Origin of the sequence: Streptomyces sp. C1-1, from assembly GCF_050214755.1 — a bacterium.
Classification (GTDB): domain Bacteria; phylum Actinomycetota; class Actinomycetes; order Streptomycetales; family Streptomycetaceae; genus Streptomyces.
Genome location: NZ_CP189826.1, coordinates 4088669 through 4143421 on the forward strand (window position 1 = coordinate 4088669; position 54753 = coordinate 4143421).

Consider the following 54753-nt stretch of genomic DNA (forward strand, 5'->3'; position numbering starts at 1 on the left):
AGGAGCCGGCCGAGCGCACCGCGGCGCAGGAACGGCTGATCGTCAACTACGCCGAACTCGCGGACTCCGTGCTGCGCCTCGTCGACGGCAACATGTCGACCCGCTCGGACCGCTTCAGCCCGCACGGCTTCACCTCGCTGGAGGAGGCGCTGCGCTGGCTGGACGACGAGACGAGCTTCATCACCTCGACCCTGCGGCACGCGGAGGGCGTGAACCAGGCGGCGGTCCTCAACCTGCTCGGCGCCCTGTGCGACTACTGCCTGCTGCGCGGCGACCTCTACCGCCTGGGCGAGATCAGCGAGCTGGCCCAGGCCGTCGACCAGGGCCTGCTGGTCCGCTCGGTGCAGTGGCGCACCGGCATCGCGGCCCGCCAGCTCGGCGAACTGGACAAGGCGCGCACGACCCTGTCGTCCGTGGTCGACCTCTATCTGGAGGCGCACCACGACGCGGGCGCCGCCCGCGCCCTGTGCTCCCTCGGCATCACCCTCCACCACCAGGGCAACCTGACCGAGGCGGCGGCGAAGCTCCGCGAGGCCCTGAGCCTCCAGTCCGCCCCCGAACTGGCCACGGACCGCGCCTGGACGATGCACGCGCTGGCGGCGGTGGAGCGCGACCGCGGCCAGGTGGCCGAGGCCCTGGACCTGCTCACCCGCTCCCTGGTCCTGCACCGCGCCGGCGAGTCGGTGCACGGCGAGGCCTGGGCGCACTTCCAGCTCGGCCAGCTGGGCTTGCGCATGGGCGACGTCCCGCGCGCCGAGTCCGAGCTGCGCGCGGCCCTGGACCGCTACGGCCGCACCCGCGACGCCCGGGGCGAGGCCTGGGCCCTGACCCAGCTGGCCCGCGCCCGCCTCGTCGCCGGCGACCCGTCACCGGCCGTGGACGGCCTGCGCCGGGCGGCCTCCCGCCACCGCGAGAACGAGGACGCCCGCGGCGAGGCCTGGACGATCTACTACCTGGGCCAGGCGCTGGAGGAGACGGGCAACCTCGACCTGGCCGTCCGCGAACTGGAACGCTCCCGCACGATGTTCTCCCGGATGCGGGACGTCTACGGGCTGGCCTGCGCCCGCCACCACTCGGCGCGGGTCACCCGTGACCAGCGCGCCGCCCAGACCGGTTCGCTGCGCAACTCCGGCTTCGCCAGACAGCTCCTGGTCGACGCCCGCGCCGACTTCCAGCGCATCGGCGTCGCCCACGGCGAGGCCTGGACCTGCCTGGAACTGGCGGTCGTGGACGCGGGCAACGCCCGTACCCCACAGGCGCTGGCCCTGTGCGACGAGGCGATCGACCTGTTCACGTCCTACGGCGACCGGCGCGGCGAGGACTGGGCCCGCTTCCTGCGCTGCACCCTCCTGCCCTACGCCGCTCCCGGCGGCGTCGAGATCGGCACGGCGGTCGCCCAGGAGGACCTCACCCAGCTGTCCCGCACGAGACACCCCCTGCGGGACGAGAAGCTCGACGACTACGTCGGGGCCTACCAGCTTCTGCTGGAACGCGGCGTGGACCTGGACACGGGTTGGCAGGCCTGGCGCCTGGGCATGGTGCCGAGCCGGCATGCGCGGGAGGTGATGGGGGTGCCCGTGGCCGTGCGGCAGGACTGACGACCGTCAGCCCCGCCGTGGGGCGTCAGCCCCGTCGCCGCCGGGCGGTCAGCTCGAGGAGGTCTTGCCGGAGGCCTCCGCGGAGGGCTTCTCCTCGGAGTCCGCCGGGTCCTCGAACTTGACCTTGCCCATGTGCTTGTTCATGGACTTCATCAGCCCCCACACCGCCAGGGCCATCACCGCGAAGACGATGAAACCGAGGACGCCGGGGGTGACCTTGTTCTCGTCCACCTCCTTGGCGAGGGGGACGAGGTGCGTCACTGCCAGGCTCACGCTTGCACTCATGTCAGGCATTGTCGCGGATGCCCGCGAAGAGGTCGTCCTCGGGGAGGGAGGTGTCCACGAGCGACTTCGCCAGCTCGTACTCCTCCGTCGGCCAGACCTCCTTCTGGATCTCCATGGGGACCTTGAACCAGCCGCCGTCGGGGTCGATCTGCGTGGCGTGCGCGATCAGGGCCTTGTCACGGATCTCGAAGAAGTCGGCGCACGGGACGTGCGTGGTCAGCGTGCGCTCGACGCGCTCGAACTCGCTCCAGCGCTTGAGCCAGTCCCCGTACGGCGACTCCAGGCCGCGCTCCAGCAGCGCGTTGTGCAGCGCCTCGGTGCGGGGGCGGTTGAAGCCCTGGTTGTAGTACAGCTTCCGCGGCTGGTACGCCGGACCGAACTCGGCCTCCGGGTACTTCTCGGTGTCCGCCGCGCCCTCGAACGCCACCATCGAGATCTTGTGGGTCATGATGTGGTCGGGGTGCGGGTAGCCGCCGTTCTCGTCGTAGGTGGTGATCACCTGCGGACGGAAGGAGCGGATCTGCTTCACCAGCTCGCCCGCCGCCTTGTCGACGTCCTCCAGGGCGAAGCAGCCCTCGGGCAGCGGCGGCAGCGGGTCGCCCTCCGGCAGGCCGGAGTCGACGAAGCCGAGCCACTCCTGCTTGATGCCGAGGATCTCGCGGGCCTCGTCCATCTCCTTCTTGCGTACCTCGTGGATGTGCTCCTCGATGTACTTGTCGCCCTGCAGCTTCGGATTGAGGATGGAACCGCGCTCCCCACCGGTGCAGGTCACGACCAGCACGTCCACCCCCTCGGACACGTACTTCGCCATGGTGGCCGCGCCCTTGCTCGACTCGTCGTCGGGGTGGGCGTGCACGGCCATCAGTCGCAGCTGGTCAGTCAAGACTCAATCCTCGTAAAGTCGGCGCCCCGGTGTCTTCGGGTGCGAACGGCGGCTTCTATAGTGACCGAATCCGGGGGCGAATAATTCCGGGGTCCGGCTCCGCAGGCCCCGCACGGAGAGGACGATCATGGGTACGGCGAGCACTCAGCTGCCCGAGGGCCGCTACGGCCGCTCCTCGGACGCGCGTGCCGACCACAAGCTCAAGATCGCCGGCGCCGTCCTCGGGACCCTCCTGCTCGTCCTGGTCGGCTATTTCGCCTACCACTACGTCGCCCAGAACAAGATCAGCGGCGAGGTGATCACGTTCGAGCCGCACCAGAGCTCCGTCACGGTGCATCTGGAGGTCCGCAAGGACGCCGACGCCTCCGGCTACTGCACGGTCCGCTCCCAGGCGGCGGACGGCTCCGAGGTGGGCCGGGCCGACTTCCGCTTCGACGGCAGCGCCACGCGGATCGACAAGGTCGTCACGCTCCGTACGACCGCTCCGGGCACCACGGCCGAGCTACTGGGCTGTCACGCCGACTGACATCACCCCGATGCATTGCGTCTGACCTGCGCCGACGTAATTCTGATGGCTTATGTCCTCCCCCTTCGGCCACTGAATTGTTAGGCTCGTGGTTTCGCCCTTCCGTGAAGGAACATTCTTCTGGGTAGGGCGATGCTTTGTATTCCCAGTACCTACGAGGAGCACCTGTGACCCAGACCAGCGAGAACGTCACCTGGCTGACCCAGGAGGCGTACAACCAGCTCAAGGCCGAGCTGGAGTACCTGTCTGGTCCCGCGCGCACGGAGATCGCCGCCAAGATCGCGGCCGCGCGCGAGGAGGGCGACCTGCGTGAGAACGGCGGGTACCACGCGGCCAAGGAAGAGCAGGGCAAGCAGGAGCTCCGTGTGCGCCAGCTGACCCAGCTCCTGGAGAACGCCAAGGTCGGTGAGACGCCGGAGTCGACGGATGGGGCCGTGGCGCCCGGCATGGTCGTGACCATCGCCTTCGACGGCGACGAGGACGACACGATGACCTTCCTGCTCGCCTCCCGCGAGTACGCGAGCTCCGACGTCGAGACCTACTCGCCGCAGTCCCCGCTCGGCTCGGGCGTGATCGGCCACAAGGTCGGCGAGGACGCGGAGTACGAGCTGCCGAACGGCAAGAAGGCCTCCGTGAAGATCCTCAAGGCCGAGCCCTACAACGGCTGACCCGGCTCTTGGGCCGCTCGCGGCCACCCTGCCCTCGACCCGCCCCCGGCGCCCTCTCGGCGCCGGGGGCGTCGTCGTGTCCGCACCGCGCGGCCGTCAGTCGGCGCGCGGGCCGCTCACGCCGTCGCCGAGCGGTACTTCCTCACCGCCAGGGTCCGGAAGACGACGATGATCAGTGCCGAATAGATCAGCGAGGCCCACACCGGGTGCTGCATCGGCCAGGCTCCGGACTGCGACTGGCCGGGGTTGGCGAACAGCACCCGGCAGGCCTGCACGGTGGCGCTGAACGGGTTCCACTCGGCGATGTGGCGCAGCCACGGGGTCATGTGGCTGGTGTCCACGAAGGCGTTGGAGATGAACGTCACCGGGAACAGCCAGATCAGTCCGCTGGAGGTGGCGGCCTCGGGGGTGCGTACCGACATGCCGATCAGGGCGCCGATCCAGGTGAACGCGTAGCCGAGCAGGAGCAGCAGGCCGAAGGCGGCGAGAACCTTGGCGGCGTTGGTGGAGCCGTTCGACCCGACCCGCCAGCCGACCAGGACCGCGACCACGGCGAGCACTACCAGGGTCAGCGCCGTCTGGACGAGGTCGGCGAGCGTCCGCCCGGTCAGCACCGCGCCGCGCGCCATCGGCAGGGAGCGGAAGCGGTCGATGAGCCCCTTGTGCATGTCGTCGGCGATGCCGGCGCCGGAGCTGGCGGTGGCGAACGTGACGGTCTGCGCGAAGATGCCGGCCATCAGGAAGTTCTTGTAGTCGGTGGCGCTGGTGCTGCCGCCGATCTGCATGGAGCCGCCGAAGACGTAGGTGAACAGCACCACGAACATGATGGGCTGGATGAGCCCGTAGATGATCATCTCGGGGATCCGGGACATGCGGATCAGGTTCCGCTTGGCGACGACCATCGAGTCCCGGAAGGACTGGCTGATCGGGTTCCCGGTCGGCGCGACCCGCACGGCGTCGGTGACGGCGCTCACTTGGCCTCCTCCTCCTTCTTCTGCTTGCGGTCCTGGGCGGGCGCGTCCGCCGTCGCGCCGTTCTCCTCGGGTTTCATCTCGGCCACATGGCCGGTCAGGGAGAGGAACACGTCGTCGAGGGTCGGGCGGCGCAGGCCGATGTCGTCCATCTCGATGCCGCGGACGTCCAGTTCTCGGATGATCTCGGCCAGCAGCTTGGCGCCGCCGGTGACGGAGACGGTGAGCTTGCGGGTGTGCTCCTCGACGGTGACGTCGCCCTTGCCGAAGCCGCCGAGGACCTCGCGGGCGGTGGGGATGTGCTCGCGTTCGTGCACCACGACCTCGACGCGCTCGCCGCCGGTGCGGGCCTTGAGCTGGTCGGAGGTGCCGCGGGCGATGACGCGGCCGTGGTCGACGACGGCGATGTCGTGGGCGAGGTGGTCGGCCTCTTCCAGGTACTGCGTCGTCAGCAGCAGGGTCGTACCGCCGGAGACGAGCTGTTTGATGACCTCCCACAGCATCTGGCGGTTGCGCGGGTCGAGGCCGGTCGTCGGCTCGTCCATGAACATCACGGGCGGGGAGACGACCAGGGCCGCGGCGAGGTCGAGCCGGCGGCGCATGCCCCCCGAGTACGTCTTGGCCGTGCGGTCGGCGGCGTCGGCGAGGTCGAACTGGGCCAGCAGTTCCTCGGCCCGGGCCTTCGCGGCCTTGGCCCTCATCTGGTACAGCTGCCCGACCATCTGCAGGTTCTCCCGGCCGGTCAGGTACTCGTCGACCGCGGCGAACTGGCCGGACAGGCCGATGGAGCGGCGTACCTCGTTCGGGTGCTTGAGCACGTCGAGGCCCGCGACGACGGCCCTGCCACTATCCGGTTGCAGCAGCGTGGTCAGACAGCGGACAGTGGTCGTCTTGCCCGCGCCGTTCGGCCCGAGCAGGCCCAGGACGGTGCCTTCGGGGACATCGAGGTCGACGCCGTCCAGAGCCCTTACGTCACCGAAGGTCTTCACCAGGCCTTCGGCATAGATGGCGCCTGGCATATGAGTCTCCACGTCGTTGGGGATTCTTTGGAAAGCCTAGGTTTGTGCACTTTGCTCCGCCCGACGGATGCCGGACGGACGGGCGAGCGGCCACGAGACACACCATAACGCGATGTATCGCGTCTCTCAACGGATTTTCCCGAATGTGTGACGAAGAGCCCCTGAGCTGGGCTTTCCCTTGCGGCTGTGCGAATCCCGGCGTCTCAGTCGATGACCGTGTAGCCCGCCTCGCGGAGGGCGCGGCCGACCTCGGCGCAGTGCTCCGGCCCTTTCGTCTCCAGGTGCAGCTCGACCTCCGCCTCCGTGAGCCCGAGCCGTGGGTCGGTCCGTACGTGGCTCACATCGAGGACGTTAGCGTCGACCACTGACAACACCCCGAGAATCGTCGCGAGCGCCCCCGGCCGGTCCGTCAGCCGCAGCCGTACGGCCAGGTAGCGGCCCTGCGCGGCCATGCCGTGCCGCAGCACGCGCTGCAGCAGCACCGGGTCGACGTTGCCGCCGGACAGCACCGCCACGACCGGTCCCTCGAAGGCGCGCGGGTCGCTCAGCAGCGCCGCGACCGGGCTCGCGCCCGCCGGCTCGACGACCATCTTGGCCCGCTCCAGGCACAGCAGCAGCGCGGCGGCCAACTCGTCCTCGGTGACCGTGCGGACTTCGTCCACCAGCTCGGCGATGATCCCGAACGGCACGTCACCGGGCCGCCCGACCTTGATGCCGTCGGCCATCGTCGCCGGATGCTCGATCGACACCGGGTGCCCGGCCGCGAGCGAGGGCGGGTACGCCGCCGCGCCCTCCGCCTGCACCCCGACGATCCGCACGTCCGGCCGCAGGGCCTTCACCGCCACCGCGACACCGGCCGTCAGACCGCCGCCGCCGATGCCGACGACGATCGTCCGCACCTCCGGGCACTGCTCAAGGATCTCCAGGCCGACCGTGCCCTGCCCCGCGATGATGTCGGGGTGGTCGAAGGGGTGGATGAACACCGCGCCCGTCTCGGCCGCGTACGCCTGGGCGGCGGCCAGCGTCTCGTCCACCACCTGCCCGTGCAGACGCACCTCGGCGCCGTACTCGCGCGTCGCGCTGATCTTCGGCAGCGGGGCGCCCTTCGGCATGAACACCGTCGCCCGCACGCCCAGCAGCGAGGACGCCAGGGCCACGCCCTGCGCGTGGTTGCCGGCACTCGCCGCGACGACCCCGGCGGCCCGCTGCTCGGGCAGCAGCCCGGCGATACGGACGTACGCGCCGCGCAGCTTGAACGACCCCGTCCGCTGGAGGTTCTCGCACTTCAGGTGCACCGGCGCGCCGACCAGCTGGGACAGATGCCTGCTGCCCTCCATCGCCGTCATCCGCGCCACGCCCGAGAGCATCTTCTGGGCGCCCCGGACGTCGTCCAGGGTGACGGACCGCAAGGAGTCAGCCGTGCTGTAGCTCATGACTCAAGCATCGCAGTTCACAGGCGCGTACGGCCGGTGTGACCAACGTCCGAGACTGGTTTGCGCAGCGCCGGTACGGCCCGCCTCCCGGCCGCGTACTCTGTCCCCCATTCACAGACCACCCTCATGAAGCGAGCCTCCGGCCATGCCCACAACACCTGAAATGTCGATGGACATGACGACCGTCGGTGACACCGGTCTCCTCGACACGCTGCAGCACGAGGTGGCGGTCTTCGCCCGCCGTGCCGAACAGACCCGGCTCGGCGGGGTCGGGCAGGTGCGCAACTCCATGGACCGCGCCGCGTACCTGCTGCTCAACCGCCTCGACAACGAGGGCCCCATGGGCGTCAAGGCCCTCGCGGCCAGCATGGGCATCGACTCCTCGACGGTCACCCGGCAGGTGGCTCCGCTCGTCGACACCGGGCTCGTCAAGCGCACCTCGCACCCCGAGGACGGGCGCGCGGTGGTGCTCCAGCTGTCCCCGCGCGGGCAGTCGCGGCTGGAGGAAGTGCGGTCCTCCAGGCGTCAGTTGATGGCCGAGCTGACACACGACTGGGCGCCGGAGGAGCGCGAGGCGTTCTGCACTCTCCTCACGCGCTTCAACACCGCCCTCTCCGCCCGGATGAGCGTGCAGGGCGTACCGGGGCCGGAGGCGTCGCAGCCGTCGTAGGCGGCGTGGGTGCTGTGGGCGGCGTGGAGAGTGCCGTAGGCGGCGTGGGTGCGCAGGTGCTGTGCCTGCGCCTCTCGGGTTGCTGCGCGGCCCCTCTCGCGCGCGTGCATGGCGCGCGGCTCTTGACCGAAAGGCCGCCCCTGGCCTCATATGAGATCGGGCCCTCGTCGTACACGGTTTCGTATGCCGTACGGCGGCCGGGTCCGGGGTCTCACGGAGGCGCGTCAGGGTGGGAGGCGCGGTGCGACAACGGCAGGCGTCACAAGGTGCCCGCCGGGCCCGGGAGTTCGAGGCGTTCGTCGCGGGCGCGGCAGGGCGGCTGCTGCATGCCGCCACGCTGCTCACGGCGGAGCTGCCGGAGGACAACCCGCGGGCGCGGCGGCTGCTGACACACGCCCTCGCGCACACGTACGCGTGCTGGGACCGTATGCGCGGGGAGGACCCGTACGACCGCACCCGCCAGTATCTGGCCACCCGCTTCGCGCGTGCCGCCTGGCACCAGTACGGCGGTTTCGGCCGGAGCCGCCCGCACCCCGGCAGCGCCCTGGCGGGGCTGGCACCGCAGGAGCGCCTGATCCTGGTCCTCAGGCTGTACGAGGGGGTCGCCGAGGAGCAGACGGCTGCACTGCTCGGTCTCCCGGTCGACCGGGTGCGCTCCATCTGCGACCGCGCCACGACGTCCCTGCTGCATCCCGCGCGTGGCAGGCCCTCGCCGGTGATCGGGGCGAAGGTGGCGCCGTCATGAGGCGCGGGTTTCCGCGGACGCGTTCCGGAGTTGCGGCTGGTGACCGGCGGCGGGCACCGGTGCGGGGAGGTGCGGGGTGAACCGGCCCGAGCGTGAGGCCACGGCACGTCGGCTCATGGAGCAGGAACCGCCGCCCGTGCCGCCGGAGCTGTACGACGACGTCATGCGGCGCGGCGCCCGCATGCTGCGCCGCCGCAGGATCGTCCGGCGGCTGATGTGGCTGCTGCTGTGCGCCGCGACCGTGGCGTTCGTGGTGTGGGCGCTGACGGCCCGCCCGTGGGTGGAGCCGCCGTCGCAGACGACTCCCCCGTACACGGGCTGGTGAGCGGGCGGTCAGCCGAGCGCCTGCTGCAGGTCCTCCAGGAGGTCGTCGACGTTCTCGATGCCCACGGAGAGCCGCACGAGATCGGCGGGCACCTCCAGGGCCGAGCCGGCCGCGGACGCGTGCGTCATCCGCCCCGGGTGCTCGATCAGCGACTCGACGCCGCCCAGGGACTCGCCGAGCGTGAAGATCTTGGCGCGGTTGCAGACCTCCACGGCCGCCTCCTCGCCGCCCTCGACGCGGAACGACACCATGCCGCCGAAGGCCCGCATCTGCTTGGCGGCGACCTCGTGACCGGGGTGGTCCTCCAGGCCGGGGTAGAGCACACGCGTCACGCGCGCGTGCCGGGTGAGCATCTCGGCGACCTTGGTGGCGTTCTCGCTGTGCCGGTCCATGCGCACCGACAGCGTCTTGGTACCGCGCAGCACCAGCCAGGAGTCGAAGGGCCCGGCGACCGCGCCCATCGCGTTCTGGTGGTAGGCGAGCTCCTCGCCGAGCGTCTCGTCGGAGACGATCAGGGCGCCGCCGACCACGTCCGAGTGGCCGCCCATGTACTTGGTCAGGGAGTGCACGACGACGTCCGCGCCGAGCGACAGCGGCTGCTGCAGGTACGGCGTGGCGAAGGTGTTGTCCACGACGAGCTTCGCGCCCGCGTCCCGGGCGACCTGGGCGACGGCGGCGATGTCGGTGACGCCGAGCAGCGGGTTGGAGGGGGTCTCCACCCACACGGCCTTGGTCTTCGGGGTGATCGCGGCCCGCACGGCGGACGGGTCGCTGGTGTCGGCGACCGACCACTCCACGCCCCAGCGGGCGACGACCTTCGCGAACAGGCGGAACGTGCCGCCGTACGCGTCGTTCGGGATGACAACGTGGTCGCCGGGGCTGAGCAGCGTACGCAACAGGCAGTCCTCGGCCGCCAGTCCGGACGCGAACGCGAGACCGCGGCGGCCGCCCTCGAGGGCCGCGAGGTTCTCCTCCAGAGCGGTCCTGGTGGGGTTGGCGCTGCGGCTGTACTCGTAGCCGCCGCGCAGACCGCCGACGCCGTCCTGCTTGTAGGTCGAGACCTGGTAGATCGGCGGGACGACGGCGCCGGTGAGGGGGTCGGCGGTGTTGCCCGCGTGGATCGCGAGGGTCTCGAAGTGCTGACTGATATGCCTGTCGCTCATGGGGACCGAGCGTAGTGCGCTCGCGGGACAGGTGCCGGACGGCGAGGCTCGGGAAGCGGGACCGGGGGGTTTTCCACAGGTTCTTTCCACAGGCTCGGGGACCGGTTGGCCAATTGTCCGAGGCGTCTGGAACGCTTGAGGCATGGAACTTCTCTGGGTCCTGGTCGCGGTCGCCATGCTGGGCTTCGTGCTGCTTCCGGTCATGCGGCGCAGGCGGGGCGGGATCGAGCAGGTCCCGGCCGGCCACCCGGACGCCGCGGACCCCGCGGACTACGGCTTCGTACTCGAGGAGGAGCTGGACGTCCGCATGCCCGGCCCCGACCACGACCTGCTGGACGTGCTGGACCTGGTGCAGCGCACGCAGGACTACCGGGCGGCCTCCCAGCTGCTGGCGGGCACCGAGGCTGAGGGCGAGCTGCGCTGGCAGCGGGTGCAGGCCTTCGCGGGCGCCGCGTCGCTGGAGCTGAAGGAGCGGCCGGGCGGGGTCGGCGAGGTGCCGGGCGGGCAGTGGCTGCGGGTGTGGCGGGCCGAGCAGCCGAAGGACGCCGGCGGTGCGGCCGTGCACGCCGAGTTCCTGGTGCAGCAGGCGTGGCGGACGTCGACGCCGGGCACGGACGACTTCCGGATCATCATGGAGGAGGCGAGGGCGGCCTGCGGGGACGCGGCGCTGCTCGCCCCCGGCGACCCGGTCCCGTACATCGTCGAGCTGTCGGTGGCCCGCGGGCTGGGCTACTCCGAGCCGGAGTTCGACCAGCTGTGGCTGAAGATCCTGGACCGCGCCCCGTCCCACATGGGCGCGCACCTGGCGGCCCTGCACTACTGGTGCGAGAAGTGGCACGGCTCGCGTGAGCTCGCGTACTCCTTCGCGGAGGCCGCGGCCGCCCGCGCCCCGCGGGGTTCCCTCCTCGCCGCCATGCCGCTGTTCGCGGTCTTCGAGCACCTGCCCGAGGTGAACCTGGTCCGCGGCTTCTACCAGAGCGAGGTCGTCACCAAGGCCATCCACGGCGCCCTGCACGCGGTCCACTCGGCCCGCCCCGACGATCCGATGCTGGCGCATGTGCGGCACCTGCTGGTCTTCTTCCTCGTGCGTGCCGAGCGCTGGGGCGAGGCGATGAACCAGCTCATACACATCGACGGACACGTCGGGGCGCTTCCCTGGACCCTGTCCGCCGACCCCGCCGCCGAGTTCGCGGTCTACCGCGCGCTGGCGGTGGCGGGCTACGAGGCGAACGGCGGCAGCCCGGCGACACTGCCGCACTGAACGGGCGGGGAGCACGGCGACGCTGCGGCAGCGACGAGCCGGGGAGCGCGGCGGAATTCCGTCCTGACACGGCGTGTTGACGCCGGCGAACCCTCGGCCCCTCGCCTGGAGACCGCATGTTCCTGTACAGCCGCACGCCCCAGCTCCCCACCCCAGAGCAGGCTCTGCGGGGCCGCCCGGAGCCGATCTTCACGGTCCCCGACCGGCACACCGTCCTCGGCACCCCGCTCCTGGGCCCCTATCCCGAGGGCCTGGAGGTGGCCGACTTCGGCCTGGGCTGCTTCTGGGGCGCCGAGCGCAAGTTCTGGCGGCTCCCGTCCGGGGTGTGGACCACCCTGGTCGGCTACCAGGGCGGGTACACCGAGCACCCCACGTACGAGGAGGTCTGCTCCGGCCTCACCGGCCACACCGAGGTCGTCCGAGTCGTCTTCGACCCCGACCTCATCTCGTACGAACGCCTCCTGAAGACCTTCTGGGAGTCCCACGACCCCACCCAGGGCTTCCGCCAGGGCAACGACGTGGGCACCCAGTACCGCTCGGCGATCCACACCCACACCCCCGAACAGGCGACGTCCGCCGAGGCCTCCCGCGAGGCCTACCAACGCGTCCTGACCCGCGCGGGCCACGGCACGATCACGACGGAGATCCTGCCGGCGGACAGCCGCCCGCTGTACCCGGCGGAGGGCTACCACCAGCAGTACCTCTCGGGCAGCAAAAACCCGGACGGGTACTGCGGGTTGGGCGGGACGGGGGTGTCGTGCCCGATCGGACTGGCGCCGGCCGAGGGATGAGCAGCCACTTCGACGGAGACCGTCTGTCCGCACTGTGGCAGCAGCAGTTCCCGAAGGTGCCTCCCATCGCGCACGAACTCCGCGCTGCATACAGCGACCGTTGGGTGCGCTTCCACAGTCTCCGGGGCTCCAAGCGCTACCCGGAGACCGAGGATGAGTACGCCATCGTCCTCCACCGGTACAACACGCTCCTGGACGAACTCTTCGAAGGCACCGACGTCTACGTCGTGACCGTGGCCTGGTCCTGGGAACCGGACGGAGCCGAACTCCCGCCACGACGGCCCGAGGTCCACCCCGAGGGCAGCCGTTGGACGACGTTGGCGCACGAGGACGACCCAGACCCCGAACTCCATAGCTACACGCACCTCTACGCCGACCGCCGCCCCTGGCGACCGGGCGCGGCCGACGAGATCCTCCGAGAGGTTGCGGACGACGTCCTCAGCGGAGTGATCATCACCGACAGCGGACTCAGCCGCGCACCATCCCTACGACGGCGGCGCAGACGTCATTGCGGCAAGCCCCGAAGAACGCAACCGACTGCGCGACGATCACCGCGCCTGGCTGCCCCGCAACCCGGCCGGCCTGTGAAGACTGAGTGCAGGACCGATCACTGAGCTTCTTCAGTGTTGCCGCTCCAGGGTGAGGATGGCCTTGGCGATTGACGTCATGCGGTTGGGACTGCATCGGGATCTGCGGAAGATCCGCCAGGGCTTCAGGCGGGCTACGCCGCGTTCGACCGGTGCCCGTGCCGCGGCCAGCGCCCGGTCCAGGGTCTTCTCGGTGAGGGTGAGCTCCTGAAGGGGTCTGCGTTTGATGCCCGTGGTCACCCAGGGGCCCGCGCCCTGGTAGGCGAGGTCGGCCAGGACGGGGACGCCCTGGCGCTCGCAGATGCGGATGATCCGGTGGGTGCGAGCCGCCGTCAGGTCGTGAGCTCGGCCCGGCAGCGTGGGTGAGAGCCATAGCAATTGGCCGCCCGGATCGGTGACCACCTGCACGTTCACCCCGTGTCGGCGGTGCTTGTGGGAATAGTCCGCGCGTCCGTCGCCGACCCGGTCGCACTCGGCAAGTGTGCCGTCCAGCAGGACGAAGTGCGCATCGGTCTCCCGCAGGACCTTCAGCAGTCCCGGTGCGCGTTCGGCGAGCAGGTCGATGACCGCGCTGGTGTAGGCGTGGGCGGTGGACTCGCTGATCCCGCACCCGGCAGCACATGATCGGAGGCCAGCTCGAAGAAGCTCACTGTTGGTGCTGGAGTCGGAAGCGGGCAGAGAGGGCATGCGCTGGCTGTAGCTCTGGGGCTTCGAGGTCCCTGCGAAGGTGGAGGGTTGCAGGTGACCTCACCCACGGTGGGACGGAATGTGCCGCCCTGAGAAGGCCGTAACTTCCGGCTTACCCAGAGCGGCTCGGTCCGCAGTCTGCCGTACTGCTGTCGACGCTTCGTTCATGGGATAAGGAAGGGAGCCCTTCAGCGACGCAGTCTCTTGCGTGCCCACAGGATCCCGATCACTCCGCCGACAACGACCAGGTACACCGTCAGTGGTCCGTCATTCAGGATGAGTCCGGGCATGGCGATGACGGCCACGATCAGAAGCCACCCGCATCCAGCGATGCCGATGTCCGCTGAATCAGGACGGTGCTGCTCGTTGTCCACCAGGTCCCCATTCACTGGCTTGTACAGTGTCACGGTCTCCAACCGTACGCCGCCCGGCCAGGTTCGATCTAACGACTGCGAGCCGGTCCGAGGTGCCACATGGAGGCAGACAGCAGCTGGAGGCGACCGCTAGGCGCAGTGAATTGTGGCCGTCTGGGAGAAGACGTTGTGGTCTCCCCAGTAACCGTTGCTGTTGCGCAGCGTTGCGTTGCCTATGTTGCTGCGGTATATCCAACCGCTCGTGGTGAGTCTTGAGCAATCGAAAAGCAGGGTCACTGGGAAGCTCCGGTCGTGCCTGTTCCTGTAGCCCTGGACGTCTTTGGTCCTCCAGATCCCGAGCCCCTGGTACTGGCGCAGCGAAGCGGTGAAGTTCCCTTTGCCCTCCTGGTCGCAGACCATTGCGGCGTCAGCCTGGATCGTCAGGTCGCCCCCGTGCCGGTACGGCTTCCTGCTCTGGGTGAGCTGGCAGTGCGGCGCGGCGGCCCGGGCGGCGAGAAGGGGAGAGCTCGACGCTTTGATTCCCTGCTCGTCGACGGCCGTGGCCCAACCCACGAGGGTCTCGGTGCTTTAGGCGGTGGCCGTGGCGGTGGCGGTGGCGGTGGCGGTGGCGGTGGCGGTGGCGGTGGCGGTGGCGGGAGCCTCCCACATCGTCAGCTCCCCGTCTTTGGACAGGGTGGTCACCCTGGTGCCCTCCTTGCCGACGGCGGTCAGCAGTTGACTCCCGTTGGGCAACGTCGTCGTGCTCGTCTTGTCGCCTTCAGCTGAGAGGACCGACGACGGTACGTCCCCGTGGACGGTCAGGCGGGTGATGTTGAGCGGGCGCTCATAGTTCCCGTCCCCGAGACTGAACGTAAGGGTCTGACCGATCTTTTCGTAATCCTCCACGCCAGGCGCCTCGAAGAGCTCCAGCCCGGTCGTCTGTGTCAGCAGATCGGTGAGCTTCTCCACGCTGACACCTTGGGCGGGGGCAACTTCGCCGACGGGCGCCATGGACTGAGGGTCCGCGCCACCTTCCTCGGTGTACTGGGACGAGCTCACGATCTTCGGTCCCTCAGCCAGGCTCGTTGCCTTGGAGTCTTCGGCGGCGAGCGCGCCGGCAGCGGTACTGGCCATGACGGTAGCTGTGAGCAGGGCTATGACACCGCCCCAAGTGGCACGGCGGACAGCATTCTTTCTCAAGTTGTTCCCCCGACGCAGACTCTGGCCGCCCGTCATTCGGCGCTGGTCAGGCGCGGACGGCATCGGCTAATCGGAGGTCAACTTATGTGATCGGCCCGCCTCAGTTCCACGAATTCGAACATATTGGCGTGTTGAGCTTCACGACGGCCCCTCAGCCCCCACTCCCCCAGCAGGACTTCGGCGTAGTAGCGGGTTGAGGGGGTTGTCCTGCCCCGTCCTGGCCGACCTCGCCTACCAGGGCGCGGGCCCCTGGGTGACCACGGGCATCAAACGCAGACCCCTTCAGGAGCTCACCCTCACCGAGAAGACCCTGGACCGGGCGCTGGCCGCGGCACGGGCACCGGTCGCACGCGGCGTAGCCCGCCTGAAGTCCTGGCGGATCTTCCGCAGATCCCGATGCAGTCCGAACCGCATGACGTCAATCGCCAAGGCCATCCTCACCCTGGAGCGGCAACACTGAAGAAGCTCACTGACCGATCGAGGAATGACACCAGCAGTACCTTTCAGGCAGCAAGAACCCGGATGGGTACTGCGGGTTGGGCGGCACGGGCGTCAAGCTGAGTGACCTCCGGGACGAACTGGGGAGCGTCTTGCCAGACGGGCATTGCTCCTGCTGGGTGATATGGCCCATCGTCACAGATGGTCCGTGAGCGCGGCTTCACGTGTTCGTCAAGCCGCATTGGGAACCTCTTAGCTCTTCTCAGGTGACTCTTCGTGTACAGGTGCGCCATGGCCGATGGTCATGGACCAACGCACGGCCGAGGGTGCTTCGACCGAGGCGACGCCGTTTCGATCTGCCCCTGTCAGGTCAACCTGGTTGTAGTTGGTGCTGTTCTTGTCGGCGACGCACGGCTGTGAGAAGGAGACGTGTACGGACCGCACGACAACCTTGATCTTCCCTTTGCCCTGGCAGCTCACTGCCACGATCAGGGCGTCGCCTTTCCTGCCCTTGCTGTAGGCGATGCTCGCATTCCCGCTGGTCATTTCCTGTCGGCCTGCGAGAGTCTCGTCGGCGTCCAGCTCCGGCGGCTTCATCACGAAGGGTCGTGCAGTGTTCGGCGCGGCAGTTGCCGTTGCCGGCCTGGGCGAGGGGGATCGCCAAGGCTGCGAAGCCTGCCGGGTGTCCGAATGATCTGATGTGCACGCGGCAAGGGGGAAGGCCATGGCAGCGCACAGGAGGCTCAGTCCTGCTGCACGGGTGCGGCGAGGCATATCAGTCCTTCCACAGGCGGCGTGTAAAGGGTGGGTGTGGATTGCTGCCCTTGCAGTTCCTCGGGCCATGCGGGCAACTGACGCGATCATGCCAGTGCTGGGGATGGGCTACCGTCTTCCGCACATTTCCTGAGGAAGACGTGAGGTTCACCTACGTCCATGAGCATCGTCGGCGCAGGCCACAACTTCCGATTCGTCGCCGAGGCAGGCGAGTTCAACGCCGACCAGTGCGTCTTCTGCCTCGACCCGGTCTCGACGGAAGGCCGGGCGACGCCAAATCCACGGGTCACATGGCAGCACAGGCCCGCCGGGACGGGTGTCTCTTGCCCGGTCGGTGTGGCCAAGGCCGAAGGCTGACGTCAAGGGTGGCCTTCGGAACGTACGCCCGCAGAGTGCGTGACGAGCGTTTGCCGCTCGTGAGGCGGCACGCGGCGCTGAGGTGTGCCGTCGGCGACTACGGCCCGCTCGGCTTCAACGCGACCTGGGCGTATCTGAGCGCGACAGCGTGCCCCGCCCCCGATCTGCGCAGGGATTCGGCGGCATTGTTGCGCGCGCTGGGCACCCTGGAGGAGAGCCGGGCCGCGCACCTCGCCGAGATGGACGCCTTCGCCGCCCGCCGCCGGGTGGAGAAGGCGGCCGGCCGCCGAACTCCAAGGGCTTCCGACACAGCCGCTCTGCGTTTTCCGCGCTGGCCGGGTTCGGCACCCCCTTCCCGATTGGGGCTGATCGCCGCCGTGGCGAATCGCCGCTCGGCGTTCGAGCGCTTCCCCTACCCGGACGAGACGCTCTCCCCCGACGTCGAGGTACGCCAACTCGCCTACCTGCACGCCCGCCTCGAAGACTCCGCCGCGTCCTACCTCAAGGCCCTGGGTCGCCTGGACCAACCGGCGGCTGCGGAACTGACCGACACCGTCCACGGCATCCGCAGCCCTACCCGGCCTGGCTACTCGCCCCTCAACATGTACCTGCTCCCATGGCTGCGCTTCGCGAACCTACTCACGTACGCCGCCCACGCGTCCTTCGCGATCGAGCACTGACACCAGCAGTACCCGGACAAGAACCCGGCGGGGTACTGCGGGATCGGCGGGACGGGGGTCAAGCTAAGTGACCCATTCGGGACGAACTGGGGAGCGTCTTGCCCGACAGGCATTGCTCCTGCTGGGGAGTAGGCGAGACGCTCGATCGATCCGCTGAGAGGGCCTTGGGGACGGGCGGGCATGGGCAAACTGTGGAGTGCGATTGGCGTCCTGAGCGGGGCCGGCGCTTTGGCCGTCGCCGTTGCAGCGTGGTGGACCCAACGCCGGCGACCGCTCAAGGTCGACTGAGAGGGAATCGCCCGTGACGCCAGTGCGGCGCAAGACCGGGCGGCCCGGTCCCGCGCCACCCTGAACTCACTGGTGACAGTTGGCGACCCGACCCTGCCCACGCCGCCATAGCGATACGAGGCCCGGCCCGCTGCGTAACGGGTCGCATGGCAGCACAGGCTCGCCGGGAGCACACCACGGTTTCGAGCGACGTTCAGAGCCTCTCCGGGGCAGGTCAGCGCGGTAAACGCTGGTCGGCCGATCTCTCAGGTTCAGCAGCGCCGCGGGCTGTTGGCCACTTACACTGCGTGCCAATCGACGTTCTGTGACGGGGGTCCGCATGTCGTGCGCACGAGGCCGTTGCGCCCAAACAGTGGCCGCGGTTGGCGCCGTGCTTGTTCTTGCCGGAGGGTGTTCCTCAGCGGCGAGCGACGTCGGTGTCGAGTCCACGCGGTCGACTGCGTCAGGGACGCCGACTGCGAGCGTGCGGCCACTGGGCAACGCCGAGTTGGTGGCGGCGCTTCCCACAGAGGGGACGCTGCCGGGTTACAGGGTGCTCGACACACCGAAGTCGGGCGGCGATGGCGGTACGTCCAACTCTGGCGTGAGACCGAGGGCCTGCCGCCCGCTCTGGGACGCTCGTGCCCGAGCCGCCACCACATCGGTTGCCAGCGCCTGGATCCCGATAGCTCGCTCCGACTTCACCCCTCCGACCGAATTCCTCTCCTTTGCCAGCTATGACTCCGGAGACGCGGAGGCGTACCTGTCCTCCCTTGACAAGGCTCTGACCACTTGCTCGTCCCTGTCCTTCCCGAACAGCCTTGGCACTCGTGGCACGGCAGACGTCAAGCGAGTCGACAACAAGGTCGCGTTGGGAGATGCCTCCGTGAGCTTCCGGATGCACTGGACGGTCGATCAGGGCAAGTTCAAGTCGGACACGTTCGTCCTCATCACCACTGTCCGCGTCGGTGAGGCGACCGTCACCGACGTGGCGGACATCGGTGTCGGCAACCAACTCTCGGCAGCGAAGAAACGCGCTTTCATGCCGAAGGTGGACCCCGGCATGCTCAAGTCTCAGGTAGACGCACTCCGGGAAGCACAGAGGCACTGAGTAGGCGTTATGAAGAGGGATCTGTGTGACAGGCCTGCTTCCGGAAAGATCCGTGAGCCGCGAGACTGCAGTGGCTCATGGGTCAGGCTGGACACCACGTTCGGCAGCGATGGTGCGCACAGCACGGGCGCATGCCGCCCATCGCGCTCCATCCCGGGTGCGCACGATCTTGACGGGTGGCTCCGCACACGTCCTGCCATGCCACGTGCACCGGGCTTCCCGAAACGACACGCTTTCGGGGTCGAGCCCTTCGGGAAAATCTGGCCACTCGTCGACCGACGTCATGCCACGACGTTAGTGAGTGCCGGCGCCCTGCGCAGCGGTTCGGGTCGTCCCCGCTATGCATGCGAGGGACTGTCGTCAGCCACGTCCGACGGCGGGCTGACGGACACGGCGAGATACCGGAACTCTCCTCCCGGTCCGTCCAGTTCGGAGTACGGCACCCAATCGATGGGGTATGTACCCCTCAACGTGCACGCGTTGGCCGTGTAGGCGCCCTCGGCCCACAGCAGCGTGCCGGTGAGTTCCCGCCCCTGATGGATCCTGAACTCCTGATCCCGAGTCCGCCCGCGGCCGGCGCCGGGCGGAGTCCACAGGGAGGCGTCGTTGGTCAGCATGACGGCAAGACCGTTCTGGTCGGACCGGCGGCAGAAGCGCTCCAGCCTGGCTATGTCCCGCACGAAGTGCAGACGAGCGAGGTCGGCGGCGGCGTGCCCTTTCAAGGCGTAGTCCTCGGCAGGAGTACCGACCGTGCCCGTCCATCTCCGGGTGAAGTACTTGAACTCGATCGCGGTGCGGGTCGAGGGGCCGATGCACAGGAGGTCCAGGTACTCGGCCTTGCCCTCCGCCCGCTGCGGCACCTCAAGCCTGGAGTGCACATCCGGCGACAATTCCCACAGAGCCCGCGCGAAGCTGTGCTGAAGATCTGCTTCGGAGTGGAAGACCGGCCTGTGCCTGCCCAGTTGCGCAATGACGTCGCCGAGTGAGACGCGCCCAGCGACATTCCTGTCACCGTCCATCGCCACCTTGTTCACAGCGCTATCGAAGTGGCTCCTCCACAGACTTTTCAAGCCGCAGGGCCACCGCGTCGGTGGCTCGCGAGCCGCAACGGCTGCGGCACTGACAACCAGCACGGCGCTTCGGCAGCTGCTCTCGTCGCAGTGAACGGCCGCCGAAAATCAGTGGCCGCCTCAACCGGCCGACCTCACGCTGTACGCCATGGAAGAACCGCAACGCAGGATCCGCGCGGCCCACTCGGAATCCACGATCACTGTCTACCAGGCGTACTCCCCGGAAATCGGCCTGCCGGCCGTCCGCGACGGCCGTTTTCCCGCCGCCTGGAAGCGGGACCGGATGACGTGGATCAAGCCGTCGTTCCTGTGGATGATGTACCGCTGCGGCTGGGGCTCCAAGGAAGGACAGGAGACCGTTCTCGCCGTCGAGATCACTCGGGACGGCTTCGAGTGGGCGCTGCGCCACGCCTGCCTGTCCAGCTACACCCGTGGGGTCCACCCCGACCGTGCCACCTGGCAGCGACAGCTGAGACGCGCTCCCACCCGCGTGCAGTGGGACCCGGAGCGGGACCTGCACCTGCGACCCATGCCGTACCGGTCCCTGCAACTCGGCCTCTCCGGCGAGGCCGCACGACGCTACGCCGACGAGTGGACCGTCTCCATACGCGACGTGACCCCGCTCGCCCGAGAGATCCACGCTCTCGTCAGCGGCGGCGACCTGGACTCCGCCGCCCGGCTGCTGCCCCAGGAGCACCCCTACCCGGTTGAGGACGAAGTCCTTGCCCTGCTACACGGATGACGGACTGATCAAGCCGACGCCAGGCCCACGGGTCACCTGGCGGCACAGGCTCGCAGGCACGGGCGTCTCGTGCCCGATCGGTGTGGCCGAGGCCGGGGGCTGATCCCAGGTGGCAGCGCCCCGCAGCAAGGCCGTCGCGGAGGGGTGGATCCGGGAGGCCGGCCTCCGCGCCTTCCGTGAGTCGCTCGCGGCAGCAGTGGCCTACCACTTCGACGACAGCGACTGGCCGGCCATCGACACGGCACTCCCCACACCGACGACGAGCAACCACACCGGTCTGGTACGCCTACCCGCGTCCTCCTCGACGTCATGGCACGCTGCGCGGTCACACCCGAATGAACCTCCCGGCTCTGGCTGGGCCGGGTATCGCTCCCGCGCCGGACGCCATGGGAAAGTGGCCCGCCGGCGTCACACTTCGTGCCGTGCCGGCCCTCTTGTCGGCAGGAGCGACTTGAAGAGGGAGACCCAGTGAACATCGTCATCTTCGGGGCGAACGGACCGACCGGGCGTCTGGCTGCCGAACAGGCACAGGCTGAAGGGCACACGGTCACCGCGGTCACGCGCCGCCCCAAGGCCTTTCCCGTAAGTGGTCCGCGAGTGCGGGTGGTTGAGGCGGATGTGCTCGATCCCGCCGCGGTCGAACGCGTGGTGGCCGGGCAGGACGCCGTGATCTCGGCTCTCGGAGTCCCGTTCGGCCGAAGCCCGGTCACCGTGTATTCCGTCGGCATCAGCCACATCACGCAGGCCATGACCAAGCACAGCGTGCGACGCGTCGTCGGCGTGACCTCGACCGTGCTCTTCGGGACGGCGGCGCCCGACGAGGGCTTCCTGTTCCGCAAGGTGCTGGAGCCGGCCGTCGTGCGTTTCATGGGGCGCCACGTGTACGACGACATGCGGCGCATGGAGGAGATCGTCCGCGAGACCGACCTGGACTGGACCGTCATCCGCCCCGGCGGTCTGTTCGACAGGAACGGGGTCAGCGACTACCGGGTCGGCACGGAGCGCCTCCCCGGCCGGTACACCGCGCGGGTCGACCTGGCGCACGAGTTGCTGCGGCAGGCCGCCGACGACCGCCACGTGCGCGCCTTCATCGACGTACGCACCACTCAGGACACCCCGAGCTTCCTGGACCTCATCCGCAACGAGGCGTTCAGCGGCAAGGGCGCCGAGCCCGGGAGCAGGAAGGGGCGCGTCCGGGGCTGACGACCGGGTTGGTCGCGCTTCATCGTCCTGCGCACGCGGAGGCGCGTGCGTGGTCGGTGTCGCGGGCGGCCGTCAGCTCGGGTTCTGGTTTCGGCGGCGGCGCACCATGGCGAGCGTGGCCGCGCCGGTGACCGCCGCCGTGGCGGCCACGCCCGCGATCGGTAGCGCCGAGGATCCGGTCGCGGCCAGGTTGCCGCCGTTCGTCGTCGTACCGGCGCCGCCGGTCGACGACGTCCCCCCTGCCGATCCGCTCGAGCCACTGGTCGAGCCGCTGGTCGGGCTGCCCGTCGGGCCGCCCGAGCCACCCGGCGTGCCGGTCGGAGTGCCCGTCGGTGTGCCCGTCGGGTCTCCGCCCGTGACGTCCAGGGTGATGTCGGCCTTGTCGTTGGTCTTGTCGGGGTCGAAGGGGCGCGGCTCCGTACTCAGGGCCACCGAGCCCTTCGCGTGCGGCACTCGCTTGTCGATCTTCAGCTGGAAGGTGTAGTTCTCGTGGCCGCCCTCGTTGTAGGCCGGCTGACGCATGCCGCAGTAATAGACGTGCCCCTCGGCCCTGCAGAACGCGGCGACCTTGACGACCGACGTTCCGGCGGGCGGTGTGACCACGACTTTCACGGTCGTGGACATGACCCAGGCGGGCCCGGCGTTGGTGAACTCCAGCTTCATCGGCACCGTTTCGCCGACGCTCCCCTTCAACGCGGCGCCCGTGACCTGGAAGTCGGCCGTGTTGACGGAAGTGACCGGCACGTCGACGAGGCGCTTGGTCCCCGTGACCCCGGTCTGCGTCTCGACCAGTTTCACCGCCGGTGCGGTTCCCGCGACCGGGTCGTCGCCGTTCTCGTCCGGCCACGGGGCGTTCCAGTCGACCTCCACGCGCAGTTCGTCGTCGAGCGCGCGGTCCAGTGCCTTGACGCGGAGCGGGGTCTCCGGGGTGTAGCGGACACCCGGCTCGACCGGCTGGTCGTACTCGCAGACCGCGGTCCATCGCTCGGGCATCTCGTCGTAGGACCTGACGTGCTGTGTCCAGCAGTTGGAGGGGACCTCCGCGAAGTCGAGGCCCCGGGTGACGGCGTAGGTGACCCACGCCTTCCCGGCGGTGGCGGTGCCCTTGTTCGCCACGGTGACCGGCACGTCGAAGGTGTTCCCCGGTTTCAGCCCGTCGATCGGCTTGATGCCTCCGACGACCAGATCGGGCTCGGCGTCGTCGGCGAACGCGACGGGAGCCGCGGCCAGCGCGATCAGTCCCGCGGCGCCGAGGGCGGCGACAGCCGCACGGGAAGCGCGCGAGGCACGGGAGACGCGGCGGTCGGATCGGGGCATCGGCATGGAGAACCTCTGTGGGAATGCGGGCGAATGGACGGTGTCCTCCTGAGGAACGGCGAACACCGCTTCGGTCCCTAGACTCCCGCCGGGCCCGAACAGTTGCCCGCCCGGCGCCACACCCGCCTCGACGGTCGCGGACCCGGGCACCTGTAGAGGCGTGAAGAGAGCCGTGCGGTGAGGGAGTTGTCCCCCGTGGGAGCTACGTGCAGGTGTCCACCGTGAGGTGACGATTCCCGGGGCGCGGATCCATAGCGTCTGGAGCAGCCGCGGCGCTCCGGTCGCGGGTCCGGAAGAGGAGTCGTCATGAAACTGGTGTGGCAGATACTGGCCGTGGTGGCGGTCGGCGCGATCGGCGGTCAGAGCGTCACCGCGGTGCAGGACAACCCGTGGCTCTCGCTCCTGCTGGGCGGCCTGACGGCCGTGCTGTCGGTGTTCGTCTACCGGTGGGTCGTGGGCCGCACCGAGGGGCGTCCGGTCACGGAGCTGGCCCGGGAGGGCGCGCGGGGGTCGCTGTACCGGGGGACGGTGCTCGGCGTCGCGCTGTTCGGGTGCGTCATCGCGAACATCGCCCTCCTCGGGGACTACGACGTCCACGGCTTCGGCTCGCTGACGGGCGCGATCGGACTGGTCGGCTTCATGGCCGCCGCCGCCGTGACAGAGGAGCTGATGTTCCGCGGCCTGCTCTTCCGGCTGGTGGAGCGAGGCCTCGGCACCTACGCGGCGTTGGCCCTGTCCAGTGTGCTGTTCGGCGCGATGCACCTGTTCAACGAGCACGCCACCCTGCTGGGTGCCGTCGCCATCGCGATCGAGGCCGGCGGCATGCTCGGCGCCGCGTACGCCGCGACCCGCAGCCTGTGGCTGCCGATCGGCCTGCACTTCGGCTGGAACTTCGCGGAGTCCGGCATCTTCGGCACCGAGGTCTCCGGCAATGGCGCCGCGCACGGACTGCTGGACGCCTCGACGTCGGGCTCGACCCTGATCACGGGCGGCGAGTTCGGCCCGGAGGCCAGCCTGTACTCGATGCTGTTCGGCGTGCTGGTGACGATCGTCCTCCTGCGGCTGGCCCGCCGGCGCGGCAACCTGGTGCCCCGGCGGCGTGCCGAGCGCGTCGACGCCCTGGCTACACTCGGCCGGTGATGACCCCTCAGCAGGCCGGCCGGGTGTGGCGCCGGCTGGACGTCACGGTACGGGACCTCCCGCTCGGACTGCTGTTCCTCATCGGCTCGTTCGTGCCGGCGCTCCACGGCAACGGGACCGTGATCGGTGGCGTTCCGGCCCGCCCCACCGACGAACTGGCCGTCGTGGCGATCCTCCTGGAATGCCTCCCGCTCGTCGTGCGCCGACGCCGGCCGGCCGTCATGCTCGCCCTGGTGACGTGCGGCTTCGCCATCGACCAGCTGCGCGGCTACCACGCGTTCGCCACGACCGCGCTGCCCATCGCACTGCTGAGCGCCGGGTCCCATCTGGAACGGCACCGCCGGACCTGCGTACTCGTCCTCTCCGTGGCGTACGTGCCGCTGGCGGTGGCGCTCTCCCGGCTCGGCACGGGCGAGTCGCCGGAGGAGTTCGTGACGTTCTACCTGGCGCTGGTCCTCGCGTGGGGCGCCGGGGCGTGGCTGCGCTCCACCCGCATCGCCGAGGCGGACCGTCGGCGCCGCGTCGCCGAGGACACCCGCACCGCCGAACGCACCCGTATCGCCCGCGAGTTGCACGACGTCGTGACCCACCACGTGACGGCGATGGTCGTACAGGCCGAGGCGGCACGCTATCTGACCGCCGCGCCCGACCGGCTCGACCAGGCGCTGACCGCCGTCACCGACACCGGCCGGCGGGCCATCACCGACCTGCGGCACCTGCTCGACCTGCTCAACCCCGACCACGGCACCGGGACGGCGGCGGACGCGGCCGAGCCCAGGACGCCGCCGGTCGGCAGGCTGCTCACCCTCGTGGAGCAGACGCGCCGGGCCGGTCAGCCGGTGGAGTTCACCGAGGAGGGCACGCCGGCCGAGTCGACCGGCAGCGCCGACCTGGTGGCCTACCGGGTGGTGCAGGAGTCCCTGACGAACGCCCTCAAGTACGCCCACGGCAGCCGGACCTCGGTCCAGGTGTGCCACGGGGAACGGGAGATCACCGTGGAGGTCAGCACGGACGGCTCCGGCTCGGGGCCCGCCTCCCCCGGCGGAAGCGGGCGGGGCCTGGCGGGCCTGCGCGAACGGGTCGGCATCCTGGGCGGCGACTTCAGCGCGGACCGGAGTTCGGGCGGCGGCTTCGTCGTACGGGCGCGGATACCGGCGAGGAGCACGCCGTGACCGTACCGATCCGGGTGCTGGTCTGCGACGACCAGATGCTGATCCGCACCGGGCTGGTGACGATCATCGACGCCCAGCCCGACCTGGAGGTCGCGGGCGAGTGCGGGGACGGACGGGCCGCGGTCGAACTCGCCGGCCGGCTGCGCCCGGACGTCGTGGTGATGGACATCCGCATGCCGGTGCTCGACGGCCTGGAGGCCACCCGCCTGCTGGCCGGCGCCGGGGTGCCGCATCCCGTCAAGGTGCTCGTGGTGACCACGTTCAACCTGGACGAGTACGTCTACGAGGCGCTGCGCGCCGGAGCGAGCGGGTTCCTGCTCAAGGACGCGCCGCCGGACCGGCTGCTGCACGGGATCCGGACCGTCGCCACGGGCGCCGCCCTGCTGGATCCCGAGGTGACGCGCCAGCTCGTGGGCAGGTACGCCGCGCGGATCCGGCCCGCCGCGGGCGGCGCGCCGCAGGACATCCCGCTGACCCCCCGTGAGCTGGAGGTCCTGCGCCTCATCGCGGACGGGCTGTCCAACAGCGAGATCGCCGCGGCTCTCGTGATCAGCCAGGAGACCGTCAAGACGTTCGTGTCGCGCATCCTCAGCAAGCTCCGGCTCCGCGACCGCGTCCAGGCCGTCGTGTACGCCTACCGGCACGGCCTCGTCACCTGAGGTACGGGCGGGCCGCCCGGTACGACGGCCCGCGCACCCCGGGAACACCCTCCCGTTGCTCCTTTCGGCCCACTGCCGGTCCGGCCCGGATGCCTGTCGCTCCATGAGGCGCTTGGCTGGTCATGGGCGGCACCGGGAAGGACGGGAAGTCGGATGATGACAGTCACGGGAATGCCGGGGGGCCGAGCGCTCGCCGCGCCGGTCGACCTGAACGGGACCGGGCACTACGTGCACTGGGGCGTGATCCAGCTCTCGGTAGCGAACCTCGTGGTCATCGGTGTGATGGTGGCCGTCTTCGTCCTCGCCCTGCTGCTGCCGTTCCCCGGAGGCCGCAAATGACCGGGCCGCGCGGACACGAGTCGGCCTCGGGCGGCTGGACGGGAGCCGTGCGGCGGCGCGCGGTCGCGGCCCTGCCCCCGGACAAGCTGCTGCCGGACACCCAGCCCGCCTACCTGACCTCATGGCTCTACGTCTTCGGCGTACTCACCCTGACCTCGCTGGTCGTGGTGCTGGCCACCGGTGGGGTACTCGCGCTGAAGGGGCCCGCGTGGTGGCACGTCTCGGACACCGGGAAGTACGTGAACAGCCTCCACCTGTGGAGCGTCGAGCTGTTCATGTTCTTCATGGTCGTCCATCTGTGGGGCAAGTTCTTCATGGCCGCCTGGCGCGGCCGGCGGGCCCTGACCTGGATCACGGGCGTGGTGTGCTTCCTCACCTCGATCGGGACCGCCTTCACCGGCTACCTCGTCCAGCAGAACTTCGACTCCCAGTGGATCGCCGGGCAGGCGAAGGACGGCCTCAACTCGGTCGGTATCGGCGCCTTCTTCAACGTTCTGGACTTCGGGCAGATGCTGATGTGGCACATCGTGCTGCTCCCGTTCGTCCTCGCGCTGCTGACGGCCTGGCACCTCCTGCTGGTACGGCTGCGCGGGATCGTGCCGCCGATCGGGGCGGCCGATCCCGCGGACGGTTCCCGCGCCGCGTCCGGGCCCGTGCCCGCGGAGGGGGAGGCGTCGTGACGGGCCGACGACGGGGGAGGTCCGCGGTGCCGGACCCGGCCGGCTTCCCCACCCGGTCGTACGACCTGGTCAAGGAGTTCACGATCGCCCTGGTGGTGGTCGCGGTCCTCACCGCCGCCCTGGCCGCCGTCTTCTCCTCGCCCGACGACAGGCCGGTGACCCTGGCCTCCTGGTCGCGGGCCGACGGCGCGGACTTCACGGCGACGGCGGCCGCCGAACTCGGCGGCACCAGCGGGACGGCCGAGTACGGGCCGCCGTACAACCACACGCCCGGCGCGGCGCAGAAGCTCGGTCCGCTCGGGCTGCAGAGCGCCGCCGGGGTCCGCATCCCGATCGACACCGCCGAGGACTTCGTCCTGCGTCCGCTGGCCAGCGCTCCCGAGCCGCCCGGTGTCCGCACCGCGCTCGCCGCCTGGGCCGCGGCTCCGGCCGCCCGGCAGCAGGCGTGGACCAAGGCCTACTCCGACGCGCTGGCCAAGGCCCCCGGCGGCGATCCCGCCAAGGTCGCGGGCGGCGGCTTCGGCCCGGTCCCGGTCCTCATCACGCGTCTTCTCGAACTGGCCAGGTCGGGTGCCCTGGACGGGCAACTGCAGGCGGAGGGGAAGTTCTACGAGACCGACTACACCCGCCCCCTGCTGTTCCTCTCCGACGGCTCCTACCTGGAGACCCTCGCCCGCGCCCAGCACCTGGGCGGGGACCAGTGGGGAATGATGAACGAGACGGGCGACTACCCGGGCCAGGCCTGGCTGTGGCTCTACACGTTCTGGTACCAGATCGACCCGTTCAAGTCGTCCGGCAACGCGGACGCCCTCGTCTGGGGCCTGATGGCCCTGCTCAGCCTGGCCCTGATGCTGGTCCCCTTCATCCCCGGCGTACGGTCCATCCCCCGCTGGACACGCGTACACCGCTTGATCTGGCGCTCGTACTACCGCACCGCCGGTCGCTCCGGCGCCGGTGACGATTCCCTTGGGTGAACCCCGGGAAGCGGGGATCACGGCCGCGTGAAGGGCCGGCTTCTCACCCTCCGGGCAGACCACCGCCGTCGCGACCAGCAGTGACGTATCCCTGTGGACCCGGGCCACGCCCGACGGACCCGCCGACAGCGCCGAGACGGAATCCTGATGGACGCGGACGAGGGTCGGACCGCCACCGGACCGGCGGTGGCCGCAAATTCGGTTGCCCCCCGCGGTTCGCTTGCGGGCTAATGCCATGCATGGCTGACATCCAGGGGTCCTACGACGATCTGTTCACCGCTGTGCCCAGTGCGCTGGCCGAGTTGCTGGACGGTGGGGACGTCGGGGGCTCGGTGGCGGTGTTCGTGGACGGGGTGCCCGTCGTGGACGTGTGGGGCGGGTTCGCCGACGCCGGTCGTACGGTGCCCTGGCAGCGTGACACGGTCGTCGGCGTCTACTCCGTGACCAAGACGATGACCGCGTTGTGCGCGCTGATCCTGGCCGACCGGGGCGAGCTGGACCTGGACGCGCCCGTGGCCCGCTACTGGCCGGAGTTCGCCGCGCTCGGCAAGGAGAAGGTGCTGGTGCGGCATCTGCTGTCGCACACCGCGGGGCTGCCCGACTGGGACGGCCCGGTGGAGGAGCTGTACGACTGGGCGTCCGCCACGGCGCGGCTCGCCGCGTCGGCTCCGCAGTGGGAGCCGGGCACCGCGGCCGGATACCACTCGCTCACCCAGGGGTTCCTCGTCGGCGAGGTGGTGTGGCGGGTCAGCGGGCGCAGTGTGGGTGAGTTCTTCGCCGAGGAGGTGGCCGGGCCGCTGGGCGCCGACTTCCACCTGGGGCTGGGCGCCGAGCACGACCGGCGGCTGGCGCTGACCGTCCCGCCACCGGGGCGGGACGAGGACTACACGGCCAGTGCGCCGGGCAACGAGGCCGCTCCCGGGACCGCCCTGCGGGTCCGCGACGGCAACAGCGTCGCCTGGCGGCGCGCGCAGATCCCGGCGGCCGGCGGCTTCGGCAACGCCCGTTCGGTCGCCCTCGTGCAGTCGGTGATGGCCTGCGGGGGGACGGTGGGCGGGGTGCGGCTGCTCTCGGCGGCCGGCTGCGCGCGTGCCTGGGAGGAACAGTTCAGCGGGGACGACCTCAGGCTGGGCATGCCCGTGCGCTGGGGGCTGGGCTACGGGCTGTTCGGCAGTACGTACGGGTGGGGCGGCTGGGGCGGCTCGCTCGTCATGATCGAGCCCGAGGCGCGGATGGTGGTCGCGTACGTGACCAACCAGATGCGCGAACCGGCCGGTGACAACCGGGGGCTGGAGATCGTCATGTCCGCCTACGACGGGCTCACGGGTCTGCGGGGCTAGGACCCCGTTCCCGTCCTCACCGCGGTGGGGACGGGAACGGGCACCGCGGTCAGATCGTCGACGTGTCGATCACGAAGCGGTAGCGGACGTCGCTGGAGAGCACCCGCTCGTACGCCTCGTTGATCTGGTCCGCGCCGATCAGCTCGATCTCGGCGCCGAAGCCGTGCTCCGCACAGAAGTCCAGCATCTCCTGGGTCTCGCGGATGCCGCCGATGCCGGAGCCGGCGAGGGTCTTGCGGCCGCCGATCACCGAGAACAGGTTCAGCTTGACGGGCTCCTCGGGCGCGCCGACGTTCACGAAGGCGCCGTCGGTCCGCAGGAGGGACAGGTAGGCGTCCAGGTCCAGCGGGGCCGAGACCGTGGAGAGGATCAGGTCGAAGGTGCCCTTGAGCTCCTTGAAGGTGTTCTCGTCGCTGGTCGCGTAGTAGTGGTCGGCGCCCAGCTTCAGGCCGTCCTCCTTCTTGCGCAGGGACTGCGAGAGCACCGTGACCTCGGCGCCCAGCGCGTGCGCGATCTTGACGCCCATGTGGCCGAGGCCGCCCATGCCGAGGATCGCGACCTTCTTGCCGGGGCCGGCGTTCCAGTGGCGCAGCGGGGAGTACGTGGTGATGCCGGCGCACAGCAGCGGGGCCGCCACGTCGAGGGACAGGGCGTCGGGGATGCGGACGACGTAGTTCTCGTCCACGACGATCTTCTCGGAGTAGCCGCCGTAGGTGGGCTCGCCGTCCTTGCCGACGGCGTTGTACGTGCCGACGCCGCCGCCGGTGCAGTACTGCTCCAGGCCCGCCTTGCAGTTGTCGCACTCACGGCAGGAGTCGACCAGGCAGCCGACGCCCACGCGGTCGCCGACGGCGAACTTGGTGACGCCGGGGCCGACCTCGGAGACGATGCCCGCGATCTCGTGGCCGGGGACCATCGGGAAGATCGCCTCGCCCCAGCCCTCGCGGGCCTGGTGGATGTCGGAGTGACAGATGCCGGCGAACTTGATGTCGATCAGGACGTCGAACTCGCGGACCTCGCGGCGCTCGATGGTGGTGCGCTCCAGGGGAGCCTTGGCGGCGGGTGCGGCGTATGCGGCAACGGTGGTCATGCCGGAAATCTCCTCGGGGGGTCCGTGCCCGGCTGTCTTCTGTCCGACGGTCCGGCTGTCGGTCCGTCCGGGCACGCAGTCCAGCGTGCCCCGAAGATCGGGCCTCACCCAGCCCACGCCTCTGCGTACGTCCGCCGTGCCTACCACTGGCGGGGTCAGGCTGGTGGACGTACGACCATGCATCCTTGACGTATGGACGACTACCCCGACGCCGCACAGGAGCCCGTGGGCGTGACCGGCGGGGCCCTCGACCGGCGCGCCGAGCTCAGCGAGTTCCTGCGGACCCGGCGGGCCCGGCTGAAGCCGGAGGACGTGGGGCTGCCGGACTTCGGACGGCACCGGCGGGTGCCGGGGCTCAGGCGCGAGGAGCTGGCTCAGCTGGCGGGCGTCTCGGTGGCGTACTACACCCGGCTGGAACAGGGCAACGGGCGGAACGTGTCGGCGGAGGTCCTCGACGCCATCGCGCGGGCGCTGCGCCTGTCCGACGCCGAGCACTCCCACCTCACCCACCTCGCGAAGCCGAAGCAGCACAAGAAGAAGCCGGCCGCGCGGACGCAGGCGGTCCGCGGGTCGCTGAGGCAGCTGCTGGACACCCTGGACGGAGTGCCGGCGTACGTCTCGGGGCGGTACTCGGACATCCTCGCCTGGAACCGGATGGCCGCGGCTCTGTTCGGCGACTGGGGCGAGCTGCCGGCGCATGAGCGCAACTGGGCGCGGCTGGTGTTCCTCAACCCGGCCTACCGGGAGCTGTTCGTGGAGTGGGAGCAGAAGGCGTCCGACATCGTCAGCTTCCTGCGCATGGAGGCGGGCTGCTTCCCCGACGACCCGCGGCTGTCCGCGCTGGTCGGCGAACTCTCCGTGAAGAGCGAGGAGTTCCGGCGGCTGTGGGCGACGCACGACGTGAAGGAGAAGGGTCACGGGGTCAAACACCTGCACCATCCCCTGGTCGGCGACCTGATCCTCAACTTCGAGGCGTTCCGCCCGGCCGACGACGACGGGCAGGCGCTGACCACGTACCACGCCGAGCCGGGCTCCCCCTCGGCGGAGGCGCTGCGGCTGCTGGCGAGCTGGGGCACGGACGCCACCCGGGCGGGCAAGGGATCGGCGGCCCCCAAGCCGTGACCGGCGGGTGAGCAGGCGGCGGCCCCCAGCCGTGACCGGCCAGCCGGGTGCCGTCAGTCGTCGACTCCCAGGTCCTGCCTCATCAGCCGCCGCATGGCCGACAGCCGGGGCTCGACCTCCTTGAGGTCCACCAGCGCCTGCTCCGGGCTCTCGCCCTCCCGGGCCAGTCCCCGGTCGAGGCGCTTGACCTCGGCGTCGATTCCGGCGAGGACGACGTTCACGGACCTGGAGGCCTGCAGGATCCGCTCGGGCACCACCATCTGCGCCTCCGCGTACCGGTCGCGGTAGTCGCGGCGGGCCTCCTCCAGCTGGTCCCGTTCCTGTTCCGTGTAGACGCCGTCGCGCAGCCGGTGCAGGGCGTCCTTGAGGAGGGTGTGGAACTGGCGGGAGGCACGGTTCATGGCCGTGTAGGCGGCCCGCCGCTCCTCGAACAGCCGCCTGTGCTCGGCCCGTCCGGCCTCCTCCGCCCGCTGCCGGGCGGTGAGGCGCTGGCTGAGGACGGGGGCGAAGAGCGTGCCGAGGACACCGACGACGGCAGTGATCATGGCGGTCACGGCGGCGGTCATGCCGCGACCTTAGTGGACATGTCATTCGCCCCGGTACGGCGGCATCGCCCCCCACCCCCACTTCGGCACCGGCTGCGGCGCCGGCGGCTTCGCGTCCGGGGCGGAGAAGTGCACGGCGAGGCGGGTGCCCCACTCGACGTAGGCCAGGAACGCCGAGCGGAACTCGGCGTCCGTGGGCAGGCCCGCGTCGTCCGCGGCGTCCTGGATCAGGTTCACCCAGCGCCGCCGCTGCGGCTCGGTGATGTGCTTGCCGACGTGCTTGGCGACCATGTGGCCGTGGCCGCCCAGGTTGAGGGAGTAGGCGGGCGGGCCGCCGAAGACCTCGCCGAGCCAGAGGGCGACGTGTTCGGCGTGGTCGGGGGGCAGGTCGGCGAAGAGCGGTGCGAGGAGGTCGTCCTTGCGGACCTTGTCGTAGAAGACCGAGGTCAGGCGGGAGAAGGCGGGGGCGCCGCCCGCCCAGTCGTACGGCGTCGGCAGGGACGAGCCCGTGCCCCGTACCGCCGTCGGCTTGTAGTGGCGCATCTCCTCGATGTTCTCCACGTACGGGCGGATCTCGGCGAGGAAGGGCGGGAACAGCTCCGATTCGCGGAAGCCCTCCATGTGGTCCTGCGTCGAGGTCCACACGATGCGCAGGATGTAGTGCTCGAAGTCGTCCTCGCAGCGAGCCAGTTCGTAGTCGACGCATTGCGGGGCGGCCGCCAGTTCGGCCGCGGCCCGGGTGTAGGCGGCGAGGAACTCCGCCGAGCGGTCTTCCGGGATGCGGTAGCGGATGTACTCGACGGTCTGTGTGGTCATGCCTCAACCGAAACACGAACGCCCGCCGGAGGGGGTGCCTCCGACGGGCGGTTCGCTATCGGCTCACCGGCCCGAGCACCGGCTCACTGGCCGAAGCATCGGCTCACTTGCCGAAGTAGGCGTCGTAGATCGTCACCGACGACTTGTTGTTCTTCTTGTCGGTGATGTTCGCCCGGAAGGAGATGGACTTGCCCTTGGCGGGGTTCTTCACCTTGATCTTGCCGCCGGTCACGGAGACCTTCGTCCAGTTCTTGCCGGAGTCGTAGGACACGTACACCGTCAGCGACTTGAGGTTGCGGCCCTTGGCCGCGCCCTCGACGGCGACCGGGAAGGTGACCGTCTTGCCGGCCTCGACCTTGTTGTCCAGGCCGGTGGCCGCCTTGAAGCGGACGGTGGAGGCGGGCAGCGTGGCCACGTCGCCGGAGGCCGGCTTCTTGGAGCCGAAGGTCCAGCTCGCGTCGATGCGGGTGGAGGCGCCCGCGATGTCGGCGCTACGCCTGACCGAGGTGGTCAGCTTGTAGTCGGCCTGGCCGGCCGGGACCGTGAACTCCTTGTTGCCGAAGAGCGGGTCGTCGTTCGTGCCGATCTGGGTGCCGTTGCGGTACAGGGTCGTCTTCACCGAGGTGAAGTCGGAGGAACCTGCGTGGCCCGCCCCGTCGGTGAACAGCGGCACGAAGCCGTAGATGCTGTTGCCGTCGCGGTAGAGCCCGAAGTCGGCGCTCAGGTGCGGGCCGAAGACCGCGGTGTTGAAGGTCTTCGTGTACTTCTGGCCCGCCTTGAACAGCTGCGAGGGACCGAGCGTGTAGTACGCCTCCGGGATCGGCAGTCCGTCCGCGTCGTGGCCCTTGTACTGCTGGAAGTCGAACGACCACTTGATCTTGTCGACGGTCGAGAGGTGGACCGTACGGGTGCCGGGCAGCGTCTGCTCGATGGGGTTGGCGATGACGACGTCCTCGGGGAACTCACCGAGCGGCATGAGCCCGCCGGTCTTGCCGGGGGCGCCCGCGCCGAGGCCGTTCTTCACCGTGGCGAACTCGGAGGCCTTGAAGTGGCGGACCTTGTCACCGGTGATCTTCTTGACCTTGGCGGTGGTGGCAGCGTCGTACTCGGCGCCCGCGCCCTTGCTCCACTGGCCGCTCCAGGTCTGCTGCAGGCCCGAGACCTCGCCGCCGAGAGGTGCCATGCGCACGTCGGCGAAGGACTGCAGACCGAGGCCGAAGCCGATGCCCGCGGCCTCGTAGAAGTAGTCGATCGTGCCGAGCTGCTGCTTGGCCTGGGCGTCCGGCACCGTGATGTCGGCCGCCTTCGTCTTCCGGGCGTCGATCGTCACCGAGGTGTCCTTGGTGACGTTCAGGCTCGGCTGGACCAGCCAGTCGATGCCACCCTCGAAGTTCACGAAGTCCTTCGCGATCCAGGCGTCCAGCAGGTACTTGCCCTTGGGCACGCGCACGGTCGTCGTACCGGAGGCGTCGACGCTCACCTGGTAGCCGCGGCCCTCGGCGAGACCCGAGTAGCCGAACAGGATGGTGTTGTAGTCGCCGGTCGGCTTTCCGTCCCGCCCGATGTGCTTGACCTTGACGTTGTACGACTCGACCTCGCGCTGCACGGCCGCGGCCGTACGGACGCTCTGGCCGCCACCGGTCGCCGTCACGTACGCCGAGTACGCGCCGTCGAGGGTGCCGCCGAGCTTGGTGTTCACCGTGACGTCGACCGATGCCTTGCCGCCCGCGGGCACGGTGACCTTGGTCGCGCCGAGCTTGAAGAAGCCCGCGGGGGCCGCCTGGCCCTTGGGGTTCGTCGCGGTGACCGCGAGGCTCAGCGTGACGTCCTTGGTGCCGAGATTGCGGTAGGTCAGCTCCTTGGTGACCGGCTTGTCGTCGGTGTGCGGCCACTGCTGCACACCGAAGCCCACCGACACCGGGTCGGCGATCACGGACTGGGTGATGGCCTTGTCGACCGCGATACGGCCCGAACCCTGCTGGAACGGCGTGTACTTGCCGCCCTTCGCGGAGCCGGTCAGCGCGCCCTTGAGCTCGCTGAACTTCCAGTCCGGGTGCTCCTGCTTGAGGATCGCCGCCGCACCCGCGACGTGCGGGGTCGCCATCGACGTACCGGAGATGGTCAGGTAGCCGGGCGGGTTCTCGCCGACCTCCTGGTCGATGACGCTGCCCTTGGCCGCGGCGGCCGTGATGTCCACGCCGGGGGCGGTGACGTCGGGCTTGAGGGCGCCGTCGACGGTCGGGCCGGTGGAGGAGAAGTCGGCCAGCTTGTCCTTGTCGTCGACCGCGCCGACGGTGAGGGCGTCCGCGGCGCTGCCGGGCGAACCGACCGACTCCGGGCCGGAGTTGCCCGCGGCGATCGCGAAGAGGATGCCCTTCTCCTCGGACAGCTTGTTGACCTCGGCCTCGAGCGGGTCGATACCGGGGGTGTCCTGGCCGCCGAGGCTGAGGTTGACGACGTCGGCGCCCTGCTCGGCCGCCCACTCCATGCCGGCGAGGATGCCGGAGTCGTCGCCGCTGCCCTCGTCGTCGAGGACCTTGCCGTTGAGGATCTTGGCGTCGGGGGCGACGCCCTTGTACTTGCCGTTCGACTTGGCGCCGGTGCCGGCCGCGATCGAGGCGACGTGCGTGCCGTGCCCGAAGTGGTCGGTGGCGTCGGCCGCCGTGGAGAAGTTCTTGGACGCGATGACCTGGGTCTTCAGGTCCGGGTGGGTGGCGTCGACACCGGTGTCCAGGACGGCGATCTTGACGCCCTTGCCGGTGTAGCCCTTCGCCCAGGCCTTCGGGGCGCCGATCTGCGGCACGGACTTGTCGAGGCTGGCCCTGCGGGTGCCGTCGAGCCAGACGTGCGCGATGCCGGAGGCCGTCCTACCGCCGGTGGTGACGGCGTCCCACAGCTCGGGCGTCTCCTTCTGCGGGGTCTGCACGGCGTCCGCGTTGAGGGACCTGAGGGTGCGCCGGAGGGTTCCCGCGTCCCGTACGTCGGCCTTGGCGGCCGTGGCCGCGCCCTGGTAGCCGACGATGACCTTCAGGCCCTTGGCCTGGGACTTGCGGGTCGCGGACTTGTTGAGTTCGGTGATGTCGAACAGCCGCTGGTCGACCTTGCCGGCCGCGACCAGTCGGACCGCGTCCGCCGGGACGACGAGCGTGTGCCCGGCTTCCTTGCGTATCTGGACGGGTATGTGCTCGCGCCCCTTCGCCCGCTCCAGGCCGACGACGCGGCCCTTGGAGTCGACCAGGACGCGGTCGCCGGTGATCAGGGTGATGCGGTGCTTGGACGTGAGCTGAGTCTCGGGGGCGGTCGAGGACCGCTCCGCCTTCGCCGACGCCGGGCTGGTCATTCCCGCCGCCAGTGCCACCGCGGCCGCCGTGGCGACGGTGGCCGCGCATGCTCTTTTCACTTGTCTGCGCAAGTCTCCCCCTGGAGATGAGGTTCCGGGCGAATTCCCCGTTCACCCGGGCGGGGGTGGTCTCGTACGCAAGCGCGTACACCCCCCGGAATACGGAGTATGCCGGGGGGTGATCTGACACCTCAATAGGTGAGAGGAAGGTGAGAGAGGGCCGTCGGGACTGTTACCCACTGGGCCCAACTCCGTTACAAACTCGTCGAGTTACGCTCCCGCGTTCTCCTTGACAGTGAGCTTTCCCTTGCGGATCGTCGCCAGCCGCGGGGCCTTCCGCGCGATCGCTGAGTCATGGGTGACCATGATGAAGGTCAGCCCCAGCTCCTTCCACATGCGCTCCAGTACGTCCATGATCTCGTCGCGCATCGACTCGTCGAGGTTGCCGGTGGGTTCGTCGGCGAGGAGCACCTTCGGCTGCTTGACGAGGGCACGGGCGATGGCGACGCGCTGCTGCTGGCCTCCGGACATCTCGGAGGGCAGGTGTCCGAGCCGCTCACCGAGCCCGACGGACCGCAGCGCCTCGGCCGCCCTGTCGCGCCGGTCCTTCACCTTCACCCCGAGCGGTACGAGAGCGGTTTCCACGTTCTCCTGGGCGGTCAGGGTCGGGATCAGGTTGAAGCTCTGGAAGACGAAGCCGATGTTCTCGCTGCGGACCTTGGTCAGCCGGGCCTCGGACAACTTGGCCAGGTCGGTGCCGTCGAGGCTGACCTCACCGGCGGTCGGCCGGTCCAGGCCGCCGAGCATCTGCAGCAGCGTGGACTTGCCGCCGCCGGTGGGGCCCTGGATGACCAGCCGGTCCCCGTCGGCGATGGAGAGGTCGACGCCGTCGAGGGCGTCGACGGTGTCCTTGCCCCGGGTGTAGCGCTTGGTGACGTTTCTGAGTTCGTACATGGGGGCTCCTGAGAGGGAGGAGGGTCGGGGTGGTGCGCGTGGTGGTGCGCTACTCGACGCGGCGCAGTGCGTCCGCCGGGCGCAGTCGTGACGCGCGCCAGCCGCCGAAGGCGCCCGCGATCAGTCCGCCGGCCACCGCGAGGGCCACCGCCAGCACGATGGTCGTCACGCTCACCGGCGCGGTGAGGGCGACCTCGAGCGTCTTCGCGGCCTGCCGTCCCGGCCCGCCGAAGCCCCCGCCGGGACCACCGCCACCGGGGCCGCCGGCATTGCCGCCGCCCCCGCCCAGCTGCGCCTGCAGCGTGGGACTCACGGACGTCACGACGTAGGCGCCGGCCAGGCCGAGCGCGATGCCCAGCGCACCGCCCAGCAGCCCGTTGACCATGGCCTCGCCGACCACCTGCCGGGTGACCCGGCCCGACTTCCACCCCAGCGCCTTCAGCGTGCCGAACTCCCGCACCCGGCGCGAGACTGCCGAGGACGTCAGCAGACCGGCGACCAGGAAGGCGGCCACCAGCACGGCGATCGACAGCCACTTGCCGACGTTCGTGGCGAGGGAGGACGCCGTGGACAGGGAGCCGGAGACGGTCTTCGCGAGGTCCGTCGACGTCGTGACCGTCGTGCCGGAGACGTTCTTCTGGATGGTCGACTTCACGGAGTCGATCTGCTGGGAGTCGGTCGCCTTGACGTAGATCGTGGTGACCTTGTTCTTCTCGCCGGCCAGCGTCTGCGCCTGCTTCAGCGGGATGTACAGGTTGGCCGCCGCGTCACCGCTGTCCGCGGTCGCGATGCCGATCACCTTGTACTTGACGCTCTTGACGGTGACGGTCGAACCGACCTTGTACTTCTTCTCCTTGGCGTACGCCGAGTCGACGACCGCGACCTTGGCGTCGGTCTCCGTCGCCTTGAAGGTGCGCCCGCTGGTGATCTTCGACGAGGTCAGCGGACCGAGGGCGGTGCGGGTGACGTCGGTGCCGTAGACCGTGTACTGGTTGAGGCTGAAGTCGGCGCCGCCGCCGCGCACTTCGCCCTGCGGCCGGCCGCTGCCGCCGCCGTTGCCGCCCGGGAAGCCCTGGTTGCCGCCGGAGTTCTGGTTCTGCTGGAACTGGCCGCGGGTGAACTGGCCGCTGACCTTGACCACGTTGAGGCTGAGGCCGCCCACCGCGGACGAGACGCCCTTCTGGTCGCCGACCTTGCCGACGGTCGAGGAGGCCAGGGTGGTGAAGCCCTGCACCATGACCCGGTCGCTGCTCTGCGTCGCGTCGTCGTCGTTGCCGCGCGCGTCGAACTGGAAGCGCGGACGCTGTGAACTGCTCGCGGTCGGCGTCGCCGCCTTGGTGACCGTCATGTCCGTCCCCAGGCCGTAGAGCGACTGGAGAACCTTGTCCTGTGCCTTCCCCATGCCGTTGGACACGGAGTTGACCACGATGACCAGTGCGATACCCAGCGCGAGGCCGGAGGCGACGACGAGGGCCGCCTTTCTGCGGCGGCGCAGTTCGCGCCTCAGGTAGGTGAAGAACATGCGCCGCAAGGTAGGTACGGCGCGTGATGACTGGATAAGGCAGCCATAAGAGCTGCATGAGAAGGCTGTGACCGGGCCCGGAAACACCGATGCCGCCCCTGGGGGGCGGCATCGGAAAGCTGTACGGCGCCTGTGGGTTCGGGCGCCCGAGGGGATCAGACGGCCGAACCGGCCTTCCAGTCCGCCCAGCTCAGGTTCCAGCCGTTGAGGCCGTTGTCCGGCTGCACGGTCTTGTCGCCGGTGTTGGAGACGACCACGACGTCACCGACGATCGAGTGCGTGTACATCCAGTAGGCCGGCGTGCTCGTGTCGTTGGCGCCCTTGGTGTCGGACAGGCCGACACAGCCGTGGCTGGTGTTCACCGAGCCGAAGATGGACTTCGCGCCCCAGTAGTTGCCGTGCAGGAAGGTGCCGGAGTTGGTGAGCCGGATGGCGTGCGGCACGTCCTTGATGTCGTACTCGCCCTTGCCGTCGTCGTCGGTGAAGCCCACGGTCGCGCCGTTCATGCGCGTCTCCTTGAACTTCTCGGACATCACCATGATGCCGTTGTAGGTCTTGTTCTGCGGCGAACCGGCCGAGATCGGGATGGTCTTGACGACCTTTCCGTCCTCGGTGACCTTCATCTGCTTCGTCTTGGCGTCGACGTAGGAGATCTGGTTGCGGCCGATGTGGAAGGTGACCGTCTTCTGCTGCACGCCGTAGACGCCCTGGGCGCCCTCGACGCCGTCGAGCGCGAGCTTCAGCGTGACGGTGGAGTTCTCCTTCCAGTAGGTCTCGGGGCGGAAGTCGAGGCGGTTGGCCCCGAACCAGTGCCCGACGACCTCCTGGCCGCTGCTGGAGCTGACCGTGATGCCCTTCTGGACCGCGGCCTTGTTGGTGATGGCCTTGTCGAAGTTGATCGACACCGGCATGCCCACACCGACGGTCGAGCCGTCCTCCGGCGTGAAGTTGCCTATGAAGCTGTTGGACGGGGAGACCGTGGTGAAGGAGGCGTTCTCGTGGGCCTCCAGCCCCTTGGAGTCCTTCGCGGTGGCCGCCAGCTTGTAGGTGGTCGAGCGCTCCAGCTGGCCGTTGGGCTTCCAGCTGGTCTTGTCGGCGGACAGGGTGCCGGGCACCGCGGTGCCGTTCGCGGTCGTCATCGTCACGTTCGTGAGCGTGCCCTTGCTGACCGTGACGGCGGCGGAGTTGTTGATGGAGGCGTTGTCCGAGCCGTCCTTGGGCGTGATCTTGATGTCGGCCTCGGAGGTCTTCTTGGCAGCCGCCTCGTCGGCCTTGGCCTGCGAGGTGTCCTTGCTCTTGCCGCCGGAGGCGCTGTCACCGCCGCCGGAACAGGCCGAGAGCACCAGAACCCCGCCGAGCAGTGCGGACGCGACCGTCAGGCCCCTGCGCCGCCTACTGTTCGTCATCACACGCTTCTCCATCGTTGCCGATTTTCCCCAGAACCCCGAGAGTCCCCGTTGACGGGCCCCTGAATCACAGAACTTCAGCCGTCAACGAACATCAACGCTACGACCGGTCGCTTCCGTTCCACATGCCTGAGATGTGTGGGGCACACCACGTCCACCGGGGTCGGGACGACGAAACCCCGGACGGCGCTCGCCGACCGGGGTCCCGTTCGCCCAGGCGGATCAGCCGACGCCGTCCTCCTCGTCATCTTCGTCCACATCATCCTCGTCGAGGTCCCAGTCCGGCGAATCGGGGTCGTAGTCGATGGCCTCGGTGGACCAGGAGGCCTGCGCGAGCTCCACCCCGGGCACGGCGTTGACCAGGTCGAACGGATCGACGAGATACGCGAGCGCCTCCGCGGTGTCTTCCGTCACAGCGCCCTCGGCGTGCGCGCGTTCGTCGTCCGGCATCTCGCTCTCGCCGGCGATCCGCTGCAGCGCGGCCTTGGTGACGCCCTCGGCGTCGCCGATCTCGAGGACGAGTTCCACCCGAAGGCGGACAAAACGTGATGTCTCTTCAGTGCTCATGGCGCGAGCGTACGACTCAAACCTCCCGTGACTTTCCCGTGACCCGCGCCTTTCACTAACATCGCTCCACACGGCCAATTCGCCAGCGCCACAAGGGGATCGATATTCCGTGTCATCCGCTCGCCGTCCGTTGCTGACCGCCACCGCCGCAGGCACCCTGCTGGCGGCCCTGTGGTTCGTCCCGTCCGCCAACGCCTCCCAGGCCGGCCCGGCGAGAACCCAGCCCTCGACGGTGACGACGACGCAGGCCAGGGCCACCTCGCAGCTCGGCGACAGCGGGACCACCACGTCCGCGGACGACACCGAGCTCGCCGACACCGGCAGCATCGACACCACTCCGTACGTCGTCGGCGGGACGTTCTTCCTCACGCTGGGTGCCGGTTTCGTCGTCTACTCGGTCCGCCGGGAACGCCTCGGCTTTTAACTCGCTTGACTCTTCCTTGGTGTGGACTTCATAGTCCGGATCATGAAGAGATCATCGGGCGTGCGTATGGCCGCCACGGTCACCGTGAGCGCGCTGTCGCTCGCCCTTGTCACGGGTTGCGGCGGGAATTCGGGTTCCGACTCCGGTTCCTCGGACGCCGGGGGTTCCGCGTCCACCGCGGCCGCGAAGGCGTACACCGCGGCTGAGCTGCGAGAGCTGATCGTCACCGCTCAGGACCTCGACGGATACGACGTCAAGTCGGCGGACACGGGCGGGAAGTTCGCCGCCTCCAAGGACGCGGTGACGGTCACCGACGCCAAGTGCGCGCCCCTCGCCCACGTCCTCACCGGCTTCGCGCCGGGCGACGACGAGAAGGCGTACGTCAACCGGATGGTGACGGAGAAGAGCGAGAAGCCCTCCTCCACGAGCACCTCCGACGAGAGCCTCGAAGACCTGGAGAAGAGCCTGCGGGACATCATGGGCTCGACGATGACGATCGTCTCGCTCTCCTCCTACGACGGCGCGGGAGCGGAGAAGACCATGAAGTCCGTGTCGGACGCGGTCGCCGGCTGCGCGGGCGGGTTCACGATCGCGGCGCAGGGCCAGGACACGCAGAAGTTCACGAAGGTCGTCGCGGAGAAGTCCTCCGGGACGGGCGAGCGGTCGGTGGCGTTCGAGGCGACCGGCAAGGTCGAGGGCGACACGCAGACGGTGCACGGCGAGGTCGTGCGGCACGGCTCCACGATCGCCACGTACTACTCGATCAGTCTGGCCGCCCTGGCCGGCGAGAAGAGCGAGTACTCGATCCCCGCCGAGGTGATCAAGGCCCAGGCGGCCAAGCTCAAGTGACGGACCGGGGCCCCGCCGGGGCGGGGCCCCGACCGCTCACTGCAGCGGTCCGGTGACCGTCTCCACCGCGGCCACCAGCCTGCCCTCCCGCACGAAGGCGTCCGCCGCGGCAAGGTCGGGCGCGAGGAACCGGTCCGGGCCGGGACCGGCGACCCCCGCGGCCCGCGCGGCGTCGATGGCGGCCCGCGAGGCGGGGGCGGGGGTCAGCCCGTCCCTGAGCTCGATGGCGCGGGTGGCGGCGTACAGCTCGATCGCGACGACCCGCGCGAGGTTGCCGACGGCGGTGCGCAGCTTGCGCGCGGCCGACCAGCCCATGGAGACGTGGTCCTCCTGCATCGCGGAGGACGGGATGGAGTCGGCGGAGGCCGGTACGGCGAGCCGCTTCATCTCGCTCACCAGGGCGGCCTGCGTGTACTGGGCGATCATGAGCCCGGAGTCGACGCCGGGGTCGTCGGCCAGGAACGGCGGCAGGCCGTGGCTGCGGTTCTTGTCCAGCAGCCGGTCGGTGCGACGCTCGGCGATGGAGGCCAGGTCCGCGGCGGCGATGGCGAGGAAGTCCAGGACGTAGGCGACGGGGGCGCCGTGGAAGTTGCCGTTGGACTCGACCCGTCCGTCGGGCAGGACGACGGGGTTGTCGACGGCGGAGGCCAGCTCCCGCTCGGCGACGAGCCGGGCGTGCGCCATGGTGTCCCGTCCGGCGCCGGCGACCTGGGGGGCGCAGCGCACCGAGTAGGCGTCCTGGACGCGCGGGGCGTCGTCCTGGTGGTGACCGGTCAGGCCCGAACCCTTCAGTACGGCGAGCATGTTCGCGGCGCTGGCGCCCTGCCCCGGGTGCGGGCGGATGGCGTGCAGTTCGGGGGCGAGGACCTTGTCGGTCCCGAGGAGCGCCTCCAGCGAGAGGGCGGCGGTGATGTCGGCCGACTTGTAGAGCATGTCGAGGTCGGCGAGGGCCATGACCAGCATGCCGAGCATGCCGTCGGTGCCGTTGAGGAGGGCGAGGCCCTCCTTCTCGCGCAGCTCGACGGGGGCGATCCCGTGCTCGGCGAGGAGCTCGCCGGCGGGCCGGACGACGCCGTCGGGGCCCTCGGCCTCCCCCTCGCCCATGAGCGTGAGGGCGCAGTGGGACAGCGGGGCGAGGTCGCCGGAGCAGCCGAGCGAGCCGTACTCGTGGACGACGGGCGTGATCCGGGCGTTGAGCACGTCGGCCATGGTCTGCGCGACCTCGGGCCGCACCCCGGTGTGCCCCGAGCAGACGGTCTTCAGCCGCAGGAACATCAGCGCCCGTACGACCTCCCGCTCGACCCGCGGCCCCAGGCCGGCGGCGTGCGAGCGGACGATGTTGCGCTGCAGCTGGGCCCGCAGCTCCTGGCTGATGTGCCGGGTCGCCAGGGCGCCGAAGCCGGTGCTGACGCCGTAGACGGGCTCGGGCTTGGCCGCCAGCGCGTCCACGATCTCCCGGGCGGCGGCGAGGGCCGCCACCGCCTCCGCCGACAGCTCGACCCGGGCACCGCCGCGCGCCACGGCGAGAACGTCGGACGCGGTCACCCCGGACGTCCCCACCACCACAGTGTGCATATCCATATTCAGGAGCGTACGCAGTGAAGACGAGGATGTCACTACTGGGTGGGCGGTACGCCCCTTACAGGAAGTGCGGCTGCGCGGGATGTCAGTCCTGCCGTCCCCGGAAGCGCCGCCGTTCGACGGGCAGCGTCGGCGACGGTTCGTCCGCCAGTCGCACGACGGGGTCGTCGGGCCCCTCGCGGCCGGCCACCACCGGCTGCCCCGCGCGCAGCGCCTTCGCGCGGTACTGCGCGGCGTCCGCGAGGCGGAACAGACGGCGGGCCGAGCGGACGGGGCCGATGGGGTCCTGCGTCGACGCGACCCCGCACGCCACCCCCTCCCCCAGCTCCAGCTCGGCGGCGCGACGGCACAGTTCGTCGGCCGCCTTGACCACCTGGTCGGCGGCCGGCCCGACGGCCAGCAGACAGAACTCGTCACCGCCGAGCCGCGCGGCGAGCGCGCCCGGCAGCATGGCGCCGCACAGGGAGAGGACGGAACCGAAGCGCTCGAGGAGGCGATCGCCGACGGCGTGCCCCCGGGTGTCGTTGACGCGCTTGAGCCCGTTCAGATCGCAGACCACGAGACTGACCACCGTCCCGTCCGCGCGGTGCCGCTCGACGGCCTCGTCCAGCCGCGCGTCGACGGCGCGGCGGTTGGCGAGCCCGGTCAGGGCGTCGGTGTAGGCGAGCCGCCGTACCTCCTCCAGCCGCTCCGCCTGGGCGATCCCGGCGGCGACGACGGCGGCCAGCACGGTGGCGAAGTCCGCGTCGGCCCGCTCGAAGACCGGCACCCCGAAGCGCCGGGCGACATACAGCTCGCCCCAGGCCCGCCCGTTCAGCACGATCGGCGCGACGACACAGCAGCCCCGCCCCCTGCGGCGCAGCGCGGCGACCCGCTGGTGGACGTACCCGGGCCGGCGCCCGGCCGCGGGCCCCTCCGCCGTCTCCACCCACGCGTTGGGCTCACCGCCCCCGGCCCACCGCTCGTGCAGGAACTCGGTGATCTCGGGGAACTGGTGCACCGGGTACGACTCGTCCTCCGGGAACTCGTCCTCGCCCGCGGCCCGCTCCCCCACATTGACGAGGACCTTCAGCCGCCCCAGTTCCCGCTCCCACACCGACAGCGCGGCGAAGCTGCCGCCCAGCGCCCGGCACGCCCCGGTGGCCGCCGCGCGCCACGCATCGCGCGCACCCTGGGCCGCAGCCATGCCCTGAGCCAACGCGACGACGGCTGCGAGCCGCTTGTCCTCACCCATTAATCCAGGTTAGGGAGGTTTATAGGGTTTCGTTCCGTTGGCGCGGCGGGAGGGTGACCGGCTCTCCGTGGACCCGCCCCGACCCCGTCCTCACTCCCCCGGCCACTGCGGCTTCCGCTTCTCGTTGAACGCCGCCACACCCTCCGCCCGGTCCCCGGAGAAGGCCACCGAGCGCCACGCCGCGTCCTCGACCTCCAGGCCGGCCCGCAGATCCAGGCCGTGGCCGAGGCGCAGGGCCCGCTTGGCGGCGCGCAGGCCGACGGGCGAGTTCACGGCGATGCGGGACGCCAGGGCGAGCGCCTCCTCCGTGTCCCGCCCCTCCTCCACCAGCCGGTCCACGAGCCCCAGCTCCGCCGCCTCCGCGGCCTCCAGGCGCCGTGCCGTGAAGATGAGCTCGGCGGCCCGCGCGGCACCGATCCGGCGCGGCAGGAGCTGCGTACCGCCGCCGCCGGGGATGACTCCCACCGAGACCTCCGGCAGCCCCACCACCGCCGTGCGGTCGGCCACGATCAGGTCGCACGACAGGGCGAGCTCGAATCCGCCGCCCAGGGCGAAGCCGTGCACGGCGGCGATCGTCGGCACGGGCAGCTCCAGTACGCCGGTGTAGGCGGCGCGCGCGACGGGCCGCTGGCGCACCAGGTCGGCGTCTGTGAAGGAGTTGCGCTCCTTCAGGTCGGCGCCGACGCAGAAGGCGCGCTCGTGCGTGGAGGTCACCACGACGACCCGCACGTCCCGGTCGGCCCCCAGCGCCGCGCACGCCGCCGCGACGGACCGGGCCATCTCGGTCGACACGGCGTTCATGGCCTTCGGCCGGTCGAGGGCGAGCTCCGCGACATGCCCCTGCCCGTGCCGCCGTACGACGACGAACTCCCCGAACCGCTCCTCGCTCATGACACCCTCCGGTTAACGCGGGTTAACAGTGCTCGGCCCGATCATCGCAGGACGCACGCGACAGGGGAAAGAGCCGACGGCGGCGGCCGGGCGCCCGTTCCCGCGCACCCGGCCCGAGACCCCGTTCGAGTGACATCCCGCCCAACTCCCCTCCCACCGCCCACGAGAGCGCATAACGTGCGTCCGCCACGGCGCACAGGGGACGCGAGCGCATCGGGGAGGGACCGGGATGGCAAAGACGACGCAGCCACCGACCAGGCCGGAGAGCGCGCGAGCGGCGGAGCGCGAGGCCACGTCTCGTCCTCCCGACCGCCTCCCTCCGGGCGACCACGCCGTCGACCGGCCTGATGTGCCGCTCGACGGCGGCCGGCAGCGCGATCGGGCCGGGGAGGCGGCCCCCGCGGGCACCCGGAGGGTGGCCGTACCACCGGGCCTCGCCGGAGACCGGGCCCGGGAAACGGCACCCGCGGCCACCGGCGTCGAGACCGTACCGCCCGCCCTCCCCGGCCCCCGGCTCTTCGGTGCCCGTGTTCGGGGGCGGCATCGCAGGCCCCGGCCCCGCAAGGTGCTGTTCGCCGTCGGCGGGCTCGCTCTGGCCGCCGGGGCGCTCAGTGTCGTACGGATGGTTCCCGGGCCGGGCAGCGGTGTGCCCGGGACTGCCGGGGCGGAGCCGCGGGAGGACGTCGGCGGCGGGGTGAGCGACGGGGCGACGAACGCGGCGGCCACCCTCCCGGCCGCCCTCGGCGTCAGCCCGTCGGCGACCTCGGTCATGGGCGGCGTGAGCGCGACCCCCACGGCGGGCCCGAGCCTCGCCTCCGGGCCGGCCACCAGCGCGGCGACACCGGCGCCCGAAGTCTCCGCGACCCCCGGCACCCCGGACCCGCCGGACATGACCACCATCCCCGAGGCACCCAACACGCCCGCCCCCTCGACGGCGGCGCCCCGCCCGCCCGCGACCACTCCGGCCGCCCCGCACCCGGGCCGCAGCACGTCACCGTCGTCCCCCGCCCCGCAGCCGGGCGAGCCCGGTCTGTGCGTGCCGGTCGTCGGTCTGTGCGTGGGCCCGCTCGGGCACTGACGCGCCTACGCCTCCTGCGCCCGCCGGGTGAGCAGCCACGGCTCGACCACGCCGAGCCCGCGCACCGGTCGCTGCCACATCGGCTGGAGTCCGAAGCGGTAGACCGGCGGCTCCTCGCCCTCCTTCTCCGCCGCGGCCGCGGCCTCGGCCGCCTCCGCCTCGGAGGCCGGCGCCTCCGCGGTGCGGATCAGCTCCTCGGCGAAGGCGCTGTCGACCAGGACGGCGTCCCGGGGAGCTATCGAGGTCAGCCGGGAGGCCAGGTTCACCGTCGTACCGAAGACATCGCCCATACGAGTGGTGACGGTGCCGAAGGCGATGCCCACCCGCAGCTCCGGCATCGTCTCGTCGTTCGCCATCGTCTCGATGAGACGCAGCGCGATCTCCGCGGCCACCCCGGCGTCGTCCGCCGAGTACAGCACCTCGTCGCCGAGCGTCTTGACCAGCCGTCCGCCGTGCGCTGCCACCAGGTCGGCGGCCGTCGTCTCGAAGGCCTCGACGAGCTCGCCGAGTTCCTCCTCCTCCATACGGCGGGTCAGGCGGGTGAAGCCGACCAGGTCGGCGAAGCCGACGGCCAGGCGCCGGTCGACCATCTCCTCGTCGTCGGCCGCCTGCACGACCCGGCCCGCCGAGGCGGCGAGCTGGCGGCGCCAGACGTAGACGAGGAACTCCTCCAGCTCGGGCAGCAGCAGCTCGACGATCGGGTACGTCACCTCGGTGCGGGTCATGCCCGGCTCCGGGGGCTCGGTCAGGCCCTCCAGGAAGGAGTCGATCTGCCACTCGGCGAGGCGGGCCGTGGTCTGCCCGGTGGACCGGGCCACCTGCACGGCCATCGCCTCGCTCAGCAGGCCCGCCTCGACCAGGCCGGACAGCCGGCGCAGCGCGAGGACGTCGGCCTCGGTCAGCGCCTTGGCCTGCCCGATGTCCGCGAACCCCATGGCCCGCCAGAACCGGGTGGCCAGCTCCACCGACACGCCCGCGCTGCGGGCCGCCTGGAAGGGGGTGTAGCGCCGCTCGGCGCCGAGGATCAGGTGTTCCAGACGCAGGGCGAGCGGGTCCTCGCCGGGGTCGGCGGCGTCCGCGCCCTCGCCAGAGCCGGTGTCGTCGACGGTCACGCCTGCTGCCCTTCCGATCTGCCGCGGTCACGTATCGACCGGCCTCAACTGTACGGCAGGTGTGCGCCAGCTCACTCCGTAAGGTGGGACCGAAGACGGGTCTTCTCAGGCAGGTCGCAGGTGGACGATGTCTCCGGCCCCCACCGGCTCCTGCACGCCGTCCTCGGTGGCGATCACCAGCCTTCCGTCGCCGTCCACCGCCACCGCCTCCCCCACGATGGACCGGTCGCCCGGCAGCTCCGCCCGGACCGTCCGTCCCAGCGTCGCGCAGCCCGCCGCGTACGTCTCCTGCAGGCCGCTCTCCGCGGGATCGCCGCCGGCGTCCCGCCACCGCCGGTACCACTCCTCCAGCGACCGCAGCGCCGCCCGCAGCAGGGGATCGCGGTCCGTGCTCACCGCTCCGGCGAGGGCCACGGAGCCCGCCGTGGGAACCGGGAGTTCGTTCTCGCGCAGGGTGACGTTGATGCCGACACCGACGACCACTCCGTGGTCCCCGGCCCGCTCCGCCAGGATGCCCCCGGCCTTGCGTTCCTCGCCGCCGATGGAGACCAGCAGGTCGTTGGGCCACTTGAGTGTCGTGTCCACCCCTGCCGCACGTGCCAGCCCCGTCGCCACCGCGACCCCGGTGAGCAGCGGCAGCCACCCCCACCTGGCCACCGGCACCTCGCTCGGCGTGAGCAGCACGGAGAAGAAGAGCCCGGAGCGGGCCGGTGCCGTCCACTGCCGGTCGAGACGGCCCCGCCCGGCGGTCTGCTCCTCGGCGACCAGGACCGAGCCCTCGCCCGCCTTGCCGGCCTCGGCCAGGGCGACCAGGTCGGAGTTGGTGGAGCCGGTGCGCTGCACCACCTCCACCTCGCGCCACAGCCCGCCCTCCCGCACCAGTCCGCGCCGCAGCGCGACGGCGTTGAGGGGAGGCCGGTCCAGATCGGACCAACGGCTGTCGTCTGATGCATCTCGCGGCGTCATGCAAGCCACCCTAGGTGTGTGAAACGCCGCACTGCTGATTCGTAGGGGCACCACTACTCTACGGATGAGTAACCGTCCCCCCTTTTGAGCAGGCAGGGAGCCGCGATCCCGATGTCCGAGCCGGAAGAGATCGACATCCACACCACCGCGGGCAAGCTCGCGGATCTTCAACGCCGCATCGAGGAAGCGACGCACGCCGGCTCCGAGCGCGCCGTCGAGAAGCAGCACGCGAAGGGCAAGTTGACGGCCCGTGAGCGCATCGAGCTGCTGCTCGACGAGGGTTCCTTCGTCGAGCTCGACGAGTTCGCCCGGCACCGCTCCACCAACTTCGGCCTCGAGAAGAACCGCCCCTACGGCGACGGCGTCGTCACCGGCTACGGCACGGTCGACGGCCGCCCCGTCGCCGTGTTCTCGCAGGACTTCACCGTCTTCGGCGGCGCCCTGGGCGAGGTCTACGGCCAGAAGATCGTCAAGGTGATGGACTTCGCGCTGAAGACCGGCTGCCCGGTCATCGGCATCAACGACTCCGGCGGCGCCCGCATCCAGGAGGGTGTGGCCTCGCTCGGCGCCTACGGCGAGATCTTCCGCCGCAACACCCACGCCTCCGGCGTGATCCCGCAGATCAGCCTGGTCGTCGGTCCCTGCGCGGGCGGAGCCGTCTACTCCCCCGCGATCACCGACTTCACGGTGATGGTCGACCAGACCTCGCACATGTTCATCACCGGCCCGGACGTCATCAAGACGGTCACCGGCGAGGACGTCGGCTTCGAGGAGCTCGGCGGCGCCCGCACCCACAACTCGACCTCCGGCGTGGCCCACCACATGGCCGGGGACGAGAAGGACGCGATCGAGTACATCAAGCAGCTGCTGTCGTACCTGCCGTCCAACAACCTCTCCGAGGCCCCGGTCTACCCGGAGGAGGCCGACCTCACCGTCACCGACGAGGACCGCGAGCTCGACACCCTCGTCCCGGACAGCGCCAACCAGCCGTACGACATCAAGACGGTGATCGAACACGTCCTGGACGACGCCGAGTTCTTCGAGACCCAGCCGCTGTACGCGCCGAACATCGTCACCGGCTACGGGCGCGTGGAGGGCCACCCGGTCGGCATCGTCGCCAACCAGCCGATGCAGTTCGCCGGCTGCCTGGACATCAAGGCGTCCGAGAAGGCGGCCCGCTTCGTGCGCACCTGCGACGCCTTCAACATCCCGGTGCTGACCTTCGTCGACGTCCCCGGCTTCCTGCCGGGCGTGGACCAGGAGCACGACGGCATCATCCGCCGCGGCGCCAAGCTGATCTACGCCTACGCCGAGGCCACGGTCCCGCTGATCACGGTCATCACCCGCAAGGCCTTCGGCGGCGCCTACGACGTCATGGGCTCCAAGCACCTGGGCGCCGACCTCAACCTGGCCTGGCCGACCGCCCAGATCGCGGTCATGGGCGCCCAGGGCGCGGTCAACATCCTGCACCGGCGCGCCATCGCCGAGGCGGACGACGTCGAGGCCATCCGGGCCCAGCTGATCCAGGAGTACGAGGACGCCCTCCTCAACCCCTACGTCGCGGCCGAGCGCGGCTACGTCGACGCCGTGATCATGCCGTCCGACACCCGTCAGCACATCGTCCGCGGCCTGCGCCAGCTGCGCACCAAGCGCGAGTCGCTGCCGCCCAAGAAGCACGGCAACATCCCCCTCTAAGGAGTCGCTGTGAACATCAAGGTCGTACGGGGCAACCCGACCCCCGAGGAGCTGGCCGCCGCCCTGGCGGTGGTCAGGGCCCGCGCGGCAGCGGCGTCCGCCGTGACACCGGATGCCGCGCGGCCCCGCGACTCCTGGTCCGACCCGTCCCGCATCGCAACCCACCGCCTGCCCCAGCCGGGCCCGACGGCATGGACCCGCACCTACTGGCCGGGCTGACCGCAGCCACCCAAGGGGCGCGGGGAACCGCGCACGGTAGGACGACCCGGGGCGCCAACTTGAGTACCCGTACTCAGGCGCCCACCCCGCCCCCAGCCGCACGCTGGTGGCATGCTCTGGTCGGACCCCGAGAACGAACCCCCCGAGGAACTGCGCGACACGCAGGACATGTTGCGCAGACTCGGGGTTCTCATGGCCCTCGCCATGGTGCTGGCGATGATCGTGATCGGCCTGAGGTGAACCCCGGCACCCGCGTCGATACCCTGGCCCCATGACCGATCAGCCCCGCCGCCGCCTCATCCTCGCCTCCCAGTCCCCCGCCCGGCTGGGCCTCCTGCGCCAGGCGGGCATGGATCCCGAGGTCATCGTGAGCGGGGTGGACGAGGACGCCGTCAGCGCGCCCACCCCCGCCGAACTGGCCCTCGCCCTGGCCGAGGCCAAGGCCTCCGTCGTCGCCGCCCGCCCGGACGCCCACGGCGCCGTCGTGATCGGCTGCGACTCGGTCCTGGACCTCGACGGCGAGGCGCTGGGCAAGCCCGCGGACGCGGAGGAGGCCACGGCGCGCTGGAAGGCGATGCGCGGCCGGGCCGGCACGCTCCAGACCGGGCACTGCGTCTACGACACCGTCACCGGCCGCTACGCCTCCGGCACGGCCTCCACGGTCGTCCGCTTCGGCGACCCCACCGACGAGGAGATCGCCGCGTACGTCGCCTCCGGAGAACCCCTCTACGTCGCCGGAGCGTTCACGCTGGACGGCCGCAGCGCGCCGTTCATCGACGGCATCGACGGCGACCACGGCAACGTGATCGGCCTCAGCCTGCCCCTCGTGCGCAGGCTGCTGGCTCAACTGGGCGTGGGCATCACGGAGTTGTGGGCGCCGGTGGAGGGGTGACGGGAGCGACCCCGTCACCGTCGCCCTCGGGCGCCGGCGCCTGCGCGGGCGGAGCCGCGTCGGCGGGTTCGACCGGACGGTCGTAGGTCATCAGCAGCAGCACGATCAACGCCAGTACGACCACCATGAACGTGAACGCCTGCCAGCCCACCAGCCCCCACGCGAACGCGCCCAGCAGGCCGTGCACGACGGCCGCGCTGACGAGCAGGACGCGGCCGAAGCCGGCCGGGGGACGGTTGCGTGCGGCCACCAGCAGCGCGACCAGGCCGCACAGGGCGAAGTAGAGGCCGAAGAGGATGCCGCCGATCTTCGACGACAGGGACATCATGTCCGGGTCGAGTCCGGCGAGCGACATGTCCTGCCGGTCGACGACGACCCCCAGGAACCAGTTGAGCGCCGCGACGCCGAGCGCCTCGACGAAGAGCACGACCGCCACGACCCACGCCACCGGTCTGCGCACCACCGGGCCACCCCTTCACGTCCGTTCGATACATCGCGAACGCTACTAACGGGTAAACCGCGGGACAAGGGTTCGGCGGGCGGCAAAGAATCGTTGGGCCATTCGTAGGGACTCCACAAAGAAACTGAGTGGCCCGCAGCACGCTCTCACAGAGACCTTGACCACATCAGAGGGCTAGGGTTGCCGGGAGGAGCCCTGCACACCAGGGTGCGACAAGGGATTTCACGGGTCGAGCAAGCCTCGAATCACGCTCCGTGTGGGCAAGCTCACCATTGGGGACGGGTCGAAGTGCCTCGTCGGCTGTCCCTAAACTCGGCTTGTTTCAAGGAGGGAGCCTCAATCGTGCGCAAGGTGCTCATCGCCAACCGTGGCGAAATCGCTGTCCGCGTTGCCCGGGCCTGTCGGGACGCCGGCATCGCGAGCGTCGCCGTCTACGCCGACCCCGACCGGGACGCTCTGCATGTCCGCGCCGCGGATGAGGCGTTCGCCCTGGGCGGTGACACCCCGGCCACCAGCTACCTGGTGATCGACAAGATCCTGAACGCGGCGCGCGAGTCGGGCGCCGACGCCATCCACCCGGGCTACGGCTTCCTCTCCGAGAACGCCGAATTCGCCCAGGCCGTCCTGGACGCCGGGCTGATCTGGATCGGCCCGCCCCCGCAGGCCATCCGCGACCTCGGCGACAAGGTCGCCGCCCGGCACATCGCGCAGCGCGCCGGCGCCCCCCTGGTGGCGGGCACGCCCGACCCGGTCTCCGGCGCCGACGAGGTCGTCGCCTTCGCCGAGGAGCACGGCCTGCCGATCGCGATCAAGGCCGCCTTCGGCGGCGGCGGCCGCGGCCTGAAGGTCGCCCGGACCCTCGAAGAGGTCCCCGAACTGTACGACTCCGCCGTCCGCGAGGCGGTCGCCGCCTTCGGCCGCGGCGAGTGCTTCGTCGAGCGCTACCTCGACCGCCCCCGGCACGTGGAGACCCAGTGCCTGGCCGACAAGCACGGCAACGTGGTCGTCGTCTCCACCCGTGACTGCTCCCTGCAGCGCCGTCACCAGAAGCTGGTCGAGGAGGCCCCGGCGCCGTTCCTGTCCGAGGAGCAGGTCGCCGAGCTGTACCGCGCCTCCAAGGCCATCCTGAAGGAGGCCCACTACGAGGGCGCCGGCACCTGCGAGTTCCTCGTCGGCCAGGACGGCACGATCTCCTTCCTGGAGGTCAACACCCGCCTGCAGGTCGAGCACCCGGTCACCGAGGAGGTCGCCGGCATCGACCTGGTCCGCGAGATGTTCCGCATCGCCGACGGCGAGGAACTCGGCTACGACGACCCGGAACTGCGCGGCCACTCCTTCGAGTTCCGCATCAACGGCGAGGACCCGGGCCGCAACTTCCTGCCCGCCCCCGGCACCGTCACCACCTTCGCCGCCCCCTCCGGCCCGGGCGTCCGCCTGGACGCGGGCGTCGAGTCCGGCTCGGTCATCGGCCCGGCCTGGGACTCCCTGCTGGCCAAGCTGATCGTCACCGGCCGCACCCGCAAGGAGGCCCTGGAGCGGGCCGCCCGCGCCCTGGAGGAGTTCCAGGTCGAGGGCATGGCCACGGCCATCCCCTTCCACCGCGCGGTCGTCACCGACCCGGCCTTCGCCCCCGAGCTGACCGGCTCCGACGAGCCGTTCACGGTCCACACCCGCTGGATCGAGACCGAGTTCGTCAACGAGATCAAGCCCTTCGCCGCCCCCGCCGACGCCGAGGCGGACGAGGACACGGGCCGCGAGACGGTCGTCGTCGAGGTCGGCGGCAAGCGCCTGGAGGTCTCCCTGCCGGCGTCCCTGGGCATGACCCTGGCCCGCACCGGCCTGGCCGCGGGCGCCAAGCCCAAGCGGCGCGCCGCCAAGAAGTCCGGCCCGGCCGCCTCCGGCGACACCCTCGCCTCCCCCATGCAGGGCACCATCGTCAAGGTCGCCGTGGAGGAGGGCCAGGAGGTCAAGGAGGGCGACCTGGTCGTCGTACTCGAGGCGATGAAGATGGAACAGCCGCTCAACGCCCACAAGTCGGGCACCATCAAGGGCCTGGGCCTGGAGGTCGGCGCCTCCATCAGCTCCGGCGCCGCGATCTGCGAGATCAAGGACTGACCCGCGAGACACCCGGGCGAGGCGCCCGGCGGACCGGAGCAGTCGGTCCGCCGGGCGCCTCGCCTTTCCCCGTCCCCCGTGACGGTGGCCTCTCGTGGCGGCCGCCCCCGCGTACAGCGCCCTGAGCCAGTGAACCCAGCGCGGCCGCCCGCGGGCCATCCGTCAATTCTGACGGGTCGCGACATATCGCCTGGGCCTCAGTCCACGAGCAGCCCCAGGTCCCGCCCGCGGCGCAGCAGCGCGGCCGTGTGGCCGGCCTCCAGCTTGCGGTGCAGGGAGGCGATGTAGCCCCGCACGGTCACCGTCGACAGGCCCATCCGCCGGGCGGCCTCGGTCGCCGTGCACCCGGCGTGCAGATGGCACAGGGTGCGGTGTTCCTGCTCGGTCACCCCGTACCGCCGGGCCAGGGCGCGCGGCCGGGCGAGATCGCGCAGCAGCAGGAGCGGG

General features: G+C 70.4%; 57 protein-coding genes and 4 pseudogenes (2 of these 61 only partly in view). 33 read left to right on the top strand and 28 right to left on the bottom strand.

Annotated features, from left to right (window positions below; all coding sequences use genetic code 11):
- A protein-coding gene (locus tag ACQF4J_RS18460) for a tetratricopeptide repeat protein (RefSeq protein WP_351566094.1) crosses the window boundary here: on the top strand, positions 1-1598 show its end. Its footprint begins 1606 nt before the window's first position; only the last 1598 of its 3204 coding nucleotides appear in the window; its start codon lies beyond the left edge, outside the window; it ends in the stop codon at positions 1596-1598.
- Between the two features lie 48 nt (positions 1599-1646).
- Here the strand turns inward: ACQF4J_RS18460 and ACQF4J_RS18465 are convergent, their stop codons facing one another.
- On the bottom strand, positions 1647-1892 hold the full coding sequence (locus ACQF4J_RS18465; protein WP_200699093.1) for a hypothetical protein: 246 nt from the start codon (positions 1890-1892) through the stop codon (positions 1647-1649).
- Positions 1885-2766 (bottom strand): mycothiol conjugate amidase Mca, encoded by an 882-nt coding sequence (gene mca / locus ACQF4J_RS18470; protein ID WP_351566088.1) that lies wholly within the window; start codon positions 2764-2766, stop codon positions 1885-1887. The genes ACQF4J_RS18465 and mca overlap by 8 nt, the downstream gene beginning before the upstream one ends.
- Positions 2767-2893: 127 nt before the next feature.
- Here mca and ACQF4J_RS18475 point away from each other — a divergent pair, with 127 nt between their 5' ends.
- Together ACQF4J_RS18475 and greA are read left to right on the top strand one after the other, a co-directional pair.
- Positions 2894-3292, top strand: a complete 399-nt coding sequence (locus tag ACQF4J_RS18475) for a DUF4307 domain-containing protein (protein WP_427166183.1) — start codon at positions 2894-2896, stop codon at positions 3290-3292.
- A gap of 167 nt (positions 3293-3459) precedes the next feature.
- Positions 3460-3960 carry a transcription elongation factor GreA gene (gene greA, locus ACQF4J_RS18480; protein ID WP_351800794.1) on the top strand — a complete coding sequence of 167 codons (501 nt, stop codon included), beginning with the start codon at positions 3460-3462 and terminating at the stop codon, positions 3958-3960.
- A gap of 116 nt (positions 3961-4076) precedes the next feature.
- Here the strand turns inward: greA and ACQF4J_RS18485 are convergent, their stop codons facing one another.
- From ACQF4J_RS18485 to ilvA, 3 genes are all read right to left on the bottom strand, one after another.
- The gene (locus ACQF4J_RS18485; RefSeq protein ID WP_351566079.1) at positions 4077-4934 is read right to left on the bottom strand and encodes an ABC transporter permease; all 858 of its coding nucleotides are present in this window, start codon (positions 4932-4934) and stop codon (positions 4077-4079) included.
- Positions 4931-5950 carry an ATP-binding cassette domain-containing protein gene (locus ACQF4J_RS18490; RefSeq protein WP_427166186.1) on the bottom strand — a complete coding sequence of 340 codons (1020 nt, stop codon included), beginning with the start codon at positions 5948-5950 and terminating at the stop codon, positions 4931-4933. The genes ACQF4J_RS18485 and ACQF4J_RS18490 overlap by 4 nt, the downstream gene beginning before the upstream one ends.
- Before the next feature lie 203 nt (positions 5951-6153).
- On the bottom strand, positions 6154-7383 hold the full coding sequence (ilvA, locus tag ACQF4J_RS18495; RefSeq protein ID WP_351800796.1) for a threonine ammonia-lyase: 1230 nt from the start codon (positions 7381-7383) through the stop codon (positions 6154-6156).
- A gap of 163 nt (positions 7384-7546) precedes the next feature.
- Between ilvA and ACQF4J_RS18500 the strand changes: the two genes are divergently transcribed.
- From ACQF4J_RS18500 to ACQF4J_RS18510, 3 genes are all read left to right on the top strand, one after another.
- Positions 7547-8053, top strand: a complete 507-nt coding sequence (locus ACQF4J_RS18500) for a MarR family winged helix-turn-helix transcriptional regulator (protein WP_351566587.1) — start codon at positions 7547-7549, stop codon at positions 8051-8053.
- Between the two features lie 241 nt (positions 8054-8294).
- The gene (locus ACQF4J_RS18505; protein ID WP_427166188.1) at positions 8295-8798 is read left to right on the top strand and encodes a sigma factor-like helix-turn-helix DNA-binding protein; all 504 of its coding nucleotides are present in this window, start codon (positions 8295-8297) and stop codon (positions 8796-8798) included.
- Between the two features lie 76 nt (positions 8799-8874).
- Positions 8875-9123, top strand: a complete 249-nt coding sequence (locus tag ACQF4J_RS18510) for a hypothetical protein (RefSeq protein WP_142142156.1) — start codon at positions 8875-8877, stop codon at positions 9121-9123.
- A gap of 8 nt (positions 9124-9131) precedes the next feature.
- Here the strand turns inward: ACQF4J_RS18510 and ACQF4J_RS18515 are convergent, their stop codons facing one another.
- The gene (locus tag ACQF4J_RS18515) at positions 9132-10286 is read right to left on the bottom strand and encodes a cystathionine gamma-synthase (protein WP_351566064.1); all 1155 of its coding nucleotides are present in this window, start codon (positions 10284-10286) and stop codon (positions 9132-9134) included.
- Between the two features lie 142 nt (positions 10287-10428).
- On the opposite strand from ACQF4J_RS18515, the gene ACQF4J_RS18520 reads away from it, so the two are divergent.
- The 3 genes from ACQF4J_RS18520 to ACQF4J_RS18530 all read left to right on the top strand — a co-directional run bounded on the left by ACQF4J_RS18520 (position 10429) and on the right by ACQF4J_RS18530 (position 12952).
- Positions 10429-11547, top strand: coding sequence for a hypothetical protein (locus tag ACQF4J_RS18520; protein WP_351800798.1), 1119 nt, complete (start codon positions 10429-10431; stop codon positions 11545-11547).
- Positions 11548-11663: 116 nt separating this feature from the next.
- Positions 11664-12338: a peptide-methionine (S)-S-oxide reductase MsrA gene (msrA, locus tag ACQF4J_RS18525; protein WP_351566058.1), complete on the top strand. Its 675-nt coding sequence runs from the start codon at positions 11664-11666 to the stop codon at positions 12336-12338.
- A complete protein-coding gene (locus ACQF4J_RS18530; RefSeq protein WP_427166190.1) occupies positions 12335-12952 on the top strand; it encodes a DUF3885 domain-containing protein in 618 nt (205 codons plus the stop codon). The genes msrA and ACQF4J_RS18530 overlap by 4 nt, the downstream gene beginning before the upstream one ends.
- Before the next feature lie 6 nt (positions 12953-12958).
- Here ACQF4J_RS18530 and ACQF4J_RS18535 read toward each other — a convergent pair.
- From ACQF4J_RS18535 to ACQF4J_RS18550, 4 genes and pseudogenes are all read right to left on the bottom strand, one after another.
- A pseudogene (locus tag ACQF4J_RS18535) lies at positions 12959-13555 on the bottom strand (transposase family protein); the annotation flags it as partial.
- A gap of 245 nt (positions 13556-13800) precedes the next feature.
- Positions 13801-14019, bottom strand: a complete 219-nt coding sequence (locus ACQF4J_RS18540; RefSeq protein ID WP_351585131.1) for a hypothetical protein — start codon at positions 14017-14019, stop codon at positions 13801-13803.
- A 96-nt stretch (positions 14020-14115) separates the two neighbouring features.
- On the bottom strand, positions 14116-14538 hold the full coding sequence (locus ACQF4J_RS18545) for a hypothetical protein (RefSeq protein WP_427166191.1): 423 nt from the start codon (positions 14536-14538) through the stop codon (positions 14116-14118).
- A 15-nt stretch (positions 14539-14553) separates the two neighbouring features.
- A complete protein-coding gene (locus ACQF4J_RS18550) occupies positions 14554-15099 on the bottom strand; it encodes a hypothetical protein (protein WP_427166192.1) in 546 nt (181 codons plus the stop codon).
- Between the two features lie 277 nt (positions 15100-15376).
- Here ACQF4J_RS18550 and ACQF4J_RS18555 point away from each other — a divergent pair.
- Together ACQF4J_RS18555 and ACQF4J_RS18560 are read left to right on the top strand one after the other, a co-directional pair.
- Positions 15377-15625, top strand: a pseudogene (locus ACQF4J_RS18555) (transposase family protein); the annotation flags it as partial.
- A 28-nt stretch (positions 15626-15653) separates the two neighbouring features.
- Positions 15654-15786 (top strand): annotated as a pseudogene (locus ACQF4J_RS18560) (peptide-methionine (S)-S-oxide reductase MsrA); the annotation flags it as partial.
- Positions 15787-15855: 69 nt separating this feature from the next.
- On the opposite strand, the gene ACQF4J_RS18565 reads toward ACQF4J_RS18560, so the two are convergent.
- Positions 15856-16200 (bottom strand): hypothetical protein, encoded by a 345-nt coding sequence (locus tag ACQF4J_RS18565; protein ID WP_427166193.1) that lies wholly within the window; start codon positions 16198-16200, stop codon positions 15856-15858.
- A gap of 336 nt (positions 16201-16536) precedes the next feature.
- Between ACQF4J_RS18565 and ACQF4J_RS18570 the strand changes: the two genes are divergently transcribed.
- From ACQF4J_RS18570 to ACQF4J_RS18585, 4 genes and pseudogenes are all read left to right on the top strand, one after another.
- Positions 16537-16734: a DUF4839 domain-containing protein gene (locus ACQF4J_RS18570; RefSeq protein ID WP_427166194.1), complete on the top strand. Its 198-nt coding sequence runs from the start codon at positions 16537-16539 to the stop codon at positions 16732-16734.
- 35 nt (positions 16735-16769) lie between these two features.
- The gene (locus ACQF4J_RS18575) at positions 16770-17414 is read left to right on the top strand and encodes a hypothetical protein (RefSeq protein WP_427166196.1); all 645 of its coding nucleotides are present in this window, start codon (positions 16770-16772) and stop codon (positions 17412-17414) included.
- Positions 17415-17546 (top strand): annotated as a pseudogene (locus ACQF4J_RS18580) (peptide-methionine (S)-S-oxide reductase MsrA); the annotation flags it as partial.
- 526 nt (positions 17547-18072) lie between these two features.
- Positions 18073-18792, top strand: a complete 720-nt coding sequence (locus ACQF4J_RS18585) for a hypothetical protein (RefSeq protein ID WP_351581955.1) — start codon at positions 18073-18075, stop codon at positions 18790-18792.
- 338 nt (positions 18793-19130) lie between these two features.
- Here ACQF4J_RS18585 and ACQF4J_RS18590 read toward each other — a convergent pair whose 3' ends face one another.
- A complete protein-coding gene (locus ACQF4J_RS18590; protein ID WP_427166197.1) occupies positions 19131-19826 on the bottom strand; it encodes a hypothetical protein in 696 nt (231 codons plus the stop codon).
- 184 nt (positions 19827-20010) lie between these two features.
- Here ACQF4J_RS18590 and ACQF4J_RS18595 point away from each other — a divergent pair, with 184 nt between their 5' ends.
- Complete coding sequence (locus tag ACQF4J_RS18595) at positions 20011-20604, top strand: DUF4291 domain-containing protein (RefSeq protein ID WP_351803112.1); 594 nt, start codon at positions 20011-20013, stop codon at positions 20602-20604.
- 468 nt (positions 20605-21072) lie between these two features.
- Positions 21073-21807, top strand: a complete 735-nt coding sequence (locus ACQF4J_RS18600) for an NAD(P)-dependent oxidoreductase (RefSeq protein ID WP_427166199.1) — start codon at positions 21073-21075, stop codon at positions 21805-21807.
- A 72-nt stretch (positions 21808-21879) separates the two neighbouring features.
- Here the strand turns inward: ACQF4J_RS18600 and ACQF4J_RS18605 are convergent, their stop codons facing one another.
- Complete coding sequence (locus ACQF4J_RS18605) at positions 21880-23124, bottom strand: hypothetical protein (RefSeq protein ID WP_351581947.1); 1245 nt, start codon at positions 23122-23124, stop codon at positions 21880-21882.
- Positions 23125-23430: 306 nt separating this feature from the next.
- Here ACQF4J_RS18605 and ACQF4J_RS18610 point away from each other — a divergent pair, with 306 nt between their 5' ends.
- The 7 genes from ACQF4J_RS18610 (at position 23431) to ACQF4J_RS18640 (ending at position 29428) form a co-directional block, all read left to right on the top strand.
- The gene (locus ACQF4J_RS18610; protein WP_351581945.1) at positions 23431-24264 is read left to right on the top strand and encodes a CPBP family intramembrane glutamic endopeptidase; all 834 of its coding nucleotides are present in this window, start codon (positions 23431-23433) and stop codon (positions 24262-24264) included.
- On the top strand, positions 24264-25436 hold the full coding sequence (locus ACQF4J_RS18615; RefSeq protein ID WP_351581959.1) for a sensor histidine kinase: 1173 nt from the start codon (positions 24264-24266) through the stop codon (positions 25434-25436). The genes ACQF4J_RS18610 and ACQF4J_RS18615 overlap by 1 nt, the downstream gene beginning before the upstream one ends.
- Complete coding sequence (locus ACQF4J_RS18620; RefSeq protein WP_351581943.1) at positions 25433-26095, top strand: response regulator transcription factor; 663 nt, start codon at positions 25433-25435, stop codon at positions 26093-26095. The genes ACQF4J_RS18615 and ACQF4J_RS18620 overlap by 4 nt, the downstream gene beginning before the upstream one ends.
- Positions 26096-26266: 171 nt before the next feature.
- Positions 26267-26434 (top strand): hypothetical protein, encoded by a 168-nt coding sequence (locus tag ACQF4J_RS18625; RefSeq protein WP_351581941.1) that lies wholly within the window; start codon positions 26267-26269, stop codon positions 26432-26434.
- A complete protein-coding gene (locus ACQF4J_RS18630) occupies positions 26431-27114 on the top strand; it encodes a cytochrome b N-terminal domain-containing protein (RefSeq protein ID WP_351581939.1) in 684 nt (227 codons plus the stop codon). The genes ACQF4J_RS18625 and ACQF4J_RS18630 overlap by 4 nt, the downstream gene beginning before the upstream one ends.
- A 26-nt stretch (positions 27115-27140) precedes the next feature.
- Complete coding sequence (locus tag ACQF4J_RS18635) at positions 27141-28088, top strand: hypothetical protein (RefSeq protein WP_351581934.1); 948 nt, start codon at positions 27141-27143, stop codon at positions 28086-28088.
- 239 nt (positions 28089-28327) lie between these two features.
- Positions 28328-29428: a serine hydrolase domain-containing protein gene (locus tag ACQF4J_RS18640; protein ID WP_351581932.1), complete on the top strand. Its 1101-nt coding sequence runs from the start codon at positions 28328-28330 to the stop codon at positions 29426-29428.
- 49 nt (positions 29429-29477) lie between these two features.
- Here the strand turns inward: ACQF4J_RS18640 and ACQF4J_RS18645 are convergent, their stop codons facing one another.
- Complete coding sequence (locus tag ACQF4J_RS18645; protein ID WP_142142140.1) at positions 29478-30518, bottom strand: NAD(P)-dependent alcohol dehydrogenase; 1041 nt, start codon at positions 30516-30518, stop codon at positions 29478-29480.
- A gap of 192 nt (positions 30519-30710) precedes the next feature.
- Between ACQF4J_RS18645 and ACQF4J_RS18650 the strand changes: the two genes are divergently transcribed.
- Positions 30711-31640 (top strand): helix-turn-helix domain-containing protein, encoded by a 930-nt coding sequence (locus ACQF4J_RS18650; protein WP_351581930.1) that lies wholly within the window; start codon positions 30711-30713, stop codon positions 31638-31640.
- Positions 31641-31693: 53 nt separating this feature from the next.
- Here the strand turns inward: ACQF4J_RS18650 and ACQF4J_RS18655 are convergent, their stop codons facing one another.
- The 7 genes from ACQF4J_RS18655 to ACQF4J_RS18685 all read right to left on the bottom strand — a co-directional run bounded on the left by ACQF4J_RS18655 (position 31694) and on the right by ACQF4J_RS18685 (position 40790).
- Positions 31694-32206 (bottom strand): hypothetical protein, encoded by a 513-nt coding sequence (locus tag ACQF4J_RS18655; RefSeq protein ID WP_351581928.1) that lies wholly within the window; start codon positions 32204-32206, stop codon positions 31694-31696.
- 21 nt (positions 32207-32227) lie between these two features.
- On the bottom strand, positions 32228-33001 hold the full coding sequence (locus tag ACQF4J_RS18660) for a group II truncated hemoglobin (RefSeq protein WP_351581926.1): 774 nt from the start codon (positions 32999-33001) through the stop codon (positions 32228-32230).
- A 103-nt stretch (positions 33002-33104) separates the two neighbouring features.
- Positions 33105-36401, bottom strand: coding sequence for a S8 family peptidase (locus tag ACQF4J_RS18665; protein WP_351581924.1), 3297 nt, complete (start codon positions 36399-36401; stop codon positions 33105-33107).
- A gap of 210 nt (positions 36402-36611) precedes the next feature.
- Positions 36612-37295 carry an ABC transporter ATP-binding protein gene (locus tag ACQF4J_RS18670; RefSeq protein ID WP_351581922.1) on the bottom strand — a complete coding sequence of 228 codons (684 nt, stop codon included), beginning with the start codon at positions 37293-37295 and terminating at the stop codon, positions 36612-36614.
- A gap of 49 nt (positions 37296-37344) precedes the next feature.
- Entirely contained in the window at positions 37345-38817 is a 1473-nt protein-coding gene (locus ACQF4J_RS18675; RefSeq protein ID WP_427166203.1) for an ABC transporter permease, read from the bottom strand.
- Positions 38818-38972: 155 nt separating this feature from the next.
- Positions 38973-40238 (bottom strand): L,D-transpeptidase, encoded by a 1266-nt coding sequence (locus tag ACQF4J_RS18680; protein ID WP_351581919.1) that lies wholly within the window; start codon positions 40236-40238, stop codon positions 38973-38975.
- Positions 40239-40445: 207 nt separating this feature from the next.
- Positions 40446-40790: a hypothetical protein gene (locus ACQF4J_RS18685; protein ID WP_351581917.1), complete on the bottom strand. Its 345-nt coding sequence runs from the start codon at positions 40788-40790 to the stop codon at positions 40446-40448.
- A 130-nt stretch (positions 40791-40920) separates the two neighbouring features.
- Here ACQF4J_RS18685 and ACQF4J_RS18690 point away from each other — a divergent pair, with 130 nt between their 5' ends.
- Both ACQF4J_RS18690 and ACQF4J_RS18695 read left to right on the top strand, forming a co-directional pair.
- On the top strand, positions 40921-41214 hold the full coding sequence (locus tag ACQF4J_RS18690; protein WP_427168597.1) for an LPXTG cell wall anchor domain-containing protein: 294 nt from the start codon (positions 40921-40923) through the stop codon (positions 41212-41214).
- Positions 41215-41256: 42 nt separating this feature from the next.
- Positions 41257-42063 carry a hypothetical protein gene (locus ACQF4J_RS18695; protein ID WP_427166204.1) on the top strand — a complete coding sequence of 269 codons (807 nt, stop codon included), beginning with the start codon at positions 41257-41259 and terminating at the stop codon, positions 42061-42063.
- 36 nt (positions 42064-42099) lie between these two features.
- Here ACQF4J_RS18695 and hutH read toward each other — a convergent pair whose 3' ends face one another.
- The 3 genes from hutH to ACQF4J_RS18710 form a co-directional block, all read right to left on the bottom strand.
- Complete coding sequence (gene hutH / locus ACQF4J_RS18700) at positions 42100-43638, bottom strand: histidine ammonia-lyase (RefSeq protein WP_351803130.1); 1539 nt, start codon at positions 43636-43638, stop codon at positions 42100-42102.
- 91 nt (positions 43639-43729) lie between these two features.
- Positions 43730-44878 (bottom strand): GGDEF domain-containing protein, encoded by a 1149-nt coding sequence (locus tag ACQF4J_RS18705; protein WP_351581911.1) that lies wholly within the window; start codon positions 44876-44878, stop codon positions 43730-43732.
- Between the two features lie 90 nt (positions 44879-44968).
- The gene (locus tag ACQF4J_RS18710; protein WP_351581909.1) at positions 44969-45769 is read right to left on the bottom strand and encodes an enoyl-CoA hydratase-related protein; all 801 of its coding nucleotides are present in this window, start codon (positions 45767-45769) and stop codon (positions 44969-44971) included.
- A 229-nt stretch (positions 45770-45998) separates the two neighbouring features.
- Here ACQF4J_RS18710 and ACQF4J_RS18715 point away from each other — a divergent pair, with 229 nt between their 5' ends.
- Positions 45999-46847: a hypothetical protein gene (locus tag ACQF4J_RS18715; RefSeq protein WP_427166206.1), complete on the top strand. Its 849-nt coding sequence runs from the start codon at positions 45999-46001 to the stop codon at positions 46845-46847.
- 5 nt (positions 46848-46852) lie between these two features.
- Here ACQF4J_RS18715 and ACQF4J_RS18720 read toward each other — a convergent pair whose 3' ends face one another.
- Together ACQF4J_RS18720 and ACQF4J_RS18725 are read right to left on the bottom strand one after the other, a co-directional pair.
- Positions 46853-47959: an adenylate/guanylate cyclase domain-containing protein gene (locus ACQF4J_RS18720; RefSeq protein ID WP_351581905.1), complete on the bottom strand. Its 1107-nt coding sequence runs from the start codon at positions 47957-47959 to the stop codon at positions 46853-46855.
- Between the two features lie 105 nt (positions 47960-48064).
- Entirely contained in the window at positions 48065-48925 is an 861-nt protein-coding gene (locus ACQF4J_RS18725; protein WP_351581903.1) for a biotin--[acetyl-CoA-carboxylase] ligase, read from the bottom strand.
- A gap of 111 nt (positions 48926-49036) precedes the next feature.
- On the opposite strand from ACQF4J_RS18725, the gene ACQF4J_RS18730 reads away from it, so the two are divergent.
- From ACQF4J_RS18730 to ACQF4J_RS18745, 4 genes are all read left to right on the top strand, one after another.
- Complete coding sequence (locus ACQF4J_RS18730; RefSeq protein WP_351581899.1) at positions 49037-50620, top strand: acyl-CoA carboxylase subunit beta; 1584 nt, start codon at positions 49037-49039, stop codon at positions 50618-50620.
- A gap of 9 nt (positions 50621-50629) precedes the next feature.
- On the top strand, positions 50630-50839 hold the full coding sequence (locus ACQF4J_RS18735; protein WP_351581897.1) for an acyl-CoA carboxylase epsilon subunit: 210 nt from the start codon (positions 50630-50632) through the stop codon (positions 50837-50839).
- A gap of 111 nt (positions 50840-50950) precedes the next feature.
- A complete protein-coding gene (mmpB, locus tag ACQF4J_RS18740; RefSeq protein WP_107416103.1) occupies positions 50951-51079 on the top strand; it encodes a morphogenic membrane protein MmpB in 129 nt (42 codons plus the stop codon).
- Between the two features lie 31 nt (positions 51080-51110).
- Positions 51111-51731 carry a Maf family protein gene (locus ACQF4J_RS18745; protein WP_427166209.1) on the top strand — a complete coding sequence of 207 codons (621 nt, stop codon included), beginning with the start codon at positions 51111-51113 and terminating at the stop codon, positions 51729-51731.
- Here ACQF4J_RS18745 and ACQF4J_RS18750 read toward each other — a convergent pair.
- Positions 51700-52194: a hypothetical protein gene (locus ACQF4J_RS18750; protein WP_427166210.1), complete on the bottom strand. Its 495-nt coding sequence runs from the start codon at positions 52192-52194 to the stop codon at positions 51700-51702. The two genes, ACQF4J_RS18745 and ACQF4J_RS18750, sit on opposite strands and share 32 nt — an antisense overlap.
- Before the next feature lie 339 nt (positions 52195-52533).
- Here ACQF4J_RS18750 and ACQF4J_RS18755 point away from each other — a divergent pair, with 339 nt between their 5' ends.
- The gene (locus tag ACQF4J_RS18755) at positions 52534-54306 is read left to right on the top strand and encodes an acetyl/propionyl/methylcrotonyl-CoA carboxylase subunit alpha (protein ID WP_351581891.1); all 1773 of its coding nucleotides are present in this window, start codon (positions 52534-52536) and stop codon (positions 54304-54306) included.
- A 197-nt stretch (positions 54307-54503) separates the two neighbouring features.
- On the opposite strand, the gene ACQF4J_RS18760 is transcribed toward ACQF4J_RS18755, so the two are convergent.
- On the bottom strand, positions 54504-54753 hold the 3' end of the coding sequence (locus ACQF4J_RS18760) for a helix-turn-helix transcriptional regulator (RefSeq protein WP_427166212.1). The gene runs 743 nt beyond the window's last position; 250 of the gene's 993 nt are visible here — the last part of the coding sequence; the start codon falls outside the window, past its right edge; its stop codon occupies positions 54504-54506.

Bases quoted from the DNA above. Each gene is read 5' to 3' on its own strand.
- ACQF4J_RS18645 (WP_142142140.1), bottom strand. From the start codon at position 30,518: ATGACCACCGTTGCCGCATACGCCGCACCCGCCGCCAAGGCTCCCCTG.
- ACQF4J_RS18640 (WP_351581932.1), top strand. From the start codon at position 28,328: ATGGCTGACATCCAGGGGTCCTACGACGATCTGTTCACCGCTGTGCCC.
- ACQF4J_RS18660 (WP_351581926.1), bottom strand. From the start codon at position 33,001: ATGACCACACAGACCGTCGAGTACATCCGCTACCGCATCCCGGAAGAC.
- ACQF4J_RS18465 (WP_200699093.1), bottom strand. From the start codon at position 1,892: ATGCCTGACATGAGTGCAAGCGTGAGCCTGGCAGTGACGCACCTCGTC.
- ACQF4J_RS18725 (WP_351581903.1), bottom strand. From the start codon at position 48,925: ATGACGCCGCGAGATGCATCAGACGACAGCCGTTGGTCCGATCTGGAC.
- ACQF4J_RS18695 (WP_427166204.1), top strand. From the start codon at position 41,257: ATGAAGAGATCATCGGGCGTGCGTATGGCCGCCACGGTCACCGTGAGC.
- ACQF4J_RS18605 (WP_351581947.1), bottom strand. From the start codon at position 23,124: ATGCCCCGATCCGACCGCCGCGTCTCCCGTGCCTCGCGCGCTTCCCGT.
- ACQF4J_RS18715 (WP_427166206.1), top strand. From the start codon at position 45,999: ATGGCAAAGACGACGCAGCCACCGACCAGGCCGGAGAGCGCGCGAGCG.
- ACQF4J_RS18680 (WP_351581919.1), bottom strand. From the start codon at position 40,238: ATGGAGAAGCGTGTGATGACGAACAGTAGGCGGCGCAGGGGCCTGACG.
- ACQF4J_RS18490 (WP_427166186.1), bottom strand. From the start codon at position 5,950: ATGCCAGGCGCCATCTATGCCGAAGGCCTGGTGAAGACCTTCGGTGAC.
- ACQF4J_RS18630 (WP_351581939.1), top strand. From the start codon at position 26,431: ATGACCGGGCCGCGCGGACACGAGTCGGCCTCGGGCGGCTGGACGGGA.
- ACQF4J_RS18595 (WP_351803112.1), top strand. From the start codon at position 20,011: ATGGAAGAACCGCAACGCAGGATCCGCGCGGCCCACTCGGAATCCACG.
- ACQF4J_RS18500 (WP_351566587.1), top strand. From the start codon at position 7,547: ATGTCGATGGACATGACGACCGTCGGTGACACCGGTCTCCTCGACACG.
- ACQF4J_RS18625 (WP_351581941.1), top strand. From the start codon at position 26,267: ATGCCGGGGGGCCGAGCGCTCGCCGCGCCGGTCGACCTGAACGGGACC.
- ACQF4J_RS18675 (WP_427166203.1), bottom strand. From the start codon at position 38,817: ATGTTCTTCACCTACCTGAGGCGCGAACTGCGCCGCCGCAGAAAGGCG.
- ACQF4J_RS18610 (WP_351581945.1), top strand. From the start codon at position 23,431: ATGAAACTGGTGTGGCAGATACTGGCCGTGGTGGCGGTCGGCGCGATC.
- ACQF4J_RS18670 (WP_351581922.1), bottom strand. From the start codon at position 37,295: ATGTACGAACTCAGAAACGTCACCAAGCGCTACACCCGGGGCAAGGAC.
- msrA (WP_351566058.1), top strand. From the start codon at position 11,664: ATGTTCCTGTACAGCCGCACGCCCCAGCTCCCCACCCCAGAGCAGGCT.
- ACQF4J_RS18515 (WP_351566064.1), bottom strand. From the start codon at position 10,286: ATGAGCGACAGGCATATCAGTCAGCACTTCGAGACCCTCGCGATCCAC.
- ACQF4J_RS18475 (WP_427166183.1), top strand. From the start codon at position 2,894: ATGGGTACGGCGAGCACTCAGCTGCCCGAGGGCCGCTACGGCCGCTCC.
- ilvA (WP_351800796.1), bottom strand. From the start codon at position 7,383: ATGAGCTACAGCACGGCTGACTCCTTGCGGTCCGTCACCCTGGACGAC.
- ACQF4J_RS18655 (WP_351581928.1), bottom strand. From the start codon at position 32,206: ATGACCGCCGCCGTGACCGCCATGATCACTGCCGTCGTCGGTGTCCTC.
- ACQF4J_RS18565 (WP_427166193.1), bottom strand. From the start codon at position 16,200: ATGAAGCCGCCGGAGCTGGACGCCGACGAGACTCTCGCAGGCCGACAG.
- ACQF4J_RS18650 (WP_351581930.1), top strand. From the start codon at position 30,711: ATGGACGACTACCCCGACGCCGCACAGGAGCCCGTGGGCGTGACCGGC.
- ACQF4J_RS18615 (WP_351581959.1), top strand. From the start codon at position 24,264: ATGACCCCTCAGCAGGCCGGCCGGGTGTGGCGCCGGCTGGACGTCACG.
- ACQF4J_RS18550 (WP_427166192.1), bottom strand. From the start codon at position 15,099: ATGGCCAGTACCGCTGCCGGCGCGCTCGCCGCCGAAGACTCCAAGGCA.
- ACQF4J_RS18710 (WP_351581909.1), bottom strand. From the start codon at position 45,769: ATGAGCGAGGAGCGGTTCGGGGAGTTCGTCGTCGTACGGCGGCACGGG.
- ACQF4J_RS18570 (WP_427166194.1), top strand. From the start codon at position 16,537: ATGAGCATCGTCGGCGCAGGCCACAACTTCCGATTCGTCGCCGAGGCA.
- ACQF4J_RS18745 (WP_427166209.1), top strand. From the start codon at position 51,111: ATGACCGATCAGCCCCGCCGCCGCCTCATCCTCGCCTCCCAGTCCCCC.
- ACQF4J_RS18520 (WP_351800798.1), top strand. From the start codon at position 10,429: ATGGAACTTCTCTGGGTCCTGGTCGCGGTCGCCATGCTGGGCTTCGTG.
- ACQF4J_RS18685 (WP_351581917.1), bottom strand. From the start codon at position 40,790: ATGAGCACTGAAGAGACATCACGTTTTGTCCGCCTTCGGGTGGAACTC.
- mmpB (WP_107416103.1), top strand. From the start codon at position 50,951: ATGCTCTGGTCGGACCCCGAGAACGAACCCCCCGAGGAACTGCGCGAC.
- ACQF4J_RS18730 (WP_351581899.1), top strand. From the start codon at position 49,037: ATGTCCGAGCCGGAAGAGATCGACATCCACACCACCGCGGGCAAGCTC.
- hutH (WP_351803130.1), bottom strand. From the start codon at position 43,638: ATGCACACTGTGGTGGTGGGGACGTCCGGGGTGACCGCGTCCGACGTT.
- ACQF4J_RS18705 (WP_351581911.1), bottom strand. From the start codon at position 44,878: ATGGGTGAGGACAAGCGGCTCGCAGCCGTCGTCGCGTTGGCTCAGGGC.
- ACQF4J_RS18530 (WP_427166190.1), top strand. From the start codon at position 12,335: ATGAGCAGCCACTTCGACGGAGACCGTCTGTCCGCACTGTGGCAGCAG.